The 55796-nt window shown below is 70.5% G+C and carries 54 protein-coding genes, 1 tRNA gene and 1 pseudogene (2 of these 56 only partly in view); 26 read left to right on the forward strand and 30 right to left on the reverse strand.

All coding sequences use genetic code 11. From position 1 onward, the window contains the following. On the reverse strand, nucleotides 1–107 hold the start of the coding sequence (locus OHT01_RS23255; RefSeq protein WP_328555057.1) for a condensation domain-containing protein. 1297 nt of this gene lie to the left of the window's left edge; only the first 107 of its 1404 coding nucleotides appear in the window; the start codon lies at nucleotides 105–107; its stop codon lies off the left edge, out of view. Nucleotides 108–647: 540 nt separating this feature from the next. On the opposite strand from OHT01_RS23255, the gene OHT01_RS23260 reads away from it, so the two are divergent. Beyond that, the gene (locus OHT01_RS23260; protein ID WP_328555058.1) at nucleotides 648–1364 is read left to right on the forward strand and encodes a chaplin; all 717 of its coding nucleotides are present in this window, start codon (nucleotides 648–650) and stop codon (nucleotides 1362–1364) included. Nucleotides 1365–1694: 330 nt separating this feature from the next. Here OHT01_RS23260 and OHT01_RS23265 read toward each other — a convergent pair whose 3' ends face one another. Together OHT01_RS23265 and OHT01_RS23270 are read right to left on the reverse strand one after the other, a co-directional pair. Then, nucleotides 1695–1985 (reverse strand): hypothetical protein, encoded by a 291-nt coding sequence (locus OHT01_RS23265; RefSeq protein ID WP_328555059.1) that lies wholly within the window; start codon nucleotides 1983–1985, stop codon nucleotides 1695–1697. A 72-nt stretch (nucleotides 1986–2057) separates the two neighbouring features. Continuing rightward, nucleotides 2058–2609, reverse strand: a complete 552-nt coding sequence (locus OHT01_RS23270; protein WP_328555060.1) for a hypothetical protein — start codon at nucleotides 2607–2609, stop codon at nucleotides 2058–2060. Between the two features lie 463 nt (nucleotides 2610–3072). Between OHT01_RS23270 and OHT01_RS23275 the strand changes: the two genes are divergently transcribed. The 3 genes from OHT01_RS23275 (at nucleotide 3073) to OHT01_RS23285 (ending at nucleotide 4530) form a co-directional block, all read left to right on the forward strand. Continuing rightward, on the forward strand, nucleotides 3073–3543 hold the full coding sequence (locus OHT01_RS23275) for a hypothetical protein (protein ID WP_328555061.1): 471 nt from the start codon (nucleotides 3073–3075) through the stop codon (nucleotides 3541–3543). A 191-nt stretch (nucleotides 3544–3734) separates the two neighbouring features. Further along, on the forward strand, nucleotides 3735–4019 hold the full coding sequence (locus tag OHT01_RS23280; protein ID WP_328555062.1) for a hypothetical protein: 285 nt from the start codon (nucleotides 3735–3737) through the stop codon (nucleotides 4017–4019). A gap of 223 nt (nucleotides 4020–4242) precedes the next feature. After that, nucleotides 4243–4530: a hypothetical protein gene (locus tag OHT01_RS23285; protein ID WP_328555063.1), complete on the forward strand. Its 288-nt coding sequence runs from the start codon at nucleotides 4243–4245 to the stop codon at nucleotides 4528–4530. Nucleotides 4531–4883: 353 nt separating this feature from the next. Here OHT01_RS23285 and OHT01_RS23290 read toward each other — a convergent pair whose 3' ends face one another. From OHT01_RS23290 to OHT01_RS23300, 3 genes are all read right to left on the reverse strand, one after another. Next, nucleotides 4884–5228, reverse strand: a complete 345-nt coding sequence (locus OHT01_RS23290) for a hypothetical protein (protein ID WP_328555064.1) — start codon at nucleotides 5226–5228, stop codon at nucleotides 4884–4886. Nucleotides 5229–5458: 230 nt separating this feature from the next. Further along, entirely contained in the window at nucleotides 5459–6184 is a 726-nt protein-coding gene (locus tag OHT01_RS23295; protein ID WP_328555065.1) for a hypothetical protein, read from the reverse strand. Nucleotides 6185–6350: 166 nt separating this feature from the next. Continuing rightward, a complete protein-coding gene (locus OHT01_RS23300) occupies nucleotides 6351–6692 on the reverse strand; it encodes a hypothetical protein (RefSeq protein WP_328555066.1) in 342 nt (113 codons plus the stop codon). 156 nt (nucleotides 6693–6848) lie between these two features. Here OHT01_RS23300 and OHT01_RS23305 point away from each other — a divergent pair. Then, nucleotides 6849–7223 (forward strand): annotated as a pseudogene (locus OHT01_RS23305) (transposase family protein); the annotation flags it as partial. 90 nt (nucleotides 7224–7313) lie between these two features. Here OHT01_RS23305 and OHT01_RS23310 read toward each other — a convergent pair. From OHT01_RS23310 to OHT01_RS23335, 5 genes are all read right to left on the reverse strand, one after another. Further along, complete coding sequence (locus OHT01_RS23310) at nucleotides 7314–7589, reverse strand: hypothetical protein (RefSeq protein WP_328555067.1); 276 nt, start codon at nucleotides 7587–7589, stop codon at nucleotides 7314–7316. 621 nt (nucleotides 7590–8210) lie between these two features. After that, a complete protein-coding gene (locus tag OHT01_RS23320) occupies nucleotides 8211–8741 on the reverse strand; it encodes a YbaK/EbsC family protein (RefSeq protein WP_328555068.1) in 531 nt (176 codons plus the stop codon). Between the two features lie 68 nt (nucleotides 8742–8809). Beyond that, a complete protein-coding gene (locus OHT01_RS23325) occupies nucleotides 8810–9610 on the reverse strand; it encodes a DUF4253 domain-containing protein (protein ID WP_328555069.1) in 801 nt (266 codons plus the stop codon). A gap of 128 nt (nucleotides 9611–9738) precedes the next feature. Beyond that, nucleotides 9739–11415: a penicillin-binding transpeptidase domain-containing protein gene (locus OHT01_RS23330; RefSeq protein ID WP_328555070.1), complete on the reverse strand. Its 1677-nt coding sequence runs from the start codon at nucleotides 11413–11415 to the stop codon at nucleotides 9739–9741. Between the two features lie 104 nt (nucleotides 11416–11519). Next, nucleotides 11520–13148, reverse strand: coding sequence for a penicillin-binding transpeptidase domain-containing protein (locus tag OHT01_RS23335; protein WP_328555071.1), 1629 nt, complete (start codon nucleotides 13146–13148; stop codon nucleotides 11520–11522). A gap of 357 nt (nucleotides 13149–13505) precedes the next feature. On the opposite strand from OHT01_RS23335, the gene OHT01_RS23340 reads away from it, so the two are divergent. After that, nucleotides 13506–14180 (forward strand): hypothetical protein, encoded by a 675-nt coding sequence (locus OHT01_RS23340; protein WP_328555072.1) that lies wholly within the window; start codon nucleotides 13506–13508, stop codon nucleotides 14178–14180. A gap of 89 nt (nucleotides 14181–14269) precedes the next feature. On the opposite strand, the gene OHT01_RS23345 is transcribed toward OHT01_RS23340, so the two are convergent. Continuing rightward, on the reverse strand, nucleotides 14270–16009 hold the full coding sequence (locus OHT01_RS23345; protein WP_328555073.1) for a dolichyl-phosphate-mannose--protein mannosyltransferase: 1740 nt from the start codon (nucleotides 16007–16009) through the stop codon (nucleotides 14270–14272). A 96-nt stretch (nucleotides 16010–16105) separates the two neighbouring features. On the opposite strand from OHT01_RS23345, the gene rsmI reads away from it, so the two are divergent. From rsmI to OHT01_RS23395, 10 genes are all read left to right on the forward strand, one after another. Next, nucleotides 16106–16963 (forward strand): 16S rRNA (cytidine(1402)-2'-O)-methyltransferase, encoded by an 858-nt coding sequence (rsmI, locus tag OHT01_RS23350; protein WP_328555074.1) that lies wholly within the window; start codon nucleotides 16106–16108, stop codon nucleotides 16961–16963. A gap of 228 nt (nucleotides 16964–17191) precedes the next feature. Then, a complete protein-coding gene (locus OHT01_RS23355) occupies nucleotides 17192–17680 on the forward strand; it encodes a hypothetical protein (RefSeq protein ID WP_328555075.1) in 489 nt (162 codons plus the stop codon). A gap of 82 nt (nucleotides 17681–17762) precedes the next feature. Beyond that, entirely contained in the window at nucleotides 17763–18653 is an 891-nt protein-coding gene (locus OHT01_RS23360; RefSeq protein WP_328555076.1) for a TatD family hydrolase, read from the forward strand. A 684-nt stretch (nucleotides 18654–19337) separates the two neighbouring features. Beyond that, nucleotides 19338–20675, forward strand: a complete 1338-nt coding sequence (locus OHT01_RS23365; RefSeq protein WP_328558228.1) for a ubiquitin-like domain-containing protein — start codon at nucleotides 19338–19340, stop codon at nucleotides 20673–20675. A gap of 26 nt (nucleotides 20676–20701) precedes the next feature. Beyond that, entirely contained in the window at nucleotides 20702–21658 is a 957-nt protein-coding gene (gene rsmA, locus OHT01_RS23370) for a 16S rRNA (adenine(1518)-N(6)/adenine(1519)-N(6))-dimethyltransferase RsmA (RefSeq protein WP_328555077.1), read from the forward strand. Beyond that, nucleotides 21655–22554: a 4-(cytidine 5'-diphospho)-2-C-methyl-D-erythritol kinase gene (locus OHT01_RS23375; protein WP_328555078.1), complete on the forward strand. Its 900-nt coding sequence runs from the start codon at nucleotides 21655–21657 to the stop codon at nucleotides 22552–22554. Before rsmA ends, OHT01_RS23375 begins: the two co-directional genes overlap by 4 nt. Before the next feature lie 163 nt (nucleotides 22555–22717). Then, complete coding sequence (locus tag OHT01_RS23380; protein WP_328555079.1) at nucleotides 22718–24523, forward strand: ABC-F family ATP-binding cassette domain-containing protein; 1806 nt, start codon at nucleotides 22718–22720, stop codon at nucleotides 24521–24523. 389 nt (nucleotides 24524–24912) lie between these two features. After that, nucleotides 24913–26835, forward strand: coding sequence for an outer membrane protein assembly factor BamB family protein (locus OHT01_RS23385; RefSeq protein ID WP_328555080.1), 1923 nt, complete (start codon nucleotides 24913–24915; stop codon nucleotides 26833–26835). 79 nt (nucleotides 26836–26914) lie between these two features. Then, nucleotides 26915–28810, forward strand: coding sequence for an outer membrane protein assembly factor BamB family protein (locus OHT01_RS23390; protein ID WP_328555081.1), 1896 nt, complete (start codon nucleotides 26915–26917; stop codon nucleotides 28808–28810). A 276-nt stretch (nucleotides 28811–29086) separates the two neighbouring features. Beyond that, entirely contained in the window at nucleotides 29087–29794 is a 708-nt protein-coding gene (locus OHT01_RS23395) for a helix-turn-helix transcriptional regulator (RefSeq protein ID WP_328555082.1), read from the forward strand. Between the two features lie 69 nt (nucleotides 29795–29863). On the opposite strand, the gene OHT01_RS23400 is transcribed toward OHT01_RS23395, so the two are convergent. The 4 genes from OHT01_RS23400 to OHT01_RS23415 all read right to left on the reverse strand — a co-directional run bounded on the left by OHT01_RS23400 (nucleotide 29864) and on the right by OHT01_RS23415 (nucleotide 33243). Further along, nucleotides 29864–30760 carry an NAD(P)-dependent oxidoreductase gene (locus tag OHT01_RS23400; protein WP_328555083.1) on the reverse strand — a complete coding sequence of 299 codons (897 nt, stop codon included), beginning with the start codon at nucleotides 30758–30760 and terminating at the stop codon, nucleotides 29864–29866. A gap of 39 nt (nucleotides 30761–30799) precedes the next feature. Continuing rightward, nucleotides 30800–32077 (reverse strand): ATP-binding protein, encoded by a 1278-nt coding sequence (locus tag OHT01_RS23405; RefSeq protein WP_328558229.1) that lies wholly within the window; start codon nucleotides 32075–32077, stop codon nucleotides 30800–30802. 102 nt (nucleotides 32078–32179) lie between these two features. Continuing rightward, the gene (locus OHT01_RS23410) at nucleotides 32180–32383 is read right to left on the reverse strand and encodes a DUF397 domain-containing protein (RefSeq protein WP_328555084.1); all 204 of its coding nucleotides are present in this window, start codon (nucleotides 32381–32383) and stop codon (nucleotides 32180–32182) included. Nucleotides 32384–32391: 8 nt separating this feature from the next. Next, nucleotides 32392–33243: a helix-turn-helix domain-containing protein gene (locus OHT01_RS23415; protein ID WP_328555085.1), complete on the reverse strand. Its 852-nt coding sequence runs from the start codon at nucleotides 33241–33243 to the stop codon at nucleotides 32392–32394. 236 nt (nucleotides 33244–33479) lie between these two features. On the opposite strand from OHT01_RS23415, the gene OHT01_RS23420 reads away from it, so the two are divergent. Next, nucleotides 33480–33881 carry an ATP-binding protein gene (locus OHT01_RS23420; protein WP_328555086.1) on the forward strand — a complete coding sequence of 134 codons (402 nt, stop codon included), beginning with the start codon at nucleotides 33480–33482 and terminating at the stop codon, nucleotides 33879–33881. A 61-nt stretch (nucleotides 33882–33942) separates the two neighbouring features. Next, on the forward strand, nucleotides 33943–34185 hold the full coding sequence (locus tag OHT01_RS23425; RefSeq protein ID WP_328555087.1) for a hypothetical protein: 243 nt from the start codon (nucleotides 33943–33945) through the stop codon (nucleotides 34183–34185). A gap of 50 nt (nucleotides 34186–34235) precedes the next feature. On the opposite strand, the gene OHT01_RS23430 is transcribed toward OHT01_RS23425, so the two are convergent. Continuing rightward, nucleotides 34236–34550 carry a hypothetical protein gene (locus tag OHT01_RS23430; protein ID WP_328555088.1) on the reverse strand — a complete coding sequence of 105 codons (315 nt, stop codon included), beginning with the start codon at nucleotides 34548–34550 and terminating at the stop codon, nucleotides 34236–34238. 40 nt (nucleotides 34551–34590) lie between these two features. Further along, nucleotides 34591–36291: a sodium:solute symporter family protein gene (locus tag OHT01_RS23435; protein WP_328555089.1), complete on the reverse strand. Its 1701-nt coding sequence runs from the start codon at nucleotides 36289–36291 to the stop codon at nucleotides 34591–34593. A 179-nt stretch (nucleotides 36292–36470) separates the two neighbouring features. Between OHT01_RS23435 and galT the strand changes: the two genes are divergently transcribed. The 3 genes from galT to galK are packed head-to-tail and all read left to right on the forward strand — an operon-like array spanning nucleotide 36471 to nucleotide 39675. Continuing rightward, entirely contained in the window at nucleotides 36471–37559 is a 1089-nt protein-coding gene (gene galT, locus OHT01_RS23440) for a galactose-1-phosphate uridylyltransferase (protein WP_328555090.1), read from the forward strand. Then, nucleotides 37556–38521, forward strand: coding sequence for a UDP-glucose 4-epimerase GalE (gene galE, locus OHT01_RS23445; RefSeq protein ID WP_328555091.1), 966 nt, complete (start codon nucleotides 37556–37558; stop codon nucleotides 38519–38521). The genes galT and galE overlap by 4 nt, the downstream gene beginning before the upstream one ends. 11 nt (nucleotides 38522–38532) lie before the next feature. Continuing rightward, nucleotides 38533–39675, forward strand: a complete 1143-nt coding sequence (gene galK, locus OHT01_RS23450) for a galactokinase (protein ID WP_328558230.1) — start codon at nucleotides 38533–38535, stop codon at nucleotides 39673–39675. A 201-nt stretch (nucleotides 39676–39876) separates the two neighbouring features. Here galK and OHT01_RS23455 read toward each other — a convergent pair whose 3' ends face one another. Beyond that, entirely contained in the window at nucleotides 39877–40329 is a 453-nt protein-coding gene (locus tag OHT01_RS23455; protein WP_328558231.1) for a GNAT family N-acetyltransferase, read from the reverse strand. A 257-nt stretch (nucleotides 40330–40586) separates the two neighbouring features. On the opposite strand from OHT01_RS23455, the gene OHT01_RS23460 reads away from it, so the two are divergent. Then, on the forward strand, nucleotides 40587–41354 hold the full coding sequence (locus OHT01_RS23460) for a response regulator transcription factor (RefSeq protein ID WP_326787288.1): 768 nt from the start codon (nucleotides 40587–40589) through the stop codon (nucleotides 41352–41354). Here OHT01_RS23460 and OHT01_RS23465 read toward each other — a convergent pair. After that, nucleotides 41313–41810, reverse strand: coding sequence for a MarR family winged helix-turn-helix transcriptional regulator (locus tag OHT01_RS23465; RefSeq protein ID WP_261703948.1), 498 nt, complete (start codon nucleotides 41808–41810; stop codon nucleotides 41313–41315). The genes OHT01_RS23460 and OHT01_RS23465 overlap by 42 nt on opposite strands. 175 nt (nucleotides 41811–41985) lie before the next feature. On the opposite strand from OHT01_RS23465, the gene OHT01_RS23470 reads away from it, so the two are divergent. Both OHT01_RS23470 and OHT01_RS23475 read left to right on the forward strand, forming a co-directional pair. Further along, on the forward strand, nucleotides 41986–42801 hold the full coding sequence (locus tag OHT01_RS23470) for a trans-aconitate 2-methyltransferase (protein WP_328555092.1): 816 nt from the start codon (nucleotides 41986–41988) through the stop codon (nucleotides 42799–42801). Further along, nucleotides 42801–43169, forward strand: coding sequence for a VOC family protein (locus tag OHT01_RS23475; RefSeq protein ID WP_328555093.1), 369 nt, complete (start codon nucleotides 42801–42803; stop codon nucleotides 43167–43169). Before OHT01_RS23470 ends, OHT01_RS23475 begins: the two co-directional genes overlap by 1 nt. Nucleotides 43170–43296: 127 nt before the next feature. Here the strand turns inward: OHT01_RS23475 and OHT01_RS23480 are convergent, their stop codons facing one another. Both OHT01_RS23480 and OHT01_RS23485 read right to left on the reverse strand, forming a co-directional pair. After that, nucleotides 43297–43977, reverse strand: coding sequence for a TetR/AcrR family transcriptional regulator (locus OHT01_RS23480; RefSeq protein ID WP_328555094.1), 681 nt, complete (start codon nucleotides 43975–43977; stop codon nucleotides 43297–43299). After that, a complete protein-coding gene (locus OHT01_RS23485) occupies nucleotides 43974–44987 on the reverse strand; it encodes an acyl-CoA desaturase (protein WP_328555095.1) in 1014 nt (337 codons plus the stop codon). Before OHT01_RS23485 ends, OHT01_RS23480 begins: the two co-directional genes overlap by 4 nt. A 352-nt stretch (nucleotides 44988–45339) precedes the next feature. Between OHT01_RS23485 and ppc the strand changes: the two genes are divergently transcribed. Continuing rightward, nucleotides 45340–48072, forward strand: a complete 2733-nt coding sequence (gene ppc / locus OHT01_RS23490) for a phosphoenolpyruvate carboxylase (protein WP_328555096.1) — start codon at nucleotides 45340–45342, stop codon at nucleotides 48070–48072. A 120-nt stretch (nucleotides 48073–48192) separates the two neighbouring features. On the opposite strand, the gene OHT01_RS23495 is transcribed toward ppc, so the two are convergent. The 6 genes from OHT01_RS23495 to OHT01_RS23520 form a co-directional block, all read right to left on the reverse strand. Then, nucleotides 48193–48690, reverse strand: coding sequence for a hypothetical protein (locus OHT01_RS23495; RefSeq protein WP_328555097.1), 498 nt, complete (start codon nucleotides 48688–48690; stop codon nucleotides 48193–48195). A 133-nt stretch (nucleotides 48691–48823) separates the two neighbouring features. Beyond that, nucleotides 48824–49435, reverse strand: a complete 612-nt coding sequence (gene pth / locus OHT01_RS23500; RefSeq protein WP_328555098.1) for an aminoacyl-tRNA hydrolase — start codon at nucleotides 49433–49435, stop codon at nucleotides 48824–48826. A 73-nt stretch (nucleotides 49436–49508) separates the two neighbouring features. Then, nucleotides 49509–50093: a 50S ribosomal protein L25/general stress protein Ctc gene (locus tag OHT01_RS23505; RefSeq protein ID WP_328555099.1), complete on the reverse strand. Its 585-nt coding sequence runs from the start codon at nucleotides 50091–50093 to the stop codon at nucleotides 49509–49511. Between the two features lie 221 nt (nucleotides 50094–50314). Next, a complete protein-coding gene (locus tag OHT01_RS23510; protein ID WP_328555100.1) occupies nucleotides 50315–51289 on the reverse strand; it encodes a ribose-phosphate diphosphokinase in 975 nt (324 codons plus the stop codon). 130 nt (nucleotides 51290–51419) lie between these two features. Continuing rightward, a complete protein-coding gene (glmU, locus tag OHT01_RS23515) occupies nucleotides 51420–52868 on the reverse strand; it encodes a bifunctional UDP-N-acetylglucosamine diphosphorylase/glucosamine-1-phosphate N-acetyltransferase GlmU (RefSeq protein WP_328555101.1) in 1449 nt (482 codons plus the stop codon). 119 nt (nucleotides 52869–52987) lie between these two features. Further along, nucleotides 52988–53059, reverse strand: a tRNA-Gln gene (locus OHT01_RS23520). A 312-nt stretch (nucleotides 53060–53371) separates the two neighbouring features. Here OHT01_RS23520 and OHT01_RS23525 point away from each other — a divergent pair. After that, nucleotides 53372–54682 carry a sensor histidine kinase gene (locus OHT01_RS23525; protein ID WP_328555102.1) on the forward strand — a complete coding sequence of 437 codons (1311 nt, stop codon included), beginning with the start codon at nucleotides 53372–53374 and terminating at the stop codon, nucleotides 54680–54682. A 381-nt stretch (nucleotides 54683–55063) separates the two neighbouring features. Here OHT01_RS23525 and OHT01_RS23530 read toward each other — a convergent pair whose 3' ends face one another. Continuing rightward, a complete protein-coding gene (locus OHT01_RS23530) occupies nucleotides 55064–55594 on the reverse strand; it encodes an SUKH-3 domain-containing protein (RefSeq protein ID WP_328555103.1) in 531 nt (176 codons plus the stop codon). Between the two features lie 77 nt (nucleotides 55595–55671). After that, nucleotides 55672–55796: the 3' portion of a YwqJ-related putative deaminase gene (locus tag OHT01_RS23535; RefSeq protein WP_328555104.1), read on the reverse strand. The gene runs 388 nt beyond the window's last position; only the last 125 of its 513 coding nucleotides appear in the window; the start codon falls outside the window, past its right edge; its stop codon occupies nucleotides 55672–55674.

Here is a 55796-nt window from a genome sequence, read left to right on the forward strand (position 1 = left end):
GGATCCGTCGGCAGCGCCGCCGCGGCCGCGAGGGTCGCGTGGCTGAACCCCCACTCCACGAGCCGTCCAGGCCGGACCTCGCAGCGCTGAATATCAGAAATTCGCACAGTGGCGTCTCCTTGTCGGAAAACTCAGGCTTGATCAACGTGTAGTCGCGTGCGAGCGCCGTGTGCCGTGTCGCCTGCAAATCAGCAGAAGGTGTGGCACGTCGAACGGTAAAGCGACCCATCCATCGCCCCGTATCCAACGGCCGTTCATGCGCCTGCCTGTAGGGACTGCCGCGACGCCAGGACGGGATGTCGCCGGTGACCGGAGGAACGCCCGCGACGGGTATCCGGGGTCCGCCCCGACCGGCCCGGGGCCTGGCTTGCCACGGCAACGGCTCGACGAGCGACCGCAGTTCGTCCGGGATGTCCGCACGGCCGCCGTTGCCTCGTCGCCACAACTTCCATGACAAGAGCAACGAGCAACCAGACCGACAGTCACATGATCGATGGCGCCTGTCGGGACCTTTTGGTGCAGCACAGCGAGTTGGCAGGCGGCACGCCATAACCCCGATGTCTTTCCGGCGTTTGCAGATGTGCGGGTGAGTGCCCGCAGTGAGGTCAGGAAGGTAAAGACTTATGAGACGGGTTACTCGAAACCGTGTGCTCGCCGTTGCCGCCGCGTCCGGCGCGATGGCTGTGGCTCTTCCCGTGTCCGCCGTCTTCGCAGCCGACGGTGCTGACGCCGGGGCTACGGCGGCCGGTTCGCCCGGGGTGCTCTCCGGGAACGTCGTCCAGATTCCGGTGTCCGGGGCATTGAACCTCTGCGGCAACACGGTTGACGTGGTGGGGCTGCTCAACCCGGCCGTGGGCAACGTGTGCAGGAACGACAGGGGCACGGCCAAGAACGACAAGGGCACGGCCGCCAAGAACGACAAGGGCACGGCCAAGGCCGGCGGCGCGGAGACCGGCGTCGGATCGGACACGTCAGGCGGAGCCTCGGCTGATGGCCGCGTCTCGGACTCGCCTGGGCTGATCTCAGGCAACGGTCTGCAGCTCCCGGTCGATCTGCCGGTGAACGTTTCCGGGAACAGTGTCAACGCGGTCGGCGTGGGCAACCCGGCGATTGGCAACGAGTCGGTCAACGGCGGTGAGCACTCTCACCGTGACGTCCCCCGAACAACTCCGGCCCCCAAGCCCTCGGTTGCGACGCCCCCGGCGTCGCGGCTCCCGGCTCCCCGGCGTCAGGCCGTTCCGGACACCGCGACGCCCACGCTGGCCCACACGGGAGCGGATCTGGCCGCCCCGGCCCTCGCCGGCGGCGCCGTGTCCCTCTTCGCGGGTGCGGTCCTGTACCGCCGCTTCCGCCCAAGTCGCTGACCCGGATGCCCGTACAGCCCCATCGAACGTGTTTGGTGGGGCCCGGGCGGGCTGCCGGTGCGTGGCTCCCCCACTGTTGAATGCCGGTCAGCTCGACCGTCCCGGTCGGTTCGAGGGGTGGGGACGGGCTGAAACGGGTGGCAGGTCGGCGGCGGGCCCAAGGAAAACGGAGGCGGCGCGAACGCTTCACGCGTCCACGCCGCCTCCGTGCAACCCGATGCGGAGATGGTGCCGGCCGAATCGGAAAGGTATGCGGGTAAAGGACCTCGCGCCGCCCGTGGCCGCGGTGGCATTGCGGCGACGGAACGACGGGCGCGAGTGGGAGGTCGGTCAGAGTGCCCGGCTGTTGCAGCCCATTTCGGAACCGAGGTGGCTCTTCTGCGCGCCCGCGGCCCCTTCTCCGTTCAGCAGGTTGCCGGCCAGGCCGGTGAGGGCGCCGACGCTGCCGAGCACCTGGATGTTCATGTCGTGCGAGCGGCACTCGACGCCCTGCGTGACGCCGATGCTGTCGCTGTCGCCGTCGTGGCCCTCATCGCCGTACGCGAAAGCGGTGTTGGCACCGAAGGAGCCGACACTGCAGAGGAGGGCGCTCAGAAGAACTGCCTTGTGCAACTTGCGCATTTGAAGCTCCATGGGGGAAGTGCGGGGATCCGGCCTGTTGAGTCAGGACGGCGGATGTGCGGGGGCGGGCTGTCAGCCGAGTCGGGGAAGTCCGAGCTGCCCGACGGGAGGTGCCGCGATCTGCCCGAGGGCGACCGGAGCCAGTTGCGGTGCGCTCTCGGGCGTGATCGTCGGGTTGACGAGCGGGTTCACCTGAGGGTTGAGCTGCGGGTTCACCTGGGGGGCGACAACCATCGGGGCCGCTGAGTCGAGTACCTGGGGTACTGCTACCTGCGGGGCCACTTGGGGCATGACCTGAGGCATGACCTGAGGCACGACCTGCGCCGGGGCGGCCTGCGCCGGCTGTACGGGTGCGGCCTGTTGCGGGTTCGACGAGCTGGAGGCTTGGGCCGTTCCCTGCGATGAGGCCGAGGCCGAGGCGTATCCGGTCTGCTGTGGTCCTGACGGGGCGGCCTGTGAGGCCGGTTGGGGAGCCGCGGCCGGGGCAGGCGGCTGATCCGGAACCGATGCCGGGGTGGTACCGGGGCGCCCCTCCGGCGAGTTGGCATAGCTGCCGCCGGCGCCGATGCCGGCCAAACCGCTGGCCGCCGCGACGACGAGCGCGGCCTTGTGAAGCTTCCGCATGAAACCCTCGGCCCTTCGTTACCTGAGAAGTGAGTCCATTGCATTCAATGCGGTCACGCGTGCTGTCGGTGCGTCACTCGCATCGCGCCGGAGGCTACGGTTGTCTCGAGGAGCACGCGGACTTCGTATCGGAGCTGGCAGCGAATCCTCTACCTGTCAATGGTTTACGGTCGCTGCCCGCACCTCCGGGGAACGAGATTTCGGCGCCGTGGTCACGGCACTCGACGGGTCGTCACCCATTTGCCGTCCTCCGGCCCCGGCGTCACGGCTCGCACGCGGCATCAAATGGGTGACCACTCCCCAGCACCCGTTTCGAGCCCGTGTTTTTTTCGTTCCCCACGGGGCGATAGGGATGGCCCATCGCGGCCGAATGGAGCAGCGAGGACAGCGAAGACTGCGCTGCCGTATCGGCACATCAGCTCCCGTGCACAGGTCAATTGAAGAGCCGAGGAAACTCATGCGTATGCTTCACAAGATCGCGCTCGTCGCCGCAACGGCCGGCGGCCTGGCCGGCGTTGGCGCCGGCCCGAGCTCCGCCGCCACGCTGTTGGCCCCCAACGGCGTTGCGCCGCACCCGGTTTCGCAGCCCGACGCCCAGGCGGCCTCGGCGTCCTCCGCTCAGGCGACCACGCAGACCTATGGCTCGCCGGCTCCGCAGCAACTGGCACCGACGCGTGGCGCCCAGGTTTCCCCGCAGCTCAGCCCGCAGCTGAATCCGCAGCTCAGCCCGCACATCTCTCCTGAAGCGCCGCAGAAGGACCAGGGCGCTTCGGCGGGGCAGGCCAACCTGTTCCGTCCGTACCAGGAGTGCAGCCCGCAGAGCCTGCTCGATGCGAACGTCCCGGTTGCACTGCTGGCCTCATCCCAGACCCATGGCATCGAGTGCACCCAGGCCAACAGCCAGACGAACTCTTTCGCCAACGTGCAGCACTGACGGACGACCACGTCGTTGCCGGGCACGGGCGGCGGACGGACCCGAACCCGCTCGCCCCGCGATACGGCTTTCGGTGGGTCTTCGACGACATGAAGCCAAAGAGTTGCCCTTTTCAAGGCTTTTGTCGCTAATGTTCCACCTGTAACCGCGATCCCATGGATCGCAAAAACTCACCCCCACACGGAGATGAAATGCGCAAGCTTCGCAACGTTGCGGTCCTGGTCGCTGCCATCGGCAGCATCGGGCTCGTTGGCGGCACGGCCTACGCCGGCGGCGGTCACGGCGAGGGCGGCGGCGACCAGTTCAGCGTCACGCAGAGCTCCAACTGCAAGTCGCACGACCTGAACCTCGACGTCCTCGGCCAGGTCGGCGTGCTGAACGGCCTGCTGGGCAACGCCCTCAACGGCGAAGGCAACCCGGGCGCCCAGTCGACCTCCCTCGGCTCCACGATGGGCTGTAACAACAGCGCCTTCTGAAGTCCCCTCAGGCGTAAGTAAAGACGCCGAACCATGAACGGTCCCGGCACTGGGCCTCAGGCACGGTGCCGGGACCGTTTCACGTGCGCCAAACCACTTCCGAGGCGGCACAGCGAAGCGCTGGACCTTTCCGGACACTCCGTTCTGGCGCCGTTGAACTCTTCGCGTCACACAGAGGCGATCCCTCGCGGATCGCATTCACCTGACTTCTTCTGGAGATGACATGCGCAAGCTCCGTACGGCCGCTGTCCTGCTGGCCGTCCTCGGAAACGTCGGACTTCTGGGCGCCAGCGTCGCCCACGCGGATGAGGGTTGGGACCGGGGTGGCGACAGCTTCACCATCTCGCAGCACAGCTCCTGCCAGTCGCACGACCTGAACCTCGACGTCCTCGGCCAGGTCGGCATCGGCAACGGACTGGGCGGGAACCTGCTGGGCGGCGAGGGCAACCCGGGAGCCCAGAAGACGTCGCTGGGCTCGTCCGCGGGTTGCAGCAACCGCTTCAACGGCTAAGAGCTCACCACGAACAATCTGTGGGCGAGTGGCTCATTGACCTGCAAGGTCAAGTCTCAAGGCCCACAGATCGGCTGTCCGCAATCCCTGGGCCTGGTGTTTCGGGCCTGCCGTCGAGACGGCCCCGAACACGCCGATGGGTTTGCCTGAGCTCCGAACACAGCAGCGGCCTTCGCCTGATCCTGTACTCCGTCACGGAGGCATGGGATCAACGCGAAGGCCGTAGCTGTGAGGCTGTCGCGGGTCCGCGAGCGGGAAACCCGGGCGGGTCACGTCGTAGCCGGCATCAAGGACGACCAAAACGAAATGCTGGTCCGGGAGCCCTTCCCCGGACCAGCATTTTCCGTGAGCGCTCAGTTGCCGAAGTGCGGCTTCTTGAACCCCGCAGGCAGCTTGGCCGTGTTGGAGCACTCCACGACCGGCCCCACTTTCGCAGGTGCGCTTTCGCTTCCCAGGAGCTGGTCCTGCTGCGTGACGACGTGCGGCTGGTCCTTTGTCGAGCACTTCTGGTCCTGGTTGATGACGTGCGTGCCGTCCTTGTCGACATACGTCTCATTTTTCTGAACGCACACGACGTCGCTCTGCGCGCTGGTGGGACAGGCGCCCGGGTTTCCCTCGGCATGTGCGGTGCCGAGGCAGATGGCGGCGAGGCTTCCGGCGAATGCGGCGACGGCCGCAGTCTTCTGCGAAAAGAGCATGTGCTGAATTCCTTTGTGGTGAAGAATCGGACATTCCTTTATCGGCCGGATTTGCCCGCGCCGATAAATCATGCAATTAAATCTCTGTCCGCTCACAGGATGGTTGTAGCCCGGACGCGAAATCGGCGTCCGGGCTACCTGCGCCACGGGGTATCACTCAGCGCACCGCTCGGTCCGTATCCCCGACGCTGGGTGAGGCCGCGGCGGGCCTTGACTCGGAGCTCTCGCTCTCAGCCGTTACCGCCCTGGTCCTGCGTCTGGGGCTGAGCCTGGGGCTGGTCCTGCGTCTGGGGCTGGGCCTGCTCCTGCGCCTGGTCCTGCATCTGGGGCTGGGCCTGGTCCTGGGGCTGAGCCTGGGGTTGAGCCTGGTCCTGCACCGCGGGCTGGGCCTGGTCCTGCGCCACGGGCTGAGCCTGGTCCTGCGGCTGAGCCTGGGGCTGGGCCTGGTCCTGCGGCTGGGCCTGGTCCTGCACCTGGGGCTGGGCCTGGTCCTGCACCGCGGGCTGGGCCTGGGCCTGGTCCTGCACCGCGGGCTGAGCCTGGTCCTGCGCCTGCGCCTGGGGCTGGGCCTGGTCCTGCACCTGCGGCTGAGCCTGGTCCTGCGCCTGGGGCTGAGCCTGGTCCTGCACCTGGGGCTGAGCCTGGTCCTGCACCTGGGGCTGGGCCTGCGGCTGAGCCTGGTCCTGCACCTGGGGCTGAGCCTGGTCCTGCACCGCGGGCTGAGCCTGGTCCTGCGCCTGCTTCTGCGCCTGGCCCTGCTCCTGCGGCTGGCCCTGCTCCTGGGGCTGGGAGTAGTAGCCACCCCCGAAGGCCACGGCGTTGGCGGACGAGTTGGCGACGGCGCTGAACGGTACGGGCGCGCCGCCGCTACCGTCGGCGAAGCTGATGCCGGCGCCGAGGGCGGAGAGCCCCGCGATGGCCGCCGCTACGACCATGGCACGCTGAAACTTACGCATGAATGACCCTTTCCTGATCCGGGCATACCACCCGGAATGACCACTTGCGTAAACGTAAGCACGCCCGTTGCGGTCAATAGGGGATTTGTACCCCTATGTCGCTCCGGAGCCCCGTACGGGGGAGAGCGCCATTACGGCCATATGGCACGGTTCAGCCGTCGCGCCCTCAGGGGAGGAGGGTGGGCAGTTCCCGCTTCCCGTCGATCGGTCGAGGTGCTCCGGACGTGGTGGGCGAACAGGTCACCTGGGGGCCGAGTTGTGTCGTGCCGTTGCCCGTGGCGGCGGGCACCGTCACGGCCTGCACCGGCATGCAGGTCTCCTGGTGAGGAATGGCGCCGTGCTCCGCGCTCCCGCCTTCGATGTGCTGCACGCAGGTGACGTCCCCCTGGGGGCTCCGAGTGCAATTTGTCGGGCCTCCCGCGGCGTGCGCATGGGTGATGCCCATGGACGTCAGGGCGAGTCCGCCGATGAGCCCCGAGAGGGCCGCGATCTTTTTCCTGCTGAACATATGACTCGTGTCCTTTGTACGGGCGCCCGGGGCGCCGCTCCCTCGCGATCGGCCGCGCCGCAGGCGTGGTCCGCGACACTGGGCCTTTTCCAACTCCGCGTCGGCTGGACCGGTTGGCCCGGCAGGCGGGTGAAGCTGCTGGTGATGGTGAACGCGCAGGGTGTGACCGACCCGAAAGGCCGTCTCCTCCGGTGCTTCACCGGCCCTGGCCGACGCCGTCCATGACGCTGGGGCGGTATGCGAGCACGACATCGCCGACGCCCTCGCCGAGGCCGACATCACCTGCCGGTCGGACACGGGCTACCGCGGTGCGGGTGGCTCGTCCATCTCCCTTGCCGTGGCCGATGGGACGCGCTCTCGGTCGGTCGGCGGGCCGTCAACCGGTCCCGCGCGAGGTCCGGGCGCTGGTCGAACGAGTCATCGCCACCCGCAAGTCCTGGCTTGCCTCTCCGCAAGCTCCGCTGCTCGACGGCCGGGGTCACCGGCCTCGCCCGAGCGGTCCTCGTCCTTCATCCGGCCGGCTCGCGCTGAGATCGAGCTGCCGGCTGCCGGCATTCGATCCCTTCGGGTTTCACCCGAAGGGATCCTGTACCGACTGTCGCGATGCTGACGTCGCTGACCTCAGCCGGTGAAAGCGCGGTTGTGCTGGCCGCAGGTGGTGTCCAGGGTCTGACCCAAACCGAGCACTCCGATCGGGATGTCGTTCTCCGCCACCGTCTGCGGGCTGCATTCCTGGTAGGGGCGGTAAACGTCCACCGCCCGCGGTCCGTTGTCATGGCTGTCGGCGACAGCCGTTCCGGCACAGGCGGCGGACAGGCCGCCGGCCGCCGCCACTGCTGCGATCACGACCTGCTGAAACTTACGCATGGAACCCTCGGTTCTCCAGTACTTGCACATGATGGCTAGTTGCCTAGCGTGACTGGATGAACACTAGCAGTAGCGTCTGGCGGTCGGCACACGAAGGTCGTACGTGCCCTACGGAGGAGCCGGGCTCGGTGTAGACGCCAACTGGCGCTACGGAAGGACGCTTTGCCATTCGGCATACGGTATGGATGCACCGCGGACGAGGCCCCGGCGCGGCGCACCGCCGCATCAACCCCATTGCCTGGAGCGAGAGTTGGGGCTTGCGGGCCGTCAACTCGCTGTCTTGCGTGTTCGGCGTCAGGGTGATGCCGAGGCGGGGGGACTGCCGAACGAGTGTGGCGTCCGGGGGTAGTTGGGGTCACTGACGGGCCGCTGAGAGGCGGCCGCCGAAGGTGATGGCGAAGGCGTTCTGGCCCTGACCGCCCGGCGGCACGCCCCCCACCCGGGCGTCATGTGAACGAGAGCCGAGACGATCAGATACGCCCAGACGCCGGGAGCGCCACGAACGGCTCCATGACCAGGCCGATCGGCATGCCACCGCCGGCGATCAGCGTGAGACGACGAACTTGTCCTCGACGCGGTGCGCGGGCGCGGGCGCGTTCCAGCCGGGGTGGGCGACCGCGGCGAGCGGCACGGCCGCGGTGACGAGCGGTGTCACCCGATCGGGTCGCGCACATCCACCAGCGTGCCGTCCGCGTGGGCGATCAGGCTCTTCGGGTCCATCGGGAAGACGGTGAAAGGGGTGCCCGCCGAGGCCCACACCGTGTCGTGGCCGAGCAGTGAACGGTCCACCAGGACACGGGTCTTCGTACGGTGCCCGAACGGCGGCACGGCGCCGGGCCCGTATCCGGTCGACTCCCGTACGAGATGGGCCCCGGCCCGGGTGAGCTTCTCGGCGCCCAGCTCCCGCCGTACGAGCTCCATGCCGACGTGCGCCGAGCCGTCCAGGAGCACCAGTACCGGGACCCCGTCCGCCGCGAAGAACAGCGATTTGCAGATCTGGCTCGGCTCGCAGCCGATCGCCGCGGCGGCCTCGGCGGTGGTGCGGGCCGTGTCGGGGAAGCGCCGGACCCGGCCGATCACCTCGTCGAGCCCCAGTTCCCGAAGGGCTTCGGCGAACCGGGGATCGGTGTCGTTCACGACGGGGGACCGGCCCTCGGCGGCGTTCTCATCGGTGGCGTTCATGCACGGCACGCTAGCGGTCCGTGTACGGTCCACGCGACCGGGCCCCGGCAGGCCGCGTGGCTCTCGGCTCAGTCCCACCAGAAACGCCAGAGCGGGGCGTCGACGAGGGACGCCGCATAGCGCGGGAACGGCGTCGGCGGGTCGTCGACGATGTTGTCGGCCGTGGTCAGAAGGTGTTCGAGGGCGACGTGCGCCGCCTGCCGCTCGTCGCGCGGCGGGCTCGCGACGGAGACGTACAGCGTCGATCCGAACGCGGCGACGACGCGCGCCCCGAAACGGTCCTCCCAACTGCGCAGCAGCGCGCAGAGCAGGGAGAGGTGCGCCTCGGCGCGCCAGCCGATGACGGCGGGGATGTCGGCGCTGCGCGCGGCCTTCACCAGGCCGAGGGAGATTCCCGGCTCTCCCTCGTGCATGAGGTGGGCGAAGATCGCCGCCCGGGCGGCCTCGTCCGGGTCGACGCCCGAGGCGGGGAGGGTGGCGGGGGCCAGTCCCGGCCACCGGTCGAACGGCGGGCCCGGGTCGTCCTCCCAGGGCTCGATGAACTCCGCGAGATCCTCGGGGATCTCCGGCGGAGCGGAGGGCTCGGCCCGCCGGGCGAGCCGGCGACGGCGGTCTTCGAGCCACCCCCGCTCCAACTCGGCTTCGAGGTCGACGGCGGCTGTCTCGGCGAGGTCGAGGGAGTCGGGGTGGTCGTCGTCCGCGTAGCAAAGGATCGGTCTGAGGCCGGTTGCGTCCTGTTGCCGCTGGGCGCGGGTCCACACGTCGAGCAGCGGGGCGTACGGCATCTTGTCGGCGTACCACATGACCGGTGAGCCGGCGGGCACGCCGCGGCCGGAGGGCAGGCCTTCGGGAAGCGGGAACGTCGTCATGCGCGGGAGCGTAGAAGACCCCACTGACATCGCCGCTCTCCCCGAATCCCGTCCGCCCCGGGGCAGTTGCACCCCGGCGCGGCAGGTGCCCCGGAGGATCCGAACCTCCCGGCTCCGCAGAACGGGTGTCAGCCGCTGCTGCCGGCCTTCAGGAGGGCTGCCACGATCGGGCCCGCCGTGGTGCCGCCGTGGCCGCCCTCCTGGACGACGCCCGCGCCCGCCAGGTCACCCTTCCACGCCGTGAACCAGCCGTTGGGCTGCTCCTGGTTGTCGACCTCGGCGGAGCCGGTCTTGGCGCCGTAGTCGGGGCCGAGGCCGGCCATGGCCTCGGCGGCGGTGCCGGCGGCGGCCGTGTACTGCATGACCTCGCGCAACTGGGCGAGCGTGGTCGCGGACAGGGTGCGGGACGCCGTGGCCAGCGTGCGGTGGTCGACCGACGGGTCGACCAGGTACGGCTGGTGGAAGCTGCCGGACTGGACCGTGGAGGCGACGGACGCCATGTTCAGCGGGTTCATGCGGACCCCGCCCTGGCCCATCAGCGACGCGGCCATCTGCGCGGCGCTCTGCACCGGCACCGAACCGTCGAAGGACGGAACGCCGATGGCCCAGTTGTTCCGGCTCAGCCCGAAGACCTGCTGGGCCTGCTTGGTCAGGTCGTCGTTCTGCAGCTTCTTCGCCTGCGTGATGAAGGCCGTGTTGCAGGAGCGCGCGAAGCTCGCCTTGAACGTGCCGTTCTTGATCTCGAAGTCGTCGTCGTTGTGGAACTTCCAGCCGCCGTACGTCGCCGTCTTGGGGCAGGGGTGCGGCTTGTCGGGGGAGGCCAGGCCCTTCTCGAAGAGCATCGACGCCGTGATGACCTTCATAGTGGAGCCGGGCGCCAGGGAGCCCTGGAAGGCGGTGTTGAAGCCGTGGCTCGTGTTCGCGACGGCGAGGATCTCGCCCGTCGAGGGGCGCATCAGGACCACCGACGCCTTGGGCTTGGCGGCCACCAGGCGCTCCGCGTCCGCCTGGAGGACCGGGCTGAGCGTCGTCTTCACGGTGCCCGGCGTGCCCGCGCTGAGCGCCAGCAGGGTCTTGTCGGGGATCTTCTGGGCGCCCTTCGCCGCGGCCTTGCGGACCACGCGCAGCTCGATGCCCGCCTTGCCGCCGGCCGTCTTGCCGTACTTCTCGCGCAGCCCGTCGAGGACCGTGCCCAGGGAGGGGTACTTGGCGGCGGTCAGCTCACCGCCGTGACGGTCGAGGGCGGTGATGGGCGGCGTGCCGGACTCGCCGGTCACCAGCCGGTCGCCGTCCTGGAGGTCCGGGTGGACGACCGAGGCCTTCCAGCCGACCAGGGCCGCACCGTCCTCGGCCCGGCGCACGACCGTCATCTTCGACGTGTACGCCAGCGGCTTCGTCCTGCCCTTGTAGGTGACGGTCGCCTTGACGCTGAAGGGGACGTCGGCGCCGGAGGGCCTGCCGCGGGTCAGGGTCACGGCGCTGATGTGGGCGTCCTTGCCGAAGCCCGTCAGCAGGGTCGTGGCGGCGGCCGTGTCGTCGGTCGCCGCGGCCGCCCGGGTGACGTCGCCGCTCTGCCAGGCGGTCAGGAAGGCGGTGGACGCCATGCTGACCTCGGCCGCGGACAGCGGTCCCGTCCTGACGGCCTTGCGGGTGGTGGCCGTGATCCCGTCCTCGGCCGCCGCGCCGCTGCCGTAGAGGCTGTAGGCGCCGAATGCCCCGCCGACGACGGCCACGGCGATCACCCCGCCGAGTACGGCGGGCTGCTTCGTCTTCCGTCGCTCGGCGACGCGTCTTCTCTTGCCCACAGCTTTCCGTCCTCCGCCGTCCCCTGGTGCCCCGTGGTGCTCCCGCGTCCCTCGCTCCTCAACGAGAGGCCCCACCCTAGGGTCCCGTTCTGTGAGGAGCGACTTCAGCCGCCTGTTCGTAGCACAGCTGCGACGATCGGTCCGGCAGCCTCTCCGCCGTGACCGCCCTCCTGGGTCATGGCGGCGGCCGCCATGTCGTTCCGGTAGCCGGTGAACCAGCTGTTCGACTTGGCCTGGCCGTCGACCTCGGCGGAGCCGGTCTTGGCTCCGACGCTGCCGCCGAGCCCGGCCATCACCTGGGCCGCGGTACCGCTGACGGCCGTACGGTTCATCATCGAGCGCAGTTGCGCGACCGTACCGCTGGACAGGCCCTTGGCGGTGGCCAGTTCACGGTCGTCGAGGGCGCGCGGCACGATGACCGGCTGCCGGAAGACGCCGGTCATCGCGGTGGCCGTCACCGACGCCATGTTCAGCGGGCTCATCTGGACCTGGCCCTGGCCGATCATGTTGGCCGCGGTGTCCGGGCCGCCGGAGGCGGGTACCGAGCCGTCGAACGACTCGATGCCGGTCTTCCAGTTGTTCTGCCCGAGTCCGAAGCGCTGCTGGGCCTCGTTGGTCAGCGAGTCGACCTTCACATCGTCCGCGTACTTCACGAAAGCGGTGTTGCACGAGCGCGCGAAGCTGTCGGAGAGCGTGGCGTCCAGCTGCGGCTTCATGCCCACGAGGTTGTGGAAGGTCTGGCTCTGCCAGGTCGCGGTGGGCGGACAGGTCGCGGGCCCGCCGGCCGTCGTGATGCCGTTGTCGATGAGGGTCGCCGCGCTGATGATCTTCATCGTGGAGCCGGGGGCGAGCTTGCCGAGGAAGGCCGCGTTGAAGCCGTCCGCGCGGTGGTTGGCGACGGCCAGCACCTCGCCGGTGCTCGGCTTCACCGCCACCACGGAGGACTCGGCGTACCGCGTGACCGCCTTCTCCGCGGCGGCCTGCGCACTCGCGCTGAGCGTCGTACGGACCTTGCCCGCCCGCCCCTTCGCGAGGGTGACCAGCGTCGTGTCGCCGCTGTCCTCGCCGCCGTGCCGGATCGACAGCTCGATGCCGGGCGTGCCGCCGGCCGTGTCGCCGTACTTCTCGCGGAGCGCGTCCAGGATCGGCCCCAGGGACGGGTACTTCTCCTTCGTCAGGACAACGTTGTTCCGGTCCACGGCCTCGATCGCCGGGCTCGCCGATTCGCCCGTGACCAGGGTGTCCCCGTCCTTCAGGTCCGGGTGGACGACGGACGGCTTCCAGTCGACCAGCGCCTTCCCGGTGGTCTCCCCGCGGACGACGGTCAGCTCGGAGTCGTACGCGAACGGCTTGCTCTTCCCGTCGTAGGACACCGTCGCCTTGACGGAGAACGGCACGGTCGCCCCGGACTGCGCGCCCGGCGTGATCCTCACGTCGGTCAGATGCGCGTCGTCGTGGTAGCCGGCGAGCAGCCCCTCGGCGTTCGTCGCGTAGTTGGTGTACGCCGCGGCCTTGGCCGCGTCGCCCTTCTCCCAGGCCGCGAAGAACGCGCGGCTGGTCTCCTTGACCTCGGCACCGCTCGGCGGTCCGGTCTTCACCGGGGCGGGACCGGTGCCGCCGCTCCCGCCGCCTCCGCTGATCGAGGTCACCACGTTGTAGGCGCCGTACCCGGCGCCGCCCACCATCACCGCGAACACGCCGCCTATGACGGCGGCCCTGGCCCCCTTGCGCATCGCGCGAATCCCTCCCCGTGAACCCTCCTCCGAACTTCTGAACGCGTTCAGAAAAGCCGGTTCATCCTGCACTCTAGGCGCGGGTGGGGCTCGTGGTGCAGACCTTCGCCGAATTGTTAGCCCCAGGCGACGAGCCATGTCCGTGAACGATGTTCATGGATGCCAACTCCCCAGCTCTAGCGGCAGAGTTGTGCGAGCGGAGCCGCTTGCCTCTTTTGCCAACTCATGATCACTTCTGCCGCCGGGCCGGGCTAGGCTCCGACGGCGCTCCGGGGGTACGGGGGGTGCGGACGCGGGCTGCGGAGGGGCGACGTGGGACGAAGACGGGTTGTGGCGTGGGTCTGGGCGGCGTCAGCGATGCTGCTGATCGTCGGGTGCCGTCCCGCGGAGGGCGGAAGGGAGGACGAGGACGCGGCTGTCAGGAATTCGCTGACGTTCACGTATCACCGGCAGATCGGCGCCGGAGTGATCGACCAGACCCTGGCCATCAGCAACGCCGAACCGTACTCGATCGTCCCTGTACTGGCGTTCACCGCGCTCGACCGGCACCATCACCGGCTGCCGGGCGTGCGGGTCCGAACCGTCTTCGGCAGCGACCGCGGCGGGCTGGTGGTCTCCTACGGGTGGGGTTACGACATCCTGCGCTTCTCGGGGCCCGGCGAGCACCAGGTCTACGACGTTCGCGTCACCGTCACCCGCGTGACCACCGCTGAGAACCGGGGCAGCCTCCACGCGGTGGGTGTCCGGCCCCTGGACGCCGCCGGCCACGCCGTCAGCAGATTCTCCCGCTTCGCCGCCGTGCGGGTCACGAACACCGACGACTTCCCGGTTTCGGCCCGCGTCGCCTACATCGCCTACGACGAGCCGGCCCAGGGGGATACACAGCAAGTGATCTCAGTGACCCCCATCGGAGCGCTGGTCCGCGTCCCGGCTCACGGTTCGACCGTCGTCAAGGTAACCGGCGACGCCACCCGCGCGGTGGCCAGGTACTCCGGCTCCGCGGTCAGCGTCAAGGCGTACAACTCCCAGTGACCGCCCCGGCCGTCCGGGGGGCCGGTGACGACCCATGACGACCGAGAGGGCGCGGCGGTCCGCCGCGCCCTCTCGGTGTATTCGCCCGGCTAGACCCAGGTGTCCAGCCACATCCGGGACCGCCACTGTTCGATCGGGATCGCCGTGCCCGTGTACAGGGGCCAGAAGTAGATGAAGTTCCAGACGATCAGGAGGACCAGGACGCCCGCTCCGGCCGCGCCGATCACGCGGCGGCGTTCTCCGGCGCCTGGTGGGCCGAGGATCGCGGCGATCATCATCGTGACGGCGAGACACAGGAACGGCACGAAGACGACGGCGTAGAAGAAGAAGATCGTGCGCTCCTGGTAGTGGAACCAGGGGAGGTAGCCGGCCGCGACGCCGCAGGCGATGGCGCCGGCCCGCCAGTCGCGGCGGAACGCCCAGCGCCACAGCACGTAGGCGAGGGCGAAGCAGGCGGCCCACCACAGCAGGGGCGTGCCGAGCGCCAGCACCTCACGGGCGCACTTGTCGCCCGCGTCGGCGGGGCAGCCGTCCTTGCCGGGCAGCGGGGACTCGTAGAAGTACGAGACCGGGCGGCCGAGGACGAGCCAGCTCCACGGGTTGGACTGGTAGGTGTGCGGCGACACCAGCCCGACGTGGAACTTGTAGACCTCGTGCTCGTAGTGCCACAGGCTGCGCAGCCAGTCCGGGAGGAAGGTCCAGTTGCCCCCCTTGCCGTCGGTCACGGCCCAGTTGCGGAAGTAGCCGCCCTTGCCGTTGTCCGGCGACAGGATCCAGCCGGTCCAGGAGATCAGGTAGACGGCCACGGCGACCGGGACCGTCGCCAGGAACGCCAGGCCCAGGTCGTGCTTGAGCACCGCCACATAGGGCTCCCGGGCGCCCGCGACCCGGCGCGAGGCCACGTCCCACAGGACCGCCATCACACAGAACGCGGCGAGGACGTACAGCCCGTTCCACTTGGTGCCGATGGCCAGGCCCAGCATCAGGCCCGCAGTCCAGCGCCAGGGCCGCCAGCCCAGCCGGGTCGTCTCGGCGATGTGCGCGTCGGGGCGGACGACACCGTCCTCGTCGGTGGGCAGCGCCGCCGCCAGTCTCGCCCGAGCCTTGTCGCGGTCGATGACCAGGCAGCCGAAGGCCGCCAGCACGAAGAACATCAGCACACCGTCGAGCAGCGAGGTGCGGCTCATCACGAAGTGCAGACCGTCCACCGCCATCAGCGTGCCGGCGAGGCAGCCGAGGAACGTCGAACGGAACAGCCGCCGTCCGATCCGGCACAGCAGCAGCACCGACAGCGTGCCGAGCAGCGCCGTCATGAAGCGCCAGCCGAACGGGTTGAACCCGAACATCCACTCGCCCAGCCCGATGACGTACTTGCCGACCGGCGGGTGCACGACATAGGCGGCGTCGCTCGGGACCCGCACATGCCCGTTGTTCTGGAGGATCAGATCGTTGGCGTCCTTGGTCCAGTTGACCTCGTAACCACGATGGATGAGCGCCCAGGCGTCCTTCGCGTAGTACGTCTCGTCGAATATCACCGCCTTCGGACTGCCCAGGTTCCAGAACCGCAGCAGCCCGGCGAGCAGGGTCACCAGAAGCGGTCCCACCCACCCTGACCAGCGGTTGAAACGGTTGGCGACCTCCTGACGCAGCCCGAGCGCGGCCCAGATCCCGGGGCCTGGCTCGGCGTACGGCGGCACGAGCCGGTCGCGCACATCACTTCTGGGCGGCGCCGTGTAGCCGAATCGGCGCAGCCGCTGCTGCCACGACGGCCGCTGCATGTCGGCGGCCTGGCCCTGCCGGGTGTCCGTGGAGGACGCGGTACTGGTCACCGCGCCATCGTAGGGAACAGGTCTGTGGGAGTCCCGTGCATGGGCCCCTTCCGGTCGGATGGGCTTGTCGGGCCGTGCCCCTGCGAGGATGGAACCGTGACAGGAATCCTTGTGTTGGCAGGCACTCCCATCGGCGACATCTCCGACGCGCCGCCACGGCTCGCCGCGGAACTGACCGGGGCCGATGTCGTCGCCGCGGAGGACACCCGCAGGCTGCGCCGGCTCACCCAGGCCCTGGGCATCCAGACGACAGGGCGTGTCGTGTCGTACTTCGAGGGCAACGAGGCCGCCCGGACCCCGGAACTCGTCGAGGCGCTCGTCGGCGGGGCGCGCGTCCTGCTCGTGACCGACGCCGGGATGCCGTCCGTGTCGGACCCCGGGTACCGGCTGGTCGCGGCCGCGGTCGAGAAGGACATCAAGGTCACCGCGGTACCCGGCCCGTCCGCCGTGCTGACCGCGCTCGCCCTGTCCGGTCTGCCCGTCGACCGCTTCTGCTTCGAGGGCTTCCTGCCCAGGAAGGCGGGCGAGCGGCTGTCCCGGCTCCGGGAGGTCGCCGAGGAGCGCCGGACGCTCGTCTACTTCGAAGCGCCCCACCGGCTCGACGACACCCTCGCCGCCATGGCGGAGGTCTTCGGCACCCAGCGCCGCGCCGCCGTCTGCCGCGAGCTGACCAAGACGTACGAGGAGGTCAAGCGCGGCCCGCTCGGCGAACTGGCCGCCTGGGCGGCCGAGGGTGTCCGCGGCGAGATCACCGTCGTCGTCGAGGGTGCCCCCGACCGGGGCGCCGAGGAACTGGACGCCGCCGAGCTCGTGCGCAGGGTGCAGGTGCGCGAGGAGGCGGGGGAGCGGCGCAAGGAGGCCATCGCCGCCGTCGCCGCGGAGGCCGGAATTCCCAAGCGTGACGTCTTCGACGCGGTCGTCGCGGCGAAGAACGCGGCGCGAAGCGGCCCATAGAAGGGCAAAGGACCAAGGCGAAAGGCAAAGATCAGGCCGCGTAACAGGACCCTTCCGACAAGGAAAGGCCAAGACGCCTCCAACACTCGACAGGCCGGATGCGTTCGCGCCGGGAGAGGCGTCCACTGGACTTAGGGACGTACCCGTCCCTCGCCTTCGGCGAATCGACGGAATTCAGGGGGAATTCCGTCGACGGAGGTGCTTGTCCAGCGGACAAGAGGAGCTGGCATGAGTGAGATGGCAGGACGGACCGGCGGTATCGCCGCTGGTCAGGTCACCGAACAGACCGGGCATCGCGGCACGGCGACGGCAGTCGTTCACGAATCGTATTCCTTCGCCTGCATGCGCTGCGGGCACGGCTGGGAACAGTCCTACGAGATTGAGCATCACCGCGACGCGGAAGGCGCCGAGTTCGTGATGTACGTGGCGAACGGGCACGTCGTGCCGTCGCCTCTCAGCCGGCCCACCTGTCTGAACTGCGACAGCCACGTGGTGCGCATCATGCGCGCCGGTCAGGTGTCCTCCGTCCTCGACTCCATGCACTCGATGACGCACCGCCCGCACCGCCCGCACCGCCCGCACCGTCCGGTGCCGCGACAGCCCGAGGACGGCCCGGAGGGGGAGACGCCGGCCGGGTCCTCCGACGCCCCGAAGGAACCGCACCACTGGCATCTGTCGGACCTGCTGCACCCGTTCCAGCACCGGCGGGCGGGCTGACCGTGCCGGGCGGGGCCCACGGGACGGCCTCCCGGCTCCCCGCGGGGTGAGGCCGGGCATGCCCCCTTCGTAGGATCGGGGCATGCCTTCCTCCGCTTCAGCCGCCCCCGACAAGAACGCCGCGCCTCCGCTCCCCGAGCCCCTGCGCGTTCCCGTGGCCGACTCGCACACCCACCTCGACATGCAGTCCGGCACGGTCGAGGAGGCCCTCGCCAAGGCCGCGTCCGTCGGAGTGACGACGGTCGTCCAGGTGGGCTGCGACGTGAAGGGCTCCCGCTGGGCGGCGGAGACGGCGGCCGCGTACGACGCCGTCCACGCCACCGTCGCCCTGCACCCCAACGAAGCGCCCCGTATCGTGCTCGGCGATCCCGACGGCTGGTCCCGGCAGGGCTCCCGTGGGCCGGGCGGCGACGCCGCGCTGGACGAGGCGCTCGCGGAGATCGACGCTCTCGCCGCCCTCCCGCACGTCAAGGGCGTCGGTGAGACCGGACTCGACTTCTTCCGCACCGGGCCCGAGGGCAAGGAGGCGCAGGAGCGCTCCTTCCGCGCCCACATCGAGATCGCCAAGCGGCACGGCAAGGCCCTGGTCATCCACGACCGCGACGCCCACGCCGACGTCCTGCGCGTCCTGGAGGAGGAAGGCGCCCCGGACCGGACCGTGTTCCACTGCTACTCCGGCGACGCCGACATGGCCGCGGTCTGCGCCCGCGCCGGCTACTTCATGTCCTTCGCCGGCAACATGACCTTCAAGAACGCCCAGCCGCTGCGCGACGCGCTGGCCGTGGCCCCGCTCGAACTCGTCCTCGTGGAGACCGACGCGCCCTTCCTGACCCCCGCGCCGTACCGCGGACGGCCCAACGCGCCGTATCTCATTCCGGTCACGGTGCGCGCCATGGCCGCGGTGCGGGGGATCGACGAGGACACGCTGGCGACCTCGATCTCCGCCAACACCGCGCGGGCGTTCGATTACTGACCTATAACGCTTCCCGGGGTTTTCCCCGGCCGGACACGGGTCTTCCGCGAGGGAGTGTCGCGACACAGCGTAGTCGCGTTGCTTGGGAGAGTGACGACCGCTCCGCTAGGTTCTGGTCGCCCGATCCGGACCCTGGAGCGTGTCGTCGTGAGCAGCTCGCGGTACGAGCAGTACGAGACGTATGGACCGACCGGTGGCGCCGAGGCGACCACCGTCGTCATCGGTGTCACCGGCGCGACCGCCGTGGCCCCCGCGCCCGGCACGCCCGGGGCACCCGCCGCGGGGGACCCGCTCGGTGCGCCCCACGTGCCCGGCGCGCCCGTCGTGCCCGGCCCCGGCCACGGGGAGTACGCCGGTGACGGGGAGTACGCCGGTCACGGGCGGCCCCCCGGCTACGAGGGGTACCCCGGCCACCCGGCCTACTCGGCCCGTTCGGGCTACGAGGCGTACTCCGGCCATGAGGCGTACTACGGCTACGCGGGCCATTACGGCTACGGGGAGAGCCCGCGCCACGAGCCGTACGGTCAGGGCGCCCCGGATCCCTACCGCCCGGCCTACGGGACGCGCCTTACCGGACCCACGGTGCCGAACCCGCCCGCCCCGCCGGGAGCACCCGGCGCCCCGGGTACGCCCAGCGCGTCCAGCCCGTCCAGTGCACCGGGAGGGACGGCCGGCGCACCCGGCATGCCAGGCGTGCCCGGAACACCCGGCACGTTCGGCGTGCCCCGTGTGCGCGTCGCGTCCGACGCGCCGACCGAACCCCGGCTGCCGCGCCGGCAGGCCGACACGCTGGTCTCCGTGCCCTCCGCGGGGGGCGGCGCGGGCGGGCCGGACGGCTTCGGGGGCGGCGACCGGCGGGACGCGGGGCCCGGCACGGGCGGGCGGGCCGAGGCGCGCCGCGCGGCCCGGCGCAAACGAGCCGTCGAGCGCCCCGAAACCCTGCGCCGGCTGCTCCCGCAGGCACTGGTCGTCGCCTTCCTGGCCGGTGGCACCTCGGCGTTCGTCGCCAGCGACAAGGCGATCGAACTCAGCGTGGACGGCAGACCGCGCACACTGCACACGTTCGCGGACGACGTGACGGAACTGCTCGCCGACGAAGGCGTGAAAGTCGGCGCGCACGACGTGGTGGCGCCCGCTCCCGGCACGACCCTGAGCAGCGGGGACGAGGTCGCGGTGAGCCACGGGCGCCCGGTGCATCTCACCCTCGACGGTGAGTGGCGCAGGGTGTGGACGACGGCGCACACCGTGGAAGGGGCGCTCAGCCAGCTGGGGGTGCGCGCCGAGGGCGCGTACGTGTCGACGTCACGCTCCCGGCGCATCGGCCACGCGGGCCTCGCGCTCGACGTCCGGACCGAACGCGCGGTCACGATCATGGCCGACGGCCGGGCCCGGACGATCCGCACCAACGCCGCGAGCGTGCGGGAGGCCGTCGAGGAGGCGGGGATCACCCTGCACGGCCAGGACATGACCTCCGTGCCGGCCGCGAGCTTCCCGCGGGACGGGCAGACGGTCACCGTCCTGCGGGTCACCGGATCCAGGGAGGTCCGCGAGGTACCGATCCCGTACGAGGTGCTGCGGGCGGAGGACTCCTCGCTGTTCAAGGGCACCGAGGTCGTCGAGCGCCCCGGCAGCTTCGGTGCGCGGCGCATCACCTACACGCTGCGCACCGTCAACGGCGTCCGGCAGCGGCCGCGCCTCGTCGGGTCCGAAGTGGTGAGCCGGCCGCAGGCCCAGCTCGTCAGGGTCGGGACGAAGCCGCATCCCCCGTCCGCCGGGGGCGTCGACCACCTGAACTGGTCCGGCCTCGCCGCGTGCGAGTCCGGCGGCCGGCCCGGCGCGGTGGACCCGTCCGGCACGTACGGCGGTCTCTACCAGTTCGACGCCCACACCTGGCACACCCTCGGCGGCAGCGGGCGCCCCCAGGACGCCCCGGCCGCGGAGCAGACCCAGCGCGCGAAGAAGCTGTACGCGCGCCGGGGGACGAGTCCCTGGCCGCACTGCGGGCCACGGCTGCACGGCTGAGGCCGGACCCCCCGTACCCTTGGCTCGTGACCAGCCCCACCTCCGACGCCCTCCTGGGCCCCGCCGAGATCCGCGAACTCGCGGCAGCCCTCGGCGTGCGGCCCACCAAGCAGCGCGGCCAGAACTTCGTCATCGACGCGAACACGGTGCGCCGCATCGTGCGGACCGCCCAGGTGCGGCCCGACGACGTGGTCGTGGAGGTGGGTCCCGGCCTCGGTTCGCTGACGCTCGGCCTGCTGGAGACGGCGGACCGGGTCGTCGCCGTCGAGATCGACGACATCCTCGCGGGCGCGCTCCCGGCGACCGTGGCGGCGCGCATGCCGGAGCGGGCCGACCGGTTCGCGCTGGTGCACTCGGACGCCATGCAGGTCCGGGAGCTTCCGGGCCCGCCGCCGACCGCGCTGGTCGCGAACCTCCCGTACAACGTCGCCGTGCCCGTCCTGCTGCACATGCTGGACACCTTCCCGACCATCGAGCGCACCCTCGTGATGGTCCAGGCGGAGGTCGCGGACCGGCTCGCCGCCCCGCCCGGTTCGAAGGTGTACGGCGTTCCGTCCGTGAAGGCGAACTGGTACGCCGAGGTGAGGCGGGCGGGGTCCATCGGGCGCAATGTCTTCTGGCCGGCGCCCAACGTCGACAGCGGGCTCGTGTCGCTGACCCGGCGTGCCGAGCCGATCTCCACGACCGCCCGGAAGAGCGACGTGTTCGCGGCCGTGGACGCGGCCTTCGCGCAGCGCCGCAAGACCCTGCGCGCCGCCCTCGCCGGATGGGCCGGTTCGGCCCCCGCCGCCGAGGCCGCGCTCGTCGCCGCCGGTGTCTCTCCGCAGGCCCGCGGCGAGTCCCTGACGGTCGAGGAGTTCGCCCGGATCGCGGAGAACCGGGGCGATGCGAGCGGCGCGGACACCAGGAACGCCCGCCGCTACCGCCCCGAGGAAGCCGAGCACGCCGAGCACGCCGAGAACGAGGAGTCGACCCAGCCGTGACGGAGACGGTGACGGTACGCGTCCCTGCCAAGGTCAACGTCCAGCTCGCGGTCGGCGGCGCACGCCCCGACGGCTTCCACGGCCTGGCCAACGTGTTCCTCGCGGTCGGTCTCCACGACGAGGTGACCGTCACCCCCGCCGACGAGCTGCGCGTCACCTGCGCGGGCCCGGACGCCGGCCAGGTGCCCCTCGACCGGACCAACCTCGCGGCCCGCGCGGCCCTCGAACTCGCCCGCCGGTACGGCATCGACCCCGCCGTCCACCTCCACATCGCCAAGGACATCCCCGTCGCCGGGGGCATGGCCGGCGGCAGCGCGGACGGAGCCGGAGCGCTGCTCGCCTGCGACGCGCTGTGGGGCACGAACGCCTCGCGCGGCGAACTCCTGGAGATCTGCGCCGAGTTGGGAAGCGACGTGCCGTTCTCCCTGGTGGGTGGCGCGGCGCTCGGTGTCGGGCGGGGCGAGCAGTTGCGGGTCCTGGAGGTCGGCGGGACCTTCCACTGGGTGTTCGCGATGGCCGAACGCGGACTGTCGACCCCGGCGGTCTTCCGTGAGTTCGACCGGTTGAACGAGGGCGTGCGGGTTCCCGAGCCGGTCGCCTCGCAGGACCTGCTGGACGCGCTGGCGAAGGGGGACGCGGGCGCTCTCGCGCGCACCGTCTCCAACGACCTCCAGCCCGCGGCCCTCTCCCTCTTCCCGGCCCTGGCCGACACCCTGGCCGTCGGCCGCGCGGCCGGCGCCCTGGCCGCGCTCGTCTCCGGTTCGGGCCCGACCACGGCGTTCCTCGCCCCGGACGCCGGATCGGCGAGGACGATCGCCGAGGCCCTGCTCTCGTCGGGCACCTGTCGTTCGGCACGCGTCACTCAGAGCCCGGCGCCCGGCGCGACGGTGCTCTGACGCCCGCCGGGCCGGCGCGGACACGGGGGCGGGGCCACCACGGACACCGGGGCCCGGCCGCCACGGACACCGGGCGGGGACGGCTCCGCGTACGGCACGGCTCGGCGCCCGCACCGCGCGGACTACCCTTGAGGGTCGATCGTCCCCCTTGTTCAGGAGAGAAATGGCCGTCAACCTGGTCAATGTCGAGTCCGTCAGCAAGGTGTACGGCACCCGTGCACTGCTCGACGGAGTCTCCCTCGGCGTCAGCGAGGGCGACCGGATCGGCGTGGTCGGCCGGAACGGTGACGGCAAGACCACCCTGATCCGCATGCTCGCCAAGCTGGAGGAGCCCGACACCGGCCGTGTCACCCACTCCGGCGGCCTGAACGTCGGCGTGCTGACCCAGCACGACTCGCTCGATCCCACGGCCACGGTCCGCCACGAGGTCATCCGTGACATGGCCGACCACGAGTGGGCGGGCAACGCCAAGATCAGGGACGTACTGACGGGGCTCTTCGGCGGTCTCGATCTGCCCGGGTTCCCGCAGGGCCTCGACACCGTGATCGCGCCGCTCTCCGGTGGTGAGCGGCGCCGTATCGCGCTGGCGAAGCTGCTCATCGAGGAGCAGGACCTGATCATCCTCGACGAGCCCACCAACCACCTGGACGTCGAGGGCATCGCCTGGCTCGCCAAGCACCTGCGCGAGCGCCGTTCCGCCCTCGTCTGCGTGACGCACGACCGGTGGTTCCTCGACCAGGTCTGCACCCAGATGTGGGACGTGCAGAAGGGCGCGGTGTACGAGTACGAGGGCGGCTACTCCGACTACGTGTTCGCCCGGGCCGAGCGTGAGCGCATCGCCGCGACCGAAGAGGTCAAGCGGCAGAACCTGGTCCGCAAGGAGCTGGCGTGGCTGCGCCGCGGGGCGCCCGCCCGTACCTCCAAGCCGCGCTTCCGCGTCGAGGCCGCCAACGAGCTGATCGCCGATGTGCCGCCGCCCCGCGACAAGAGCGAGCTCATGAAGTTCGCCAACTCGCGGCTCGGCAGGACCGTCTTCGAACTGGAGGACGTGACCGTGCAGGCCGGTCCCAAGGTGCTGCTCAAGCACCTGACCTGGCAGCTCGGCCCCGGCGACCGCGTCGGTCTCGTCGGCGTGAACGGCGCGGGCAAGACCTCCCTGCTGCGGGCCCTGGCCGAGGCCGCCCGCAGCGACGGCGATCAGCAGCCCGCCGCCGGCCGGATCGTCACCGGCAAGACCGTCAAGCTCGCCTACCTCTCCCAGGAGGTCGCCGAACTCGACCCCACCTGGCGGGTCCTCCAGGCCGTCCAGTCGGTCCGCGACCGTGTCGACCTCGGCAAGGGGCGCGAGATGACCGCGGGCCAGCTCTGCGAGACGTTCGGCTTCAACAAGGAGAAGCAGTGGACGCCGGTCGGCGACCTCAGCGGTGGTGAGCGACGGCGCCTCCAGATCCTGCGCCTGCTGATGGACGAGCCCAACGTCCTCTTCCTCGACGAGCCGACGAACGACCTCGACATCGAGACCCTCACCCAGCTTGAGGACCTCCTCGACGGCTGGCCCGGCTCCATGATCGTGATCTCCCACGACCGCTTCTTCATCGAGCGCACCACGGACAACGTGTTCGCGCTCCTCGGCGACGCCACCCTGCGGATGCTCCCGCGCGGGATCGACGAGTACCTGGAGCGGCGCAAGAAGATGGAGGAGGTGGCCGCGGCCGCCGTCCTCGCCGCCGCCCCGGCCCCGGTCAAGGCAGCTTCCTCCGCCGACGCCCGCGCCGCCAAGAAGGAACTCCAGAAGATCGAGCGCCAGCTGGACAAGATCTCCGACAAGGAGACGAAGCTGCACGCCCAGATCGCCGACAACGCCACCGACTTCGGCAAGGTCGCACAACTCGATGCCGAACTGCGCGAGTTGGCGGGGGAGCGCGAGGAACTGGAAATGCGCTGGCTGGAGCTGGCGGAAGACGCGTGACACCGAGGGGCGCACGCCCCTCGTCCGACCCGCGGTGCTCCCAGAGGCACGGAGGCATCGCGGGCAGGCGCGCCTGCGCGGCGCGCACGGCCCGTTGCCAGGCGCGTGATTCCCGCCGGGCGCCCCGGAGTTGAGGGAGGCGCCCCCGTCGCGGCGGTCTCGCCGCGGGGAACCGCCCTTGCCCGCCTGGCGTGAAGGGCACGTGAAGGCGCGTAACGACGGCATCACAGCCCGGTCCTCCCTTGGGAACAGGGCGCGCACCGGCCCCCTGCGCACGCCCCCCAAAGTGATAGAAAGAGCGGTCTGAGAACAGTCTGAGAACCACCGGAAAGGGCGCGAATCCAGCGCCGCCGGTGGGGCGCCACATCAGTGAAGAGGGGGATGCGCTGATGAGTCAGCCACCGAATCAGCCGCCGCAGGGCGGTTTCGGAGCACCGCAGGATCAGCCGCCGACGGGCGGGGCCGGGCAGGACCCGCGGTCGCAGGGTGGCTTCGGCGCACCCCAGGGCGCGCCGCCCGGCGCGCCGCAGGACCCGCGCGCGCAGGGCGCGCCCCCTCCTCCCGCGCAGCCGCCCCAGGCGCCCGCGCCCCCGCAGGCGCCGCCCGCCGGACCCCCGCAGCCCGGCTACGGATACCCCCAGCAGCCCGGCCCCTACGGCCAGCCCCAGCCGACGGGTCCGTACGGGCAGCCCCAGCAACCGGGTCCGTACGGGCAGCCCCAGCCGACGGGCCCGTACGGGCAGCCTCAGCAGCCGGGTCCGTACGGCCCGCCCGGATCCCCCGGATACGGACAGCAGCCGGGATACGGGTATCCGCCCCAGGCGCCGTACCCGGGTGCGCCCGGCACCCCGCCGCCCGGCGCTCCCGGCGGCGGCTCGAAGAACCCGTTCAAGGGCAGGCCCGCGCTCGTCATCGCGGCCGCCGTGGCCGGACTGCTCGTCGTCGGCGGCACCGTATGGGCCGTCACCGGCGGTGGTGACGACGGGAAGAAGCCCGTCGCGCGGCAGAGCCCTAGCCACGGCCCGACGGCGTCCGCGTCGGCCGACCCGGTCAACCCCGGCGACGGCAGCGGCGACGGCGGCCAGGACAGCGACGACCTGAACGCGGGCCGCAAGGCGGGCGAGTCGAAGGTGCTCTGGTACAAGACGGCACCCGACGCGCCCGGTTCGGGCGCCGACGCCCCCGGCCAGTGGATCACCGGCAAGGCGGCGGTGAAGGCGGCGTACAAGCAGCTCTTCGCGTTCGACGTCGAGGACGGCAAGCCCGCTTGGCCCGCGCTGACGTTCCCGCAGAAGATCTGCGCGGTCACCCCGCAGAAGACGGCCGACGACAAGGTCGTCATCGCCTACATGAGCGGCTCCGCCAGCAGCGCCAAGTGCAACCAGCTCCAGCAGGTCGACCTGAACACCGGCGCCAAGGGCTGGAGCGGCAAGGTCGCGGACGGCACCCTGTTCGACAGCACGATCTCGGTCGAACTGTCCATCACCGGGCACACGTTGACGGTGGGCCGCTCGATGTCGGGAACGGGCTACGACGTCTCCAGCGGCAGGAAGCTCTGGGACAAGCAGAAGTACGGCGCGAGCTGCTACCCGGCGGGGTTCGCGGGCGGCTCCAAGCTGCTGGCCGTCTCGGCCTGCGGGGCCGGCAGCACCACCGAGCACGACGAGGTGCAGGAACTGGACCCGGCCACCGGCAGGACCCGGTGGACGAGGAAGATCCCCAAGGGCTGGCGGATCGACCGCGCCTATTCCGTGGACCCGGTCGTGCTCTACCTGACCAACGCGGCGAAGAAGACGGCGAGTGTCGCCGTGCTGAAGGACAACGGCGAACTGCGCTCACAGCTCAAGAGTGACGACGGCGTGGCGCCCGAGTGCGGCCTCGCGATCCTCGACCGCGACCTGACCGGCTGCTTCGGCGCCGTCGCCGACGCAGACACGCTCTACCTGCCGACGGAGGCGAAGAGCGGCCCCAACGAGGTCATCGCGTTCAGCCTGGCGACCGGCAAGGAGAAGTGGCGCGTCAAGTCCCCGGCGGACTCGGCGATGATGCCGATGAAGACGGACGGCACCCACCTCATCGCCTACGTCGAGGCGTCGTACGACGGCGGCGGCCGCATCGTGTCGGTTCCGACGGGCGGCGGCAGCCACCCCCTCACCAAGCTGCTCCAGAACCCGCAGGGCACCGCGAACATCGAGGCCGGCTTCTTCTCGAAGGCCGTCGACTACGTGGACGGGCGCTTCTACATCTCCACGACCCGGCTGACGGGCAATGACCAGGCGAAGGAGAAGCTGATGCTGGCCTACGGCAAGTGACCGACGCCCGAACCCCGTTCCGTCGCGCCCCGCACGCGCACAGGCCCGCCGTCCCTTCTTCTTCCGAGGTACTCACGTCATGAGCCAGCCGCCCCCGCCACCACCGAACGAGCCTCCGAAGGGCTTCGGCCCCCCGCAGGACCCTTCCCCGAGCTCGCAGCCGAGTTCGAGCGGGGAGAACCCCGTCCCGGGCGGCTTCGGCGCACCGACTCCGCCGCCGCCCGCCCCGGGCCCCGGCTACGGCTACCCGCAGACGCCCCCGCCCCCGCAGACCGCTCAGCCCGCGGCCGCGCCGCAGCAGCCGTACGGCTACCCCCAGACGCCGCCCCCGGCCCAGCCGGGCTACGGCTACCCGGGTCAGACGCCGCCCCCCGCCCAGCCGGGCTACGGCTACCCGGGCCAGCCCCAGCCGCCGGTCCAGCAGGGTTACGGCTATCCGGGCCAGCCCCAGCCCCCGTACGGCTACCCGCAGCCGCCGACCATGCCGATGCAGCCGCAGGCGCCGCAAGGAGGCGGCGGCGGGCGGAGGTTCAACAGCCAGGTGGTCATCATCGTGGCGGCCGTGGTGGCCGTCGCGCTGATCGTCGGCGGCGGCGTCCTGTACGCCCAGCACTCCAAGGGCAAGGGCGACAAGAACAACTCCGCGGAATCGAGCGGCGGCAAGGGCGGTGACAGCAAGGGCGGCGGCACCACGGGTTCCAACGGCGAGGAGAAGGTGCCGGCCGACACCGGCTCCAGGCCGCTGTTCCAGATCCCCGCGCCGGCGGTGGCCAAGGACATCACGAGCGTGACCACGGTCGGCTCCTGGCTCACCGACAAGGTGTACGCCAAGACCGGCATCGCCGAGATCAACGGCTACGACCCGGACTCCGGCGCCAAGACCTGGACGATCAAGCTCCCCGGCCCGGTGTGCCAGGCCAGCCGGCACACCACGGACGCCGACCGCACGGCGATCATCTACGAGCCGGCCATGCCCACCAAGGCGCACCCCTCGCACGGGTGCAGCCAGCTCGCCGCCCTCGACCTCGACGCCGGCAAGAAGCTGTGGACCCGGACGATCAAGTCCGCGGACGAACCGATCAACCTCGACAACGTGACGGTCAGCGCGAACACGGTCGCCGCGGGCAGCACCAGCGGCGGCGGCGCCTTCGACATCTCCACCGGCAAGCCGCTGTGGGCGCCGAAGCAGGGCGACAGCTGCTACGACTCCGGTTACGGCGGCGGCGCCAAGCTGGTCGCGGTCCGCAAGTGCGGTGAGTACGGCAGTACGCGCCAGTTGCACATCCAGACCATCGACCCGAAGTCCGGGAAGGTGATCTCCGAGTACAAGATGTCGCCCGGCATCGAGTACGCGAGCGTCGTCTCCACCGACCCGCTGGTCGTGGCCGCCGACGTCGGCGACTCCGCCGGTGACGGCAGCGGCATCTCGGACTTCTTCTCCGTCGACAACAAGACCGGCACGCTGCGGTCGAGGATCTCGGCGCCCGGCAAGACGTACGCGGCCCGCTGCGACGGCATCACCAGGATCGAGTACTGCTCCGGGATCGCCGTCGGCAAGGACAAGCTGTACATCCCGACGGAGGAGCACGACGGCAGCGGCGACTACACCCGGACCAACGAGATCGTGGCCTTCGACCTCGCCACCGGGAAGCAGACCGGCCAGCGCGCCGACGCGGGCAACGGCTACACCATCACCCCGCTGCGCATGGACGGCACCAACGTCCTCGCGTACAAGGCGCCGCCGTACGACAAGGGCGGGCAGATCGTCACGATCGACGGGACCTCCTTCAAGGAGACCAAGCTGATGGAGAACCCGTCGACCCAGTCGACGCGTGACGCGGAGGCCGGCATGCTCCCGGAATACGCCGAGATCCTCTACAGCGACGGCCGGCTGTACATGTCGCAGGTCTACGCGCGCACGGCGACCTCCGCGAGCGACAAGGCGTATCTGGCGATCGCCTTCGGAACGAAGTAAGGCGGTCATCTTCGTAAGAATGCGGTGATCGTTTTCCGAATGAATTCGTTCGGGCCGGAACATCGCGTGCGGCCCCGCCCCTGCTCAGGGGCGGGGCCGCACGCGTACCCCTCATCACTCCCTATTGGGAGGGATTTCGATATTCCGGGGCACTTCTCTCCAGTAGGGGAAGCGCAATGTCGAACAAGCGTGTAGCTTCCGGGGGATGGAGAGCCGGGGGGCTCCTAATCCACGGGGAACCAGTGGGGATGCTTGGGGGGACTGGGGGGTTGCCTGATGGGAGTGCGGCTCATGGTGGTCGACGACCACCGACTGCTCGCGGAGGCGTTGGCCTCGGCACTGAAACTGCGGGGGCACCGGGTGCTCGCCGCGGCGGCGCCGGCCGCGGGGGCGGCGGAGCTGGTGATCACACGCGCACCCGAGGTGTGCCTGATCGGTACGGCGACACCCGCCGAACCGGGGATCTTCGACCCGGTGGTGCGGATCAAACGGGAGCGCCCGCAGGTGGCGGTCCTGGTTCTCGGCCCGGTGCCGAACCCGCGCGGGATCGCCGCCGCGTTCGCCGCCGGCGCCTCCGGCTACGTACGCCATGACGAACGCATAGAGGGCGTCGAGCGCGCGATCATGAAGGCGAGGGCGGGCGAGGCGGCCGTGGCCCCGCAACTGCTCCAGGGGGCCTTCAGCGAACTGCTCAACCCCGCCGCCCAGCCCGACGACGAGGGCCAGCGGCTGCTCCAGATGCTGACACCCCGCGAGGTGGAGGTCCTGGTGCGGGTCGCCGACGGCGAGGACACCCGGCTCATCGCGGCCGGCATGGGCATCGCGCCGTCCACGGCCCGCACCCATGTCCAGCGGGTCCTGATGAAACTGGGCGTGGGCTCCCGCCTCGAAGCGGCGGCACTCGCGGCCCGCACGGGGCTGCTGGACCGAGCGGGCCCGATTCCGGCACCGACACCTCAGGGGGGTCCGGACAACTCCCTCTGAGGCGTACGGGTTCCACGGGGCCACGGGACCGGGTCCACCGGGGGTGCGGGTCTACGCGGTTCCACGGGTCTACGGGGAGGGGTGCTCCCCCTCCCCGAAGCTCGCGAAGTACGCGGCGGCCATGTCCTCGTTCCCGTGGCCGAGGGCCGCGGCGCGGCCGAAGCGCTCGGCGGCGGCCTCGGCCACGTCGAGACGGACGCCGTGCCGCTGTCCCGCCCGCACGATCAGGCGGGCGTCCTTCTCGGCGGTGGTGACGGCGAAGCTGGCCGGGGACAGCCGGTCCTCCAGGACCAGGGCGGCCTTGGCGTGCAGATACCCCATGTCGAGCGGGCCGCCGGCGATGAGGCCGAAGAAGTCCCGCGGGTCCACGCCGAGGCCCTTGGCCAGGGCGAGGGCCTCGCCGGTCGCGGCGGTGGCGGCGAGCACCCAGCTGTTGGCGACGAGCTTGAGCCGGGTGGCGCTGCCCGCCGAGCCGTCCTCACCGGTCCACACGGTACGGGCGCCCACGGCGTCGAACACGGGCGTCACGGCGTCCCGGGCCGCGCCCGGACCGGCGGCGAGCACGGTCAGCTGCCCGGCCTCGGCGGGTGCGCGCGTTCCGAGGACGGGCGCGTCGAAGAAGACGAGCCCGTGCGCGTCGGCGAACTCGGCGAGCTCCCCGATCGCCTCGGTCCCGGCGGTCGTGCACTGGGCCCAGGCGGCCCCGGCACGCAGTCCGGGTGCCGCCCGGCGCATGACGTCGAGGGTGGCGGGCCCGTCGTACAGCATGGTCAGGACGACATCGGCGCCCCGCACGGCCTCCTCGGGGGTCTCCGCGATGTGCGCGCCGTCGGCGGCCAGCGGCTCGGCCTTGTCACGGCTGCGGTTCCAGACCCGGACACGGTGCCCGGCACGCGCGAGATTACGGGCCATCGCGGCCCCCATGATTCCGGTACCGAGGACGCTGACGGTGAGTTTGTCGGTCATGGGGGTCAGCTTCCCCCTCCCGGTGGGCAGAACCCGGCATCACATGCGGACGTGGTGCTCGATGTCCTCCCGGAACTCGGTGAGCGCCTGGGCGGTGAGGGAGGGACGGGTGTCGGCGATGGCGGTGAGGTAGTCCTCGGTGTCGGCCGGTGCGCCACGGCGGTCGGTGACCTCACGTTCGAAGGCGGCCTGGGAGCCCTTGAGTGCGGCGAACTCGATGTCGGCGGGGGTGAACATCTCACTGGCCGCCACCAGTCGGCGCAACTCGACCCCGTCGGCGGCGGGGCCGAGGTAGCGCCGCCAGATCGCTTCCCTGGCGGACGGATCGGGGGGCCCGACCGGGATGACGTAGTCGAACCGGCCGGGGCGCAGGAACGCCGGATCGAGGGAGCGGACGGAGTTGGTGGCGCAGATCAGCAGGCGGTCGTCGTGATCGCGGAAGCCGGGGATCAGCTTGAGCAGTTCGTTGGTGACTCCGTGGCCCGGGTCGACGGCCGTGCCGGACCGTACGCCGGCGATCTCCTCGACTTCGTCGATGAACAGGAGAACGGTCTCCAGCCCGGCCAGGTCGGTGAACGTCTCCCGCAGCGAGGTGGCCAGACTCCCGGCTCCCGCGGCGAGCCGGGAGGGGAAGAGTTCCACGAACGGCCACTCCAGCCGGGAGGCGACGGCCTTGGCGAAGCTGGTCTTGCCGGTGCCCGGCGGGCCGAAGAGGATGACCGCCTTCGGCGGCCTCACCCCGTACCGGTCGGCCAGCGCGGGCTCGGCCAGCGGCAGCACGATCCGCCGCTCGATGGCTTCCTTCTCCCGCTCCATCCCCGCGAGAGAACCCCACAGTCCCTGGGGCTGGACCCGCCCGCCGAGTTCCGCGAGGAGACCGGCGTCGCTCGCGCCGAGATGCTCGACCTTCTCGTAGTAGACCAGCCCCTCGCGGGTCCGGTAGCCGGAGTTCTCCAGGGCCGCGGTGCCGGTGGCCTCCGGGGCGAGCAGCGCGCCGATCCGGCGGATCCCCTGCTCGCGCAGCCGCCGTTCCAGCTCGGCGATCAGGGCGCTCCCGATGCCACGGCTGCGCCAGTTCCCCGCGAGCGCCACCAGCGTGATCCAGGCCCGGTCGCCCTGGGCCTGCGCCACGGCCATGCCCACCAGGTCGTCACCGACGACCGCGACCACCGCGGGCCCGCCGGTCCGGGCGGCGGCCATGACCTCGGACACCGGGAACACGGGAGGCGCGTCGTCCCTCTGCCGGTCCTGGTCCCAGATCTGGATGGCACGGTCGAGATCGTCGTCGCGGAAGTCCCGCAATCGCCACGTCGGCATCATCGCCACCTCGCCGAGTACCCATTCTCCGCGCAGATCGGATACGAGGCGACCCGGCTGCCCGGTCGCCACCGGAGGCGTGATCAGCCGTGACTCCGTCGCTCAGACCGCGGGTACGTCGAGTCCGCCGGACTTTATGTGGTGGAGGAGTTGGGCGAGGGGCCCGGGGGCGGTCGAGAGACGGGTCGCGGGGGCGTCGCTCTCGCGGAGGTGGATCGTGCGAGGGGTGGCGGCGAGTTCGACGCATGCGTTGCCGTCACCGCTGCCGGAGAAGGATGACTTCTGCCAGTTGAGGGGGGTGTTCATAGAACGCCTCATAGCTCCTTCGCCAGCCTGCGGATGAAGTCACGCGACCGCTCGGGGTCGAGTGCCGCGACCTCCATTCTATGGAAAAGTGTTCGAAATGCGCCGAGTTGGGCCTCGGAATCGATGAATCCGGCCCCCTGAGGCGAATCGCGTACGACTGTGTCCAGTTTGAGTACGCTGCCGCCCGCGTAGACCATGGCGCTGTCGGTGCCGGCGAAACCGTCCAGATCGAACGGGATGACACGAACGGTCACATGGTCAGCTTCCGAGAACTCCAGGATGTGGGCGAGCTGAACGCGCGCCGCGGAGCGGTCACCGACCCGGATGCGCAGTGCCGATTCGTGGATCACGGCTTCGTACGGGGTCGACTGGGGACCTTCAAGGATGACGCGCCGCTCCAGTCGGTGCCGGACGCGCAAGTCGATTTCCCGCGAGGGGAGTTCGGGCACCCGGTACCCGAGGATTCCGCGGGCGTAATCCTCGGTCTGGAGCAGGCCGGGGACATGGAGGAAGTCCACGTCCCAGCGGTAGGTGGCGTGGTGCTCCAACTCGGACAGATCCAGGAATGATGCGGGCAGCAGGCCCCGGTACTCCTCCCACCAGCCGCGTGTCCGGTCGGTCACCATCGCCACCAGCGCCTCGACCAACTCCTCGTCCGCGCAGGAGTAGTGAGCGGCGAGACTGCGTACCCGCTCTTCGCTCACGCCCGCGATGCCGGACTCCATCTGGCTCATCTGGGCGGAGTCGGACCCGACCAGTGCGGCAGCCTCGCGTGCCTTGAGTCCTGCGGCCTCACGCAGTTTCCGCAGTTCGATGCCCAGGCGCTCCTGGCGTGCGGTCGGCTGCCGTCTGCGCGGCATGGCTTCCTCCCTCGCCCCAACTGACGTGGGGCAGTGACTCCTTCGAGGGGAAGATTACGGCAGCGGCTTGCGCGGGCCCAAATTTTACCCCTACCGTCGGTGACGCGACGCACACGCTGCGGAACCCCGGGGGCCCGGAAGCGCACCACTCCGTCCTGCCACGGCGGCTGTGACACTGCCACCGCCCGCACCCTCAGCGAACTCTCGACTCCCCACACCTGAACCGGAGTTCACGCATGCCCGAAACCGAACCCTGGACCTACGCCCTTCACATCCCCCATGACGCCCGCGCGGTGACCGTCTGCCGCCGTACCGTCCGTCTGATCCTGACGCTGCACGGCCTGATCCGCCTCGCGGACCTCGCCGAGCTGCTGGCGGCGGAGCTGGTCTCCAATGCCGTACGGCATACGAAGGGGCCTGCGGCCCTGCGGCTGAACTGGCGGGACGGGGTGCTCCGGATCGGCGCCTGGGACGCGAGCCCGGTGCCACCGCCGCACGACCTGTCCGTCACCGCCGACGCGGAAGCGGGCCGGGGTCTCGTCCTGGTGCGGGCCTGCGCCGACGACTGGGGCTGGCATCCACTCCGGCAGGGCGGCGACATCGGCAAGTACGTGTGGTGTGACCTGGCCGCGGCGTAGGTCGTTGATCACGTCGGGGCGCCTGGTGGATTCCCAGGCGAAGGAGATTTGGAGGGACCTGATGGCTCCGGTGAACTACTTCTTCCAGAATCCGGTCGCGGATCAGCTGAGGGACGAAGGGCGTATCGAGGATCGCATCGAGATGATCCTGAGGATCCTGGAGCTGCGCGGCATCCAGGTGTCCGAATCCGTCCGGCTTCGCGTACAGGCGTGCTCCGATCTGGAGCAGCTCAAGCCATGGTCGGAGCGGGCCGTCCACGTGACCGACCCGGCCGACCTGTTCACCCCCGAGCAGCCCGAGTAGCCGCCAGGGCCGGAGTCCCCACAGTGAACCCCGGCCCCCCCGCAAGGGTGTTACTTCAACGGACCCTCGTCCCCGGCCGGAGGCTCCGGCTCCGTCACCGGCAACGGCCGCAGCCACAGCCAGGCCAGGAAGAACAGGCCGAGGGCGAGCATGCCGAGGCCGGTCCAGAGGTTGATGTTGATGCCGCCCGCCTTGTCGAGGTCGGCGTCGGAGGCCGTGATGCCGGCGATGGTGACGATGACCCCGTAGAGCACGAACAGGCCGCCGATGATGCGGCGGATGTCGAACAGGCGAGCGGCGGTCGCGGACTTCTTCTCAAGGTCCGAGACCTGGCGCTGCGCGTCGCTTTCCGAATAGTCGGACATGGTTTCTTGATTCTCCCTCGTCGGAACGGGTCGGGACTCGTCAGAACGAGAACGGGATGTAGCAGGCGGCGGCCAGGATCATCGCGCCCCAGCCCAGCAGGGCGGGCCTGCGGTACCAGGCGTCGTCTCCGGGGGCCGGCGGCTCGGCCATGCCGGGGGACACCGTGCCGTAGACCAGGCCCTGGAGGTCCTCCGTCGGCTTCGGGGCGGTGAAGAGGGAGACCCCGACCATCACCACGCCACCGGCCACGAAGGCGACGATCGCGGAGACGAAGTTGGCGCCCTGGTCGGAGGGGAAGCCGATGATGTCCTGCTTGTAGAGGACGAAGTAGTTCACCATCGCGGCCGTCGTCCCGGCCAGCAGGCCCCAGAAGCCCGATTTCACCGACGCCCGCTTCCAGAACATGCCGATGATGAAGACCGCGAACATCGGCACGTTGAAGAAGGAGAAGAGCGTCTGGAGGTAGCTCATGATGTTGGAGAAGGACGAGGCCAGGAAGGCCGTACCGATGGACGCCAGGACGCCGACGACCGTGATCAGGCGGCCGAAGCGCACGTAGTAGGAGTCCTCGCGGTCCGTCACCACGTACCTCGCCCAGATGTCGGTCGTGAAGACCGTGTTGAAGGACGAGACGTTGGCGGCCATACCCGCCATGAAGGCGGCCAGCAGACCGGTCACCGCGATGCCGAGGACACCGTTGGGCAGCAACTCCTGCATCAGGTAGGGGATCGCGTCGTTGTACTGGAGATCCGACCCGCTCGTGCCGATCTTCGGGACCAGGACGGCCGCCACCAGGCCGGGGATCATCACCAGGAAGACGATGAAGATCTTCGGGTAAGCCGCGATGAGCGGGGTGCGCTGGGCCGCGGAGAGGTTCTTCGCGGACAGCGCGCGCTGCACCTCGGCGAAGTTCGTCGTCCAGTAGCCGAAGGACAGCACGAAGCCGAGACCGAGCACGATCGTCAGCCAGTTGGCGCCGAGCGGGTTGGCGCTGCCGATGCCCGTGCCGCCCCAGGCCGTCGTGAAGTCGGCGCCGTGCGTCTTGTCGAGGGAGTCCGTCAGACCTCCCCAGCCGCCCACCCGGTTCAGGCCGAGCACGGTGATCGGGATCAGCGCCGCGAGGATCACGAAGAACTGGAGCACCTCGTTGTAGATCGCGGAGGAGAGACCGCCGAGGGTGATGTACGCGAGGACGAAGAACCCGGCGACCACGATCGCCACCCACTGCGGCCAGCCGAGCAGTGCCTCGACGACGATCGCGAGCGAGTAGAGGTTGACGCCGGCGATGAGGACGGCCGCGAAGGCGAACAGGATCGAACTCAGCAGGTGCGCCCATTTGTCGAATCGCAGGAGCAGGAACTCGGGCACCGAGCGGACCTTGGAGCCGTAGTAGAACGGCATCATCACCAGGCCCAGGAAGACCATCGCCGGGATGGCGCCGATCCAGTACCAGTGGACCGTGTAGACGCCGTACTGGGCGCTGTTGGCGGCCATGCCGAGGATCTCGGTGGCGCCCAGGTTGGCCGAGATGAAGGCCAGGCCGGTGATCCAGGCGGGCAGTGAGCGTCCCGACAGGAAGAAGTCGAGGCTCGTTCTCACGGAGCGGCGGGCCGCGAAGCCGATGCCCAGGACGACCACGAAGTAGATGCCCAGGATTGTGTAGTCGAGTGCGTTCGTGGGGAGACGCAGCTCGGCGGCGAGCAGGGTGCCCGGTTGGGGCGGATGTGTGGGGGACTGCATCAGAACTCGCTTCGTCGCATGAACCTATCGGACCGGAATCTATGCCTCCGCATTCAATAAATGCACCCTCCCGATGGTGACCTTTGTTTGATTGTGACGTTGACTGCGGTGGTGACTTGTGGTTTGTTGTGTTCGGTTATGTTTGAAGGTTTGATCGGGTGTTGATGGGGAGTCCGACTGTGAAGAAGACCTCGACCCGACTCGCCGACGGTCGTGAGCTCATCTACTACGACGCGGTCGACGACAAGGTCCGCGACGCGGTGGACCGGCGCCCGCTCGACCCGACCGTCACCACTTCGGAGGTGCGCCGCGACCCGCTGCTCGGCGACTCGGTGGCGATCGCCTCGCACCGCCAGGGGCGCATCTACCACCCCCCGGCGAACGAGTGCCCGCTGTGCCCGTCCTCCGGTGACCGGCTGAGCGAGATCCCCGACTCCTCCTACGACGTCGTGGTGTTCGAGAACCGGTTCCCCTCGCTCGCGGGCGACTCCGGACGCTGCGAGGTCGTCTGCTTCACCTCCGACCACGACGCGTCCTTCGCGGATCTGACGGAGGCGCAGGCCGGTCTCGTCCTGGAGGCGTGGACGGACCGCACCGCCGAACTGTCGCATCTGCCCTCCGTCGAACAGGTCTTCTGCTTCGAGAACCGTGGCGCCGAGATCGGTGTGACACTCGGTCACCCGCACGGGCAGATCTACGGCTACCCCTTCACCACCCCCCGTACCGCACTGATGCTGCGCTCGCTCGCCGCGCACAAGGAGGCGACCGGCGGGGAGAACCTGTTCGACGAGGTCCTCGCCCGTGAACTCGCGGACGGCTCGCGCGTCGTCCTGGCGAGCGATCACTGGGTCGCCTTCGTCCCGTACGCCGCCCACTGGCCGTACGAGGTCCACCTCTACCCGCGCCGCCGTGTGCCGGACCTGCTCGGACTCGACGAGGACGCGCGCACAGAGTTCCCCCAGGTCTATCTGGAACTCTTGAGGCGCTTCGACCGGATCTTCGACGGACCGGACGGTGGAAAGGACGGGGCGGGCGAGCCGCCGACGCCGTACATCGCGGCGTGGCACCAGGCTCCCTTCGGCCCGCTGGAGGAGTTCGAAGGCGTCAACCGGGACGACTTCGCGCTCCACCTCGAGCTTTTCACCATTCGCCGCACTTCCGGCAAGCTGAAGTTCCTCGCGGGTTCCGAGTCCGGCATGAACGTGTTCATCAACGACGTGCCGCCGGAGACCGCGGCTCAGCGACTGCGAGAGGTAGCGAGTTCATGAGTGGGAAGTACCTGGTCACCGGCGGAGCCGGCTATGTGGGCAGCGTGGTCGCGCGCCACCTGATCGAGGCGGGGCACGAGGTCACCGTCCTCGACAACCTCTCGACGGGATTCCGCGAGGGCGTTCCCGCCGGTGCCTCGTTCATCGAGGGCGACATCCGCGACGCCGCCAAGTGGCTGGACCCCTCGTACGACGCCGTCCTGCACTTCGCCGCGTTCTCGCAGGTCGGCGAGTCCGTGGTGAAGCCCGAGAAGTACTGGGACAACAACGTCGGCGGCACCATGGCGCTGCTCGCCGCGATGCGCGAGGCGGGCGTGCGCAGGCTGGTCTTCTCCTCCACGGCCGCGACGTACGGCGAGCCCGAGACCACCCCGATCGTCGAGTCCGCGCCGACCCGGCCCACCAACCCCTACGGCGCCTCCAAGCTCGCCGTCGACCACATGATCACCGGCGAGGCGGCCGCCCACGGACTGGGCGCGGTCTCGCTGCGCTACTTCAACGTGGCGGGCGCGTACGGCGACAGCGGTGAGCGGCACGACCCCGAGTCGCACCTCATCCCGCTGGTCCTCCAGGTCGCCCAGGGCCGTCGCGACGCGATCTCCGTCTTCGGCGACGACTACCCGACGCCGGACGGCACCTGCGTCCGCGACTACATCCATGTCGCGGACCTCGCCGAGGCGCACCTGCTCGCGGTCGAGGCCGCGACCCCGGGCGAGCACCTGATCTGCAACCTCGGCAACGGCAACGGCTTCTCCGTCCGCGAGGTCATCGAGACCGTGCGCCAGGTGACCGGGCACCCGATCCCCGAGGTCGTGGCACCGCGCCGCGGCGGCGACCCGGCGGTGCTCGTCGCCTCCGCGGAGGTCGCCCGGGAACGGCTCGGCTGGAACCCGTCCCGCGCGGATCTCGCGGGGATCGTCGCGGACGCGTGGGAGTTCGCACAGAACGTAGCGAAGGGGTAGCGGTGGATCAGGTGGGGGTACGTGAGGGCTTCGAGGAGCTGTACGGTGCCGCGCCCGAGGGCGTCTGGGCGGCACCCGGCCGGGTCAACCTGATCGGCGAGTACACGGACTTCAACGAGGGGTTCGTGATGCCGCTCGCGCTGCCGCACACGGCGGTCGCGGCGGTGTCCCGCCGGTCCGACGGCGTGCTGCGGCTGCACTCGGCGGACATCGACGGACCGGTCGTCGAACTGCGCGTCGACGAGCTGGTGCCCCGGTCGGACACCGGCTGGGCCGCCTATCCGGCGGGAGTGGTGTGGGCGCTGCGCGAGGCGGGCCACGCCGTCGGCGGCGCGGACATCCATCTGGCCTCCACGGTCCCCACCGGCGCGGGCCTGTCCTCCTCGGCGGCCCTGGAGGTCGTCACGGCCCTCGCCCTGGACGAGTTGTACGGACTCGGGCTCAGCCGCCCCGAGCTGGCACTGCTCGCACAGCGCGCGGAGAACGACTTCGTCGGAGTGCCGTGCGGGGTGATGGACCAGACGGCGTCGGCGTGCTGCACCGAGGGCCACGCCCTGCACCTCGACTGCCGTGACCTGTCGATCCGCCAGGTCCCCTTCGACCTCGCCTCCCAGGGCCTCGAACTCCTGGTCGTCGACACCCGGGTGAAGCACGCGCTCGGGGACGGGGCGTACGCGGAGCGGCGCGCGGGCTGCGAGGAGGGCGCGCGGCAGCTCGGCGTGTCCCATCTGCGCGACGTCGCCTACGAAGGCCTCGACGCGGCCCTCGCCCGTCTCTCCGACGAGCGTGTCCGCCGCTACGTCCGCCATGTCGTCTCCGACGACCACCGGGTGGACCGGGTCATCGCCCTGCTCGACGCGGGCGACGTCCGGGCCATCGGGCCGGTCCTGACGGACGGTCACGCCTCGCTGCGCGACGATCTGCGGATCTCGTGTCCCGAGCTGGACCTCACGGTCTCGGTGGCCAACTCCGCGGGTGCGTTGGGGGCCCGTATGACGGGCGGGGGCTTCGGGGGTTCCGCCGTCGTCCTGGTGGAGTCCACCGACGTGGACAGTGTCACCAAGGCGGTCATGGAGGCCTTCGCCGCGGCGGGCTTCACCGCTCCGCGGGTGTTCCCCGCCGTTCCTTCGGCCGGGGCCCGGCGCGTCGGCTGATCCCCGGGCTTGTTTCGCCCCCTCCGCCCCTGCCCGCCCCGTGCTCAGGGGGCTCCGCCCCGAACCCCCCGCTCCTCAAGCGCCGGAGGGGCTAAAAGATCTCATGCGCAGGGGGCTGGAAGATCTCGGGCGCTGGAGGGGCTGAGATGTCTTGGGCGCCGGAGGGGCCTTGCGGGGGAGGGGGTGAGGGGCGGGCTGCTGTCAGTCCCACCGCTTTGTGAGGGTGTACTCCGTGGTGCCCGGCGGGTAGTCGGGGATCACGCACGCCACCTCGTACCCCTGCTTCCGGTAGAAGTCCGGGGCCTGGAAGTCCCAGGTCTCCAGGCGGGCGGCGCGGCAGCCGCGACCGCCGGCGGTCGCTTCGGCCTCGGCGAGGAGACGGCTGCCGAGGCCCGTGCCCCGGTACCGTTCGTCCACCCACAGGTAGGTGACGTGCAGCCAGGTCGTCCAGGTGTGCCCCGCCAGACCGCCGGCCATGTCCCCGGCCTCGTCCATGGCCCATACATGGAGCGGGAGTTCACGTTCGTCCGGGGTCCCGCGCAGAGCGCGCAGCACCGGGGACGCCGCCGTGTTCGTGTCCAGCAGTCGTCTGCGGAGCAGATCGCGACGGTCTTTGTCTTCTCCTGTCTCGATAAGAAACATACGGCCCACCATAAACGTGCTGGCCAACCAGTTCTGCAAATTGCCTTCCGCTCACAGCCCCCGGCCGTACTCTGATGAACAGTGCCGGTGGGGGCCGGTGCTGATCAGGGGGCGAGACAGTCGGGTACGACGCCCGAAGTGGGGGTAGCACTTCCAGCACGGCGGCGGCCGTGCGGCTGCGGCACCCCGTTTTCCGGGTCGCAAGCGGGGCTCGGGATCACTTCGGGCGCCGTACCCGTACGGACCGTCCCCCGACAGTGGGGGTTTCAGTGGTTCGCATCCGAGTACTGGTCGTCGACGACCATCGCATCTTCGCCGAGTCGCTCGCCGCCGCACTCGCGGCCGAGCCCGACGTCGACGTTTCCGCGGCGGGCAGCGGCCCCGCGGCGCTGCGCTGCCTCGAACGCGCGGCGGCGGAGGGCCGCCGTTTCGACGTGCTGCTCGTCGACGCCGACCTGGGCGGCAATCTGCCCGGCATGCGTCCGGCGGTGCCCGTCCAGGAGAGCAACGAGGACGGCCTGGTGGACGGCATCTCGCTGGTCGCCGGGGTGCGCTCCGGGCAGCCGGGCGTACGGACCGTCGTGCTCGCCGAGAAGGACGATCCTCGCCGGGCCGCGCTCGCCCTGCAGGCCGGGGCCTCGGGCTGGGTCGCCAAGGACTGTTCGCTGTCGCGACTGCTCACCGTCATACGGGGTGTGCTGCGCGACGAGACGCATCTGCCGCCCGCCCTGCTCACCGGGGTGCTGCGGGAACTCACCGCCGCGCGCAAGCATCGGACGGAGAGTGAGCGGCTCGTCGAGTCGCTGACGCCCCGCGAGCGCGAGGTGCTGCGGTGCATGGTCGCCGGACTCGGGCGCAAGGCGGTCGCGGAGCGGCTCTTCCTCTCCCCGCACACCGTCCGCACGCACATGCAGAACGTGCTCGGGAAGCTCGGTGTGCACTCCACCCTCGCCGCCGTGGCACTGGCCCGGCGCGCGGGTGTCGGACCGGTCGACCTAACCGGGGATGTTGTCGAACGGGGCGGTCAACTGGCGTAGCAGCCCGGCCAGTTCACCGCGCTGCGCCCGGCTGAGCTCCGCGAGGATCGCCCGTTCCTGGTCGAGCAGGCCGGCCAGCGCCTGGTCGGCGCGGTCGCACCCCTCGTCCGTGAGGCGCACCAGCACACCCCGGCGGTCGCTCGGGTCCGGGAGTCGCTCCACCAGGCCCTTCTTGGTCAGGCGGTCGATGCGGTTCGTCATCGTGCCCGAGGTGACGAGGGTCTGGGTGAGGAGCTGTCCGGGGGAGAGCTGATAGGGGGAGCCCGCGCGCCGCAGCGCCGTCAGGACGTCGAACTCCCAGGGCTCCAGGCTGTGCTCGGCGAACGCCAGCCTGCGCGCACGGTCCAGGTGCCGGGCCAGCCTGCTCACCCGGCTGAGCACCTCGAGCGGTTCCACGTCGAGGTCCGGGCGCTCCCGGCGCCACGCAGCGACCAGCCGATCGACCTCGTCCTCCATGACGATCAGTGTAGTGGTTGTGTCGACATGAAGTCTCTTGATATGGAGTCTCTCGATGTGGAGTCTCTTGACGTCGAGAGACTTTTCCTGTGAGGCTGGAGACCTGAACGGTCCGGCCGCCGCCGCCCCTTCCCGCGGTCCGCGACCTCTCCGGCGACTTTCGAGGAGGCCACCCATGGCTGCCACCACCCCCAACTGGGACCCGGGTCAGTATCTGCGCCATTCCCGGCACCGGGCCCGTCCCTTCGCCGACCTCCTCGCCCGGGTCACGGAACTCCCCGCCGACCCGGCCCGTATCGCCGACCTCGGCTGCGGCCCCGGCAACGTCACCGTCCAGCTCGCCGACCGCTGGCCCACCGCCCACGTCACCGGCTACGACAACTCCGCCGCCATGCTCGCCCGGACCGCCGAGCACGCCGGTCCCACGGCAGGCGGCGGCCGGCTCGACTTCGCCCACGCCGACCTCACGGACTGGGCTCCCGCCGAGACGTACGACCTGATCGCCTCCAACGCCGCGCTCCAATGGGTGCCCGGACACCTGGAGTCGTTCCCCGGCTGGCTCGACGCGCTCGCGCCCGGCGGCACCCTCGCCTTCCAGATGCCCAACAACACCGACGCCCCGCTGCACGTCCTGCTGCGCGAACTCGTCGCCTCCCCGCGCTGGAAGGGCCTGCTCGGCGACACCCCGCGCCGCACGGACTCGGTCCACGACCCGCTCGTCTACCTGGACCGCCTGGAGGGCCTCGGCTGCCGCACGGACGTCTGGGAGACGACGTACCTGCCACTGCTGACCGGGCAGGACCCGGTGCTCGACTGGGCGAAGGGCACCGCGCTGCGGCCCGTGCTGACCGCCCTCGCGGACGATCCCGAGGCCCGGGACGCGTTCGTCGCCGAGTACCGGGACCTGCTGCGCGACGCCTACCCCGCGCGGCCGTACGGCACGGTGCTGCCGTTCCGGCGGCTGTTCGCCGTGGCCCGGAGGGAGACCTGATGCTCGCCGCCCTCGACCACGTCCAGCTCGCCGCCCCGCCCGGCTCCGAGGACCGCCTGCGCGCGTACTACCTCGACGCCCTGGGAATGACCGAGATCCCCAAGCCGCCCGGCCTCGCCGGCCGCGGGGGCTGCTGGTTCCGGGCCGGGACCGTCCACCTGCACCTCGGGATCGAGGACCCCTTCCGGCCCGCGAGGAAGGCCCACCCCGGACTGCTCGTCAACGGCATCGACGCCTGCGCCGCGCGGATCGCGGCCACCGGCGCCCCCGTCACCTGGGACGAGGAGCTGCCCGGCCACCGGCGCTTCTTCTCCGAGGACCCCGTCGGCAACCGCCTCGAATTCCTGGAGCCGCTCGTCGGCACGTAGCGAAAGGCCCCCGGGGGGCTCGGCTCCCCAGGGGCCTTCCGTCGCCCTCGCGCGGGCCGCGGGCCGGGCCGGGAGGGCAATCCCGGCCTCGCGCTCCCCGGCTCTCGCGCTTCGGGCACCGCGCTCGCTAGGCCTTGCGATGCCCTATCAGCCGCGGCTTGGGCTCCAGGCCGTCCAGGCCGTGCCACGCCAGATTCACCAGATGCGCGGCCACCTCCGCCTTGCGCGGCTTGCGGACGTCCAGCCACCACTGACCCGTCAGCGCGACCATGCCGACCAGGGCCTGGGCGTACAGGGGGGCCAGCTTCGAGTCGAAGCCGCGGCTCTTGAACTCGCGGCCCAGGATGTCCTCCACCTGGGTGGCGATGTCCGAGATCAGCGACGCGAAGGACCCCGTCGACTGCGGGATGGGGGAGTCGCGGACCAGGATGCGGAAGCCGTCCGTGTACTCCTCGATGTAGTCCAGGAGGGCGAACGCGGCCTGCTCGCACAGCTCCCGCGGATGGCCCGCCGTCAGCGAACCGGTCACCATGTCAAGCAGCCGGCGCATCTCGCGGTCCACCACCACCGCGTACAGGCCCTCCTTGCCGCCGAAGTGCTCGTAGACCACCGGCTTGGACACCCCGGCCTTCGCCGCGATCTCCTCCACCGACGTGCCCTCGAAGCCCTTGGCCGCGAACAGGGTGCGGCCGATCTCCAGCAGCTGCTGACGGCGCTCGGCGCCGGTCATGCGGGTGCGGCGCGCACGCCGCGGCTTTTCACTGCTGCTCGGGGTGCTGCTGGAGTCGGTCGCCACGCCGTCAATCATGCCGCTTCAGCGGTTTCCGTCTTGCGTCGGGAGCGGTTCCCGTCGTCGCTGCGGCGGGAATCGATACGCGAGCGTGACGGCCAGCGCACGTCGTACGCCCAGCCGAGCTGCTCGCACCAGCGGATGATCCGCGCCGAGGAGTCGATCTGGCCGCGGTCCACCCCGTGCCGCGCGGACGTCGGATCGGCGTGGTGGAGGTTGTGCCAGGACTCGCCGCACGAGAGCACCGCCAGCCACCACACATTGCCCGAGCGGTCACGCGACTTGAACGGGTGCTTGCCGACCGCGTGGCAGATCGAGTTGATCGACCAGGTCACGTGGTGCAGCAGCGCCACCCGCACGAGGGACCCCCAGAAGAATCCGGTGAACGCCCCCCACCACGACATCGTCACCAGACCGCCGATCAGCGCCGGCAGGGCCAGCGAGAGCAGGGTCCAGAGGATGAACTGACGCGAGATCGCCCGGATCACCGGGTCCTTGACCAGATCGGGCGCGTACTTCTCCTGAGAGGTCCGCTCCTCGTCGAACATCCATCCGATGTGTGCCCACCACAGGCCCTTCATCAGCGCCGGAACCGTCTCGCCGTAGCGCCACGGCGAGTGCGGGTCGCCCTCCGCGTCGGAGAACTTGTGGTGCTTGCGGTGGTCGGCCACCCAGCGCACGAGCGGGCCCTCGACCGCCATGGACCCCGCGATCGCGACCGCGATCCGCAAGGGCTGCTTCGCCTTGAAGGAGCCGTGCGTGAAATAGCGGTGGTAGCCGATCGTGACGCCGTGGCACCCCAGGTAATAGAAGAAGACCATCAGCCCGAGATCCAGCCAGCTCACCCCCCACCCCCAGGCCAGCGGCACCGCCGCGAGCAGCGCCAGGAACGGGGCGGCGATGAAGAGAAGAAGAGTGATCTGTTCGAGTGACCCCTTCTTTTCGCCGCCGAGGGTCGCGGCGGGGATCGAGGTGTCGCCGCCTTCCGCCTGCGGGGCGTCGTCGATCACATCGGAACTCGTGGTCATGGGCGTCCCCTGTGGGGTTCGAAGGAGATGGAGGGCGGGGAAGAGTGTCCGGGTACGAAACCCAGGGTCCCCCCGTCCTCCGACGGGAATACCTACGGGTCCGTAACCTACGGCGTCGTAAGTATGTCAGCGCGTAGCACGGCGGCAAGAGCCCGTGAGCCTGCGCGTCCGAGGGGACACCTATCCTTGGAGTCGGTCGGACAGCGCGGTCCGTTCTGATTTCTTCCCGGATGCCACCTCCCTGAGCGGCACCCGCCGCGCGCGGTCGCCACCCGGGTTCCCTCCCAGACGAGCTTCAGACGAGATTTCCCCACTCTTCGGACGAGCTTCAACACTGCAAGGAGCCGCACCTGTGAGCAGTGCCGACGACCAGACCACGACGACCAGCAGCGAACTGCGCGCCGACATCCGCCGACTGGGCGATCTGCTCGGCGAGACCCTCGTACGGCAGGAGGGCCCCGAGCTCCTGGAACTGGTCGAGAAGGTCCGCCGCCTGACCCGCGAGGACGGCGAGGCCGCCGCCGAGCTGCTGCGCGGCACCGAACTGGAGACCGCCGCCAAGCTGGTCCGCGCCTTCTCGACCTACTTCCACCTGGCCAACGTCACCGAACAGGTGCACCGTGGCCGCGAGCTGCGCGCCAAGCGCGCCGCCGAGGGCAGCCTCCTCGCCCGTACGGCCGACCGCCTCAAGGACGCCGACCCCGAGCACCTGCGCCAGACCGTCAAGAACCTCAACGTGCGCCCGGTGTTCACCGCCCACCCCACGGAGGCGGCCCGGCGCTCGGTCCTCAACAAGCTGCGGCGCATCGCCGCGCTCCTGGAGACCCCGGTCATCGAGGCCGACCGCCGCCGCTACGACACCCGCCTCGCCGAGAACATCGACCTGGTGTGGCAGACCGACGAGCTCCGGGTCGTCCGCCCCGAGCCCGCCGACGAGGCCCGCAACGCCATCTACTACCTGGACGAGCTGCACGCCGGCGCCGTCGGCGACGTCCTGGAGGACCTCACCGCGGAACTGGAACGCGTCGGCGTCGTCCTCCCGGACGAGACCCGGCCGCTCACCTTCGGCACCTGGATCGGCGGCGACCGCGACGGCAACCCGAACGTCACCCCCGAGGTGACCTGGGACGTCCTGATCCTCCAGCACGAGCACGGCATCAACGACGCCCTGGAGCTCATCGACGAGCTCCGCGGCTTCCTGTCGAACTCCATCCGCTACACCGGCGCGACGGAGGAACTGCTGGAATCCCTCCAGACCGACCTGGAGCGCCTGCCCGAGATCAGCCCCCGCTACAAGCGCCTCAACGCCGAGGAGCCCTACCGCCTCAAGGCCACCTGCATCCGGCAGAAGCTGGAGAACACCAAGCAGCGCCTGGCCAAGGGCACGTCCCACGAGGACGGCCGCGACTACCTCGGCACCGCCGAGCTGCTGCGCGACCTCACCCTCATCCAGACCTCGCTGCGCGAGCACCGCGGCGGCCTGATCGCCGACGGCCGCATGAACCGCACGATCCGCACGCTGGCCGCGTTCGGCCTCCAGCTCGCCACCATGGACGTACGCGAGCACGCCGACGCCCACCACCACGCCCTCGGCCAGCTCTTCGACCGCCTCGGCGAGGAGTCCTGGCGCTACGTGGACATGCCGCGCGACTACCGCGCCAAGCTCCTCGCCAAGGAACTGCGCTCCCGGCGCCCGCTCGCCCCGACCCCCGCGCCGCTGGACGCCGCCGGCCACAAGACCCTCGGGGTCTTCGAGACCGTCAAGCGCGCCCTGAAGATCTTCGGGCCCGAGGTCATCGAGTCGTACATCATCTCGATGTGCCAGGGCGCCGACGACGTCTTCGCCGCCGCCGTCCTCGCCCGCGAGGCCGGACTGCTCGACCTGCACGCCGGCTGGGCGAAGATCGGCATCGTCCCGCTCCTGGAGACGACCGACGAGCTCAAGGCCGCCGACACGATCCTGGAGGACATGCTCTCCGACCCCTCGTACCGCCGCCTCGTGGCGCTGCGCGGGGACGTCCAGGAGGTCATGCTCGGCTACTCCGACTCCTCCAAGTTCGGCGGCATCACCACCTCGCAGTGGGAGATCCACCGCGCCCAGCGCCGGCTGCGCGACGTGGCCCACCGCTACGGCGTCCGGCTGCGCCTCTTCCACGGCCGCGGCGGCACCGTCGGCCGCGGCGGCGGCCCCTCGCACGACGCGATCCTCGCGCAGCCCTGGGGCACCCTGGAGGGCGAGATCAAGGTGACCGAGCAGGGCGAGGTCATCTCCGACAAGTACCTGGTCCCCTCGCTCGCCCGCGAGAACCTCGAACTGACGGTCGCCGCCACTCTCCAGGCCTCCGCCCTGCACACCTCGCCCCGCCAGTCCGACGAGTCGCTGGCCCGCTGGGACGCGGCGATGGACGTCGTCTCCGACGCCGCCCACTCCGCCTACCGGCGGCTCGTCGAGGACCCCGACCTGCCGACGTACTTCCTCGCCTCCACGCCGGTCGACCAGCTCGCCGACCTGCACCTGGGCTCGCGGCCCTCGCGCCGCCCCGGCTCGGGCGTCTCGCTCGACGGACTGCGCGCCATCCCGTGGGTCTTCGGCTGGACCCAGTCCCGGCAGATCGTGCCCGGCTGGTTCGGCGTCGGCTCCGGTCTCAAGGCGCTTCGCGAGGCGGGCCTGGACACCGTGCTCGACGAGATGCACGAGCAGTGGCACTTCTTCCGGAACTTCCTCTCGAACGTCGAGATGACCCTCGCGAAGACCGACCTGCGGATCGCCCGCCACTACGTCGACACCCTCGTCCCCGACGAGCTCAAGCACGTGTTCGACGTCATCGAGGCCGAGCACGAGCTGACCGTGCGCGAGGTGCTGCGCATCACCGGCGGGGAGACCCTGCTCGACACCCACCCGGTGCTCCAGCAGACCTTCGCCATCCGCGACGCCTACCTGGACCCGATCTCCTACCTCCAGGTCGCCCTCCTCAAGCGCCAGCGCGACGAGGCGGCGGCGGGACAGCACCCGGACCCGCTGCTCTCGCGGGCCCTGCTCCTGACCGTCAACGGTGTGGCGGCGGGACTGCGCAACACCGGCTGACCGGGCCACAGCGGCCACACCGGCCGAGCAGACAGGAAGGCGCCCTCCGCGCTCGTACCCGTTACGAGCGCGGAGGGCGCCTTCAGTTGTCCGCGCGGGTGCCCTCGGTGCGTGCCGTGCCTACAGGACCAGGAACGTGGCCGTCAGCAGCGCGATCCCCGTGCCCGCCATCAGCCAGGCCACCCGGGTCAGCCGCAGACCGCCCGCGACCACCACCGAGGCCAGCAGCAGCGCGCCCGCGAGAGGGACCCAGGCGTAGAGCAGGCCGGCCGGACCGCTGCGAACGACCTCGTCGCTGCCCGGCTTCACCGTGACCGTGTACGTGCGGCCCTTCTTCACCGCCACCGACTGCTCGATGACGACCCGGGCCCGCGCCCGCGAACCCGGCGAGACGGGCGTGTACGGCCCGCTGCACACCTCGCCCGAGCAGGCCCGCACCGCGATCGTGCCCTGCTCCCGGCCCTTGCTCAGCATCACGTGCTGCGCGGTGCCCCAGGACGCCCAGACACCCGCGATCAGGATGAGCCCGGTGACCAGACCCATCGCCGCGAGCTGCCCGAACCGCAGCGCCGCGTACGCGCTCTGACTGGAGGTGACGGCACGCATGGCGGGGATCATTGGCCATGGCCGCGCGCTCGGTCAACTCCGGTGGGGGACAAGTCGGCAGTTGTACGAGTACGTCGACCATCCGCCGGCGTCCCGCGGCCTCCTGGGCCGTCCACCGGGAGCCGTCCGCGCCCCGGGCCGTCCCTCAGGAGTTGTACGTGCTCTGGGCCCGCTCCAGGCCCTCGATCACCAGAGCCTCCACCGCGTCCGCCGCGCGGTCCACGAAATAGTCCAGCTCCTTGCGCTCGGCCGACGCGAAGTCCTTCAGCACGAAGTCCGCGACCTGCATACGGCCCGGAGGGCGCCCGATGCCGAACCGCACCCGGTGGTAGTCCGGGCCCATCGCCTTCGTCATGGACTTCAGCCCGTTGTGGCCGTTGTCGCCGCCGCCCAGCTTCAGCCGCAGCACGCCGTAGTCGATGTCGAGCTCGTCATGGACCGCAACGATGTTCGCCGTCGGCACCTTGTAGAAGTCCCGCAGCGCGGTCACGGGACCACCCGACAGGTTCATGTACGACATCGGCTTGGCCAGGATCACCCGGCGGTTGCCCGGACCGGGCGGCCCGATCCGTCCCTCGATCACCTGGGCCTGCGCCTTGCCCGCCCGCTTGAACTTCCCGCCGATCCGCCCGGCCAGCAGGTCGGCCACCATGAAGCCCACGTTGTGGCGGTTCATGGCGTACTCGGGGCCCGGGTTGCCGAGGCCCACGATCAGCCAGGGCGCGTTGGCGTCGGTCGTCACGTCCGTGTCTCCCATGTGTCCGTGATACGCGGCAGCCGCCGCTCCCGACAGGAGCGGCGGCTGACACAGATGAAGATTCCCGGGGGGATCAGGCCTCGGCGGCCGCGGACTCGTCCTCGGCGGCCGGCTCCTCGGCCTGCGCCGACAGGACCTGGATGACGACCGCGTCCTCGTCGATCGCCAGCGTGGTGCCCTTGGGGAGCTTGATGTCCTTGGCGTGGATGGAGGCGCCGGCCTCCAGGCCCGCGATGGAGACGGTGACCGACTCCGGGATGTGGGTGGCCTCGGCCTCGACCGTCAGCGTGTTCAGCACGTTCTCGACGAGGAAGCTGCCCGGGGCCAGCTCGCCCTCGGTGTGCACGAAGACCTCGACGGTGACCTTCTCGCCGCTCTTCACGAGGAGCAGGTCGACGTGGTCGAGGCTGCCCTTGATGGCGTCACGCTGGACGGCCTTCGGGATCGCGAGCTGGGTCTTGCCCTCAAGGTCCAGGGTGAGCAGGACGTTCGCGGTACGCAGGGCGAGCTGCAGCTCGTGGCCCGGGAGCGTGATGTGGAGCGGCTCGGTGCCGTGACCGTAGACGACGGCGGGGACCTTGGCCTCGCGGCGGATGCGGCGGGCGGCGCCCTTGCCGAACTCGGTGCGGGTCTCGGCGGCGAGCTTGACCTCGGACATGTTCACTCCTCGTAGAACGTGGGGATGGGGGTCCCCCCTGCTCGACCGAAGTGGAGAGCTCGGGGAGGTCACCCGGCCAAACATCGGCCTGCTACGAAGAGCGCGTCGATAACGGACCGCCGCACACAAAAGTGCGGCCTCCCTCGCCGAGCAACTGTGACAGCTTACGGGGCGGGGAGGCCGTACATGAAATCGATCTAGGCGACCGGCGGGACCGGGGCCTACTGCTCCTCGAACAGGCTCGTGACCGAGCCGTCCTCGAAGACCTCACGCACCGCGTTCGCGATCGTCGGCGCGATCGACAGCACCGTGATCTTGTCGAGCTCCAGCTCGCCGGGGGTCGGCAGGGTGTCCGTGAAGATGAACTCGCTGACCTTGGAGTTCTTCAGGCGGTCGGCCGCCGGGCCGGAGAGCACGCCGTGCGTGGCCGTGACGATGACGTCCTCCGCGCCGTGCGCGAACAGCGCGTCCGCCGCGGCGCAGATCGTGCCACCCGTGTCGATCATGTCGTCGACGAGGACGCAGACGCGGCCCTTCACGTCACCGACCACCTCGTGCACGGTGACCTTGTTGGCGACGTCCTTGTCGCGGCGCTTGTGCACGATCGCCAGCGGCGCGTCCAGACGGTCGCACCAGCGGTCGGCGACCCGCACCCGGCCGGCGTCCGGGGAGACGACGGTGAGCTTGGACTTGTCGACCTTGGCGCCCACGTAGTCCGCGAGGATCGGCAGCGCGAACAGGTGGTCGACCGGGCCGTCGAAGAAGCCCTGGATCTGGTCCGTGTGCAGATCGACCGTGAGGATGCGGTCCGCACCGGCCGTGCTCATCAGGTCCGCGATCAGACGCGCCGAGATCGGTTCACGTCCACGGTGCTTCTTGTCCTGGCGGGCGTAACCGTAGAAGGGCACGATCACCGTGATGCTCCGGGCGGAGGCCCGCTTCAGAGCGTCGATCATGATCAACTGCTCCATGATCCACTTGTTGATGGGAGCCGTGTGGCTCTGCATCAGGAAGCAGTCGGCGCCGCGGGCGGACTCCTGGTAGCGGATGTAGATCTCGCCGTTCGCGAAGTCGAAGGCCTTCGTCGGGACGACCCCGACACCCAGCTTGTGGGCGACCTCCTGGGCAAGCTCGGGGTGGGCGCGGCCGGAGAAGAACATCATCTTCTTCTCGCCGGTCGTCTTGATCCCGGTCACAGCACTGTCTCCTCAGAGGTCTTCTCAGTGGGCGTGGGAGGCCTTCTCAACTGGCGTGCGAGAGGCTTCTCAGCTGGGGTGCGGGTGTGCACTTATCACGGTACGCCGTCCCGGACGGCCCGCTTTCCGGTCAGCCTTCGCCTTCGGGGTCACGGGAAGCGGTCTCGGCGGCCTTCGCCGCCGCGCTTCCCGGACGCTTGCGGGCCACCCAACCCTCGATATTCCGCTGCTGGCCACGGGCCACGGCCAGCGAACCGGGCGGCACGTCCTTGGTGATGACCGAGCCCGCCGCGGTGTACGCGCCGTCCCCGACCGTGACAGGAGCCACAAACATGTTGTCCGAACCCGTGCGGCAGTGCGAGCCGATCGTCGTGTGGTGCTTGTCCTGCCCGTCGTAGTTCACGAACACGCTCGCCGCACCGATGTTCGAGTACTCGCCGATCGTCGCGTCACCCACGTACGACAGGTGCGGGATCTTCGTGCCCTCGCCGATCGTCGCGTTCTTCGTCTCGACGTACGTACCGACCTTCGCCTTCAGGCCGATCCGCGTTCCCGGACGCAGATACGCGAACGGCCCGACACTGGCCTGCGGACCCACCTCGGCGCTGACGGCCACGGTGTTGTCGATCCGCGCGCCCGCGCCCACCCGGGTGTCCTTCAGGCGGCAGTTGGGGCCGACCTCGGCTCCCTCGGCCACATGCGTGGCGCCCTGGAGCTGCGTCCCGGGGTGCACGATCGCGTCCTGCCCGAAGGTGACCGTCACGTCGACGAAGGTCGTCGCGGGGTCGACGACGCTGACGCCGGCCAGCATGGCCCGCGTGAGCAGCCGGTCGTTCAGGATGCGGCGCGCCTCGGCGAGCTGCACGCGGTTGTTGATGCCGGCGATCTCGCGGTGGTCGGCGGCGACGGCCGCGCCCACCCGGTGTCCGGCCTCGCGCAGGATTCCGAGGACGTCCGTCAGGTACTCCTCGCCCTGGCTGTTGTCCGTCCGGACCTTGCCGAGCGCGTCGGCGAGCAGCTGTCCGTCGAAGGCGAAGACACCGGAGTTGATCTCACGGATCGCGCGCTGGGAGTCGCTCGCGTCCTTGTGCTCGACGATCGCGGTGACCGCGCCGCTGGCGCCGTCCCGCACGATGCGGCCGTAGCCGGTGGCGTCGGGGACCTCGGCGGTCAGCACGGTGACGGCGTTGCCGTCGGCGCTGTGGGTCGAGGCGAGTGCGAGCAGGGTCTCGCCGCTGAGCAGGGGGGTGTCGCCGCAGACCACGACGACGGTGCCGGCCACGCCCTCGCCGAGCTCTTCGAGGCCCATCCGCACGGCGTGCCCGGTGCCGTTCTGCTCGGCCTGCACCGCGGTCCTGACGCCCGGGTCGATCTCCGCCAGGTGCGCGACGACCTTCTCGCGGGCGTGTCCCACGACGACGACCAGGTTCTCGGGGTCCAAGTCGCGCGCGGCGGCGAGCACATGACCGACGAGGGAGCGTCCGCAGATGTCGTGCAGGACCTTGGGTGTGGCCGATTTCATACGGGTGCCCTCACCCGCTGCGAGAACGACGACGGCTGCCGGGCGATTGGCGCTCACGGGTTTGCCCTTCGGCTTCGGATGACGTGGGGTGTGGACATCCGCAGGATACCGGGGCGAATCAGGAGGCATGTGGGAGAGGGCCCTGATCACGATGTCAGGACCCGAATCGACCGAGGCTCCCCCGCCAGGACTCGAACCCGGACAGATGGCACCAAAAGCCACAGTGCTGCCAATTACACCACGGGGGAATGAACCCGATCGAACCGGACAATTGGTCGGCTCGTCGAGTCGGCACCCAACACTATGCCGTACCGGGTGCCCTCCGTGCGACGGTACAACTCGGGGCTCCCCGTGCGGCAGATGGCCGGGGGGCCGGGCGGGCGCCTGCGGTGTTTCGCGGCGTTCGTGACGTCCCGGTGTTTGCGTTCCTGTGCTTGCGCCCTTGAGTTCGTGTCGGGCCCGACGGCCTTGCGGGGGCGGTGACCGCCCGCGGGGTGTGGTGTAGGCCAGTAGCCAAAACTCACCGGAAATGGGCCGGGGGGCGACCGTAGGCTGGAGGCATGACCACGACGGGGGAAGAGCACACCGCGGCCAGGACCGGGCCGTGGTGGTGGGTCGGATGGCGCGGTGCGGTGCTGGACGCGGGGCTCGCCCTGGTGTCCGCGGTCGAGTGCGGCGGCGAGGGGGTCCGCTTCGCGCACGACGCGGGGCTGCCCGCTCCGGTGGGTGTCGCGTTCGGGGCGATGGCCGGGTCCGTACTGCTGGTGCGGAGGAAGTGGCCGATCGCGGTCGTCCTGGTGTCCATCGCCATCACGCCCGCCCAGATGGGCTACCTGATGGGGCTCGTCGGGCTGTACACGCTCGCCGCGTCCGAGCTGCCGCGCCGCATCACCGCGGCGCTGGCGGGCATGTCGTTCGCCGGCATGCTGATCGTCACGTTCGTCCGGGCGCACCAGAGCGTGGTGCGCGGGGACGTGACGATGGGCAACTGGTTCGTCCCGTTCGCCTCCATCACGACGGCGATCGGGATGACCGCGCCGCCCGTGCTGCTCGGGCTGTACATGGGGGCCAGGCGGCGGCTGATGGAGAGCCTGCGGGAGCGGGCGGACTCGCTGGAGCGGGAGTTGCAGCTGCTCGCGGAGCGGGCGGAGGAGCGGGCGGAGTGGGCGCGCAACGAGGAGCGGACCCGGATCGCGCGGGAGATGCACGACGTGGTCGCGCACCGGGTCTCCCTGATGGTCGTGCACGCGGCGGCCCTTCAGGCGGTCGCCCGGAAGGATCCCGAGAAGGCCGTGAGGAACGCCGCCCTGGTGGGTGACATGGGGCGTCAGGCGCTCACGGAACTGCGGGAGATGCTGGGCGTGCTGCGCTCGGGGGACGGGCTGGCCGCGCGGGTGCCGTCGGTGCCGCTGGCGGCGGTGGGGGTGGCCGCGGCCGCCGCGGCGTCGCGGGCGGCGGACGATTCCGGGGCGGGCGAGGGGCCGAGTCTGGCCGAGATCGACGAGCTGATCGGGCAGTCGGCGGCGGCCGGGATGGTCGTGGCCCTGTCGGTCGAGGGGGACACGCGCGGGTACGCCCGGGAGATCGAGCAGACCGCCTACCGGGTGGTGCAGGAGGCGTTGACGAACGTCCACAAGCACGCGGCGGGGGCGAAGACGTACGTCCGGCTGGCGCATCGGGTGTCCGAGATCGCGATGCAGGTGGAGAACGAGTGTCCGCCGGAGGTGGGGGTGGGGTCGTCCGTGCGGTTGCCCAGCGGGGGGAACGGGCTGCTGGGCATGAAGGAGCGGGTGGCCGCCCTGGGGGGCGTGTTCGTCTCGGGGCCCACGGACGCGGGGGGATTCCGGGTGTCGGCGGTCATCCCGGCGTAGCTCGCCTCTGGCGGTTCGCGGTTCGCGGTTCGGGTTCCGTCCGGTGGGTGGGTCGGGGCCGTGCCGGTACATCCGCCCGCATCCGAACGGATCCCACCGGGGTTGCTACGTGTTCGTGGGTGACGATCCGTCCGGCCTGCGGGCATTTGATGTACCGGCACGGCCCCGACGGCGCGTCGCCGACTGCGGGTGCGCCGTGGCTTGGGTGCCATTCCTCGGGGCGCGAAATTTCAGTCCCCTCCGCGGGAATTTCAGCCCCTCCGGCCCGCCTTCGGGTGCGGGGGAATTTCAGCCCCTCCGGCGTTTGAGGAGCGGGGTCTGGGGCGGAGCGCCAGGTATGGGTCGGGTAGGGGCGGAGGGGGTGAAGATCGCCGACCGGGGTCAGGGCGCCGTGAGGCGGGGTGGGGCCGTGCCGGTGAGGAGGGTGGTGATGGCGGCGTCGATGTGGGGGCCGAGGTACCAGTCGCCGGTGTGGTCGAGGGTGTAGACCCGGCCCTCGGCGTCGATGGCGAGCAGGGCGTGGGAGTCGGGCTCCTCGCCGAGGGGGCAGACCTCGGTGTCGAGCGCGCGACCGAGGTCGCCGAGGGTGCGGGCCATGTGCAGCCCGTGCAGCGGGTCGAGATCGAGTGCGGCGGGGGCGAGCCGGCGCCCGGGTCCCGGGGCGTCCACGAGAAGCCCTCCGAACTCGGCCCACGCCTCGACCGCGGCCGGGAACACGCAGTGCCGGTGCCCGGCCGGCGACGCGTGTCCGCGCAGCGCGTCGGCCCAGTACTCGGCCTGCTTTATGTCCCAGCGTCCCGGCTGCCATCCCGCCGAGCGCAGCGCGCCGTCCACGGGTTCGGTGAAGCGTGACGTGGGTCCCCCCTGGCCCGGAGGGGAGAAGGGTCTGGAGGGGGAGCGGTCGGAGTGCATCTGCCCTTCGTTCGTCGAGGGTCGGGACATCGGCGTCGCGGACGCCGTCATGAATACGTAGTCGGGGAAGGGGGAGTTCAGGCGTCCGGTGCTGCCGGGTCGACGATGCGCACGCCGAAGTGGTCGCTGAGCGCCGTGCAGGATCGGCAGGGCGCGGCGAAGCTGCCGTGCAGCGGGTCGCCGTCCTCGCGGATCCGGCGGG

This window comes from Streptomyces sp. NBC_00358 (genome assembly GCF_036099295.1).
In the GTDB taxonomy this organism is placed as follows: domain Bacteria; phylum Actinomycetota; class Actinomycetes; order Streptomycetales; family Streptomycetaceae; genus Streptomyces.

Bases quoted from the DNA above. Each gene is read 5' to 3' on its own strand.
- OHT01_RS23455 (WP_328558231.1), bottom strand. From the start codon at position 40,329: ATGGTGGGCCGTATGTTTCTTATCGAGACAGGAGAAGACAAAGACCGT.
- OHT01_RS23270 (WP_328555060.1), bottom strand. From the start codon at position 2,609: ATGCGGAAGCTTCACAAGGCCGCGCTCGTCGTCGCGGCGGCCAGCGGT.
- OHT01_RS23400 (WP_328555083.1), bottom strand. From the start codon at position 30,760: ATGACCGACAAACTCACCGTCAGCGTCCTCGGTACCGGAATCATGGGG.
- OHT01_RS23380 (WP_328555079.1), top strand. From the start codon at position 22,718: ATGGCCGTCAACCTGGTCAATGTCGAGTCCGTCAGCAAGGTGTACGGC.
- OHT01_RS23300 (WP_328555066.1), bottom strand. From the start codon at position 6,692: ATGTTCAGCAGGAAAAAGATCGCGGCCCTCTCGGGGCTCATCGGCGGA.
- OHT01_RS23465 (WP_261703948.1), bottom strand. From the start codon at position 41,810: ATGGAGGACGAGGTCGATCGGCTGGTCGCTGCGTGGCGCCGGGAGCGC.
- OHT01_RS23480 (WP_328555094.1), bottom strand. From the start codon at position 43,977: ATGATTGACGGCGTGGCGACCGACTCCAGCAGCACCCCGAGCAGCAGT.
- OHT01_RS23415 (WP_328555085.1), bottom strand. From the start codon at position 33,243: ATGCCGCGCAGACGGCAGCCGACCGCACGCCAGGAGCGCCTGGGCATC.
- OHT01_RS23435 (WP_328555089.1), bottom strand. From the start codon at position 36,291: ATGCAGTCCCCCACACATCCGCCCCAACCGGGCACCCTGCTCGCCGCC.
- OHT01_RS23360 (WP_328555076.1), top strand. From the start codon at position 17,763: ATGCCTTCCTCCGCTTCAGCCGCCCCCGACAAGAACGCCGCGCCTCCG.
- OHT01_RS23285 (WP_328555063.1), top strand. From the start codon at position 4,243: ATGCGCAAGCTCCGTACGGCCGCTGTCCTGCTGGCCGTCCTCGGAAAC.
- OHT01_RS23290 (WP_328555064.1), bottom strand. From the start codon at position 5,228: ATGCTCTTTTCGCAGAAGACTGCGGCCGTCGCCGCATTCGCCGGAAGC.
- OHT01_RS23340 (WP_328555072.1), top strand. From the start codon at position 13,506: ATGCTGCTGATCGTCGGGTGCCGTCCCGCGGAGGGCGGAAGGGAGGAC.
- OHT01_RS23280 (WP_328555062.1), top strand. From the start codon at position 3,735: ATGCGCAAGCTTCGCAACGTTGCGGTCCTGGTCGCTGCCATCGGCAGC.
- OHT01_RS23495 (WP_328555097.1), bottom strand. From the start codon at position 48,690: ATGATCCCCGCCATGCGTGCCGTCACCTCCAGTCAGAGCGCGTACGCG.
- OHT01_RS23470 (WP_328555092.1), top strand. From the start codon at position 41,986: ATGGCTGCCACCACCCCCAACTGGGACCCGGGTCAGTATCTGCGCCAT.
- OHT01_RS23390 (WP_328555081.1), top strand. From the start codon at position 26,915: ATGAGCCAGCCGCCCCCGCCACCACCGAACGAGCCTCCGAAGGGCTTC.
- OHT01_RS23295 (WP_328555065.1), bottom strand. From the start codon at position 6,184: ATGCGTAAGTTTCAGCGTGCCATGGTCGTAGCGGCGGCCATCGCGGGG.
- OHT01_RS23430 (WP_328555088.1), bottom strand. From the start codon at position 34,550: ATGTCCGACTATTCGGAAAGCGACGCGCAGCGCCAGGTCTCGGACCTT.
- OHT01_RS23320 (WP_328555068.1), bottom strand. From the start codon at position 8,741: ATGAACGCCACCGATGAGAACGCCGCCGAGGGCCGGTCCCCCGTCGTG.
- OHT01_RS23410 (WP_328555084.1), bottom strand. From the start codon at position 32,383: ATGAACACCCCCCTCAACTGGCAGAAGTCATCCTTCTCCGGCAGCGGT.
- OHT01_RS23425 (WP_328555087.1), top strand. From the start codon at position 33,943: ATGGCTCCGGTGAACTACTTCTTCCAGAATCCGGTCGCGGATCAGCTG.
- OHT01_RS23525 (WP_328555102.1), top strand. From the start codon at position 53,372: ATGACCACGACGGGGGAAGAGCACACCGCGGCCAGGACCGGGCCGTGG.
- OHT01_RS23405 (WP_328558229.1), bottom strand. From the start codon at position 32,077: ATGCCGACGTGGCGATTGCGGGACTTCCGCGACGACGATCTCGACCGT.
- pth (WP_328555098.1), bottom strand. From the start codon at position 49,435: ATGGGAGACACGGACGTGACGACCGACGCCAACGCGCCCTGGCTGATC.
- OHT01_RS23325 (WP_328555069.1), bottom strand. From the start codon at position 9,610: ATGACGACGTTCCCGCTTCCCGAAGGCCTGCCCTCCGGCCGCGGCGTG.
- galE (WP_328555091.1), top strand. From the start codon at position 37,556: ATGAGTGGGAAGTACCTGGTCACCGGCGGAGCCGGCTATGTGGGCAGC.
- OHT01_RS23310 (WP_328555067.1), bottom strand. From the start codon at position 7,589: ATGTGCAAGTACTGGAGAACCGAGGGTTCCATGCGTAAGTTTCAGCAG.
- OHT01_RS23385 (WP_328555080.1), top strand. From the start codon at position 24,913: ATGAGTCAGCCACCGAATCAGCCGCCGCAGGGCGGTTTCGGAGCACCG.
- OHT01_RS23335 (WP_328555071.1), bottom strand. From the start codon at position 13,148: ATGCGCAAGGGGGCCAGGGCCGCCGTCATAGGCGGCGTGTTCGCGGTG.
- OHT01_RS23505 (WP_328555099.1), bottom strand. From the start codon at position 50,093: ATGTCCGAGGTCAAGCTCGCCGCCGAGACCCGCACCGAGTTCGGCAAG.
- OHT01_RS23530 (WP_328555103.1), bottom strand. From the start codon at position 55,594: ATGCACTCCGACCGCTCCCCCTCCAGACCCTTCTCCCCTCCGGGCCAG.
- OHT01_RS23355 (WP_328555075.1), top strand. From the start codon at position 17,192: ATGAGTGAGATGGCAGGACGGACCGGCGGTATCGCCGCTGGTCAGGTC.
- OHT01_RS23395 (WP_328555082.1), top strand. From the start codon at position 29,087: ATGGGAGTGCGGCTCATGGTGGTCGACGACCACCGACTGCTCGCGGAG.
- OHT01_RS23475 (WP_328555093.1), top strand. From the start codon at position 42,801: ATGCTCGCCGCCCTCGACCACGTCCAGCTCGCCGCCCCGCCCGGCTCC.
- OHT01_RS23420 (WP_328555086.1), top strand. From the start codon at position 33,480: ATGCCCGAAACCGAACCCTGGACCTACGCCCTTCACATCCCCCATGAC.
- OHT01_RS23365 (WP_328558228.1), top strand. From the start codon at position 19,338: ATGCCAGGCGTGCCCGGAACACCCGGCACGTTCGGCGTGCCCCGTGTG.
- OHT01_RS23275 (WP_328555061.1), top strand. From the start codon at position 3,073: ATGCTTCACAAGATCGCGCTCGTCGCCGCAACGGCCGGCGGCCTGGCC.
- OHT01_RS23485 (WP_328555095.1), bottom strand. From the start codon at position 44,987: ATGACCACGAGTTCCGATGTGATCGACGACGCCCCGCAGGCGGAAGGC.
- OHT01_RS23265 (WP_328555059.1), bottom strand. From the start codon at position 1,985: ATGCGCAAGTTGCACAAGGCAGTTCTTCTGAGCGCCCTCCTCTGCAGT.